At 69.2% G+C, this 54859-nt stretch carries 53 protein-coding genes; 26 read left to right on the plus strand and 27 right to left on the minus strand.

Annotated elements, in window-relative coordinates:
- Positions 1 to 22: 22 nt before the first annotated feature.
- The 4 genes from ACFY3D_RS36415 (at position 23) to ACFY3D_RS36430 (ending at position 2877) form a co-directional block, all read left to right on the plus strand.
- Positions 23 to 361: a hypothetical protein gene (locus tag ACFY3D_RS36415; RefSeq protein ID WP_389988543.1), complete on the plus strand. Its 339-nt coding sequence runs from the start codon at positions 23 to 25 to the stop codon at positions 359 to 361.
- Between the two features lie 251 nt (positions 362 to 612).
- Positions 613 to 1068: a MarR family transcriptional regulator gene (locus ACFY3D_RS36420; protein WP_350945778.1), complete on the plus strand. Its 456-nt coding sequence runs from the start codon at positions 613 to 615 to the stop codon at positions 1066 to 1068.
- 266 nt (positions 1069 to 1334) lie between these two features.
- Positions 1335 to 2669, plus strand: a complete 1335-nt coding sequence (locus ACFY3D_RS36425) for an MFS transporter (protein WP_350945777.1) — start codon at positions 1335 to 1337, stop codon at positions 2667 to 2669.
- Positions 2629 to 2877: a hypothetical protein gene (locus ACFY3D_RS36430; protein WP_389988546.1), complete on the plus strand. Its 249-nt coding sequence runs from the start codon at positions 2629 to 2631 to the stop codon at positions 2875 to 2877. The genes ACFY3D_RS36425 and ACFY3D_RS36430 overlap by 41 nt, the downstream gene beginning before the upstream one ends.
- A 10-nt stretch (positions 2878 to 2887) precedes the next feature.
- Here the strand turns inward: ACFY3D_RS36430 and ACFY3D_RS36435 are convergent, their stop codons facing one another.
- Positions 2888 to 3856: an aldo/keto reductase gene (locus ACFY3D_RS36435; protein WP_350945775.1), complete on the minus strand. Its 969-nt coding sequence runs from the start codon at positions 3854 to 3856 to the stop codon at positions 2888 to 2890.
- A 118-nt stretch (positions 3857 to 3974) separates the two neighbouring features.
- On the opposite strand from ACFY3D_RS36435, the gene ACFY3D_RS36440 reads away from it, so the two are divergent.
- Positions 3975 to 5165 carry a hypothetical protein gene (locus ACFY3D_RS36440; RefSeq protein WP_389988549.1) on the plus strand — a complete coding sequence of 397 codons (1191 nt, stop codon included), beginning with the start codon at positions 3975 to 3977 and terminating at the stop codon, positions 5163 to 5165.
- A gap of 18 nt (positions 5166 to 5183) precedes the next feature.
- Here ACFY3D_RS36440 and ACFY3D_RS36445 read toward each other — a convergent pair whose 3' ends face one another.
- Positions 5184 to 5561 carry an STAS domain-containing protein gene (locus ACFY3D_RS36445; RefSeq protein WP_389988552.1) on the minus strand — a complete coding sequence of 126 codons (378 nt, stop codon included), beginning with the start codon at positions 5559 to 5561 and terminating at the stop codon, positions 5184 to 5186.
- A gap of 426 nt (positions 5562 to 5987) precedes the next feature.
- Between ACFY3D_RS36445 and ACFY3D_RS36450 the strand changes: the two genes are divergently transcribed.
- The 4 genes from ACFY3D_RS36450 (at position 5988) to ACFY3D_RS36465 (ending at position 10502) form a co-directional block, all read left to right on the plus strand.
- Entirely contained in the window at positions 5988 to 7013 is a 1026-nt protein-coding gene (locus tag ACFY3D_RS36450; protein ID WP_350945772.1) for an NAD-dependent epimerase/dehydratase family protein, read from the plus strand.
- Between the two features lie 156 nt (positions 7014 to 7169).
- Positions 7170 to 8360, plus strand: a complete 1191-nt coding sequence (gene lhgO / locus ACFY3D_RS36455) for an L-2-hydroxyglutarate oxidase (RefSeq protein WP_362905411.1) — start codon at positions 7170 to 7172, stop codon at positions 8358 to 8360.
- 10 nt (positions 8361 to 8370) lie between these two features.
- Positions 8371 to 9102 (plus strand): response regulator transcription factor, encoded by a 732-nt coding sequence (locus ACFY3D_RS36460; protein ID WP_389988556.1) that lies wholly within the window; start codon positions 8371 to 8373, stop codon positions 9100 to 9102.
- A complete protein-coding gene (locus tag ACFY3D_RS36465) occupies positions 9102 to 10502 on the plus strand; it encodes an ATP-binding protein (RefSeq protein WP_389988559.1) in 1401 nt (466 codons plus the stop codon). The genes ACFY3D_RS36460 and ACFY3D_RS36465 overlap by 1 nt, the downstream gene beginning before the upstream one ends.
- Before the next feature lie 194 nt (positions 10503 to 10696).
- Here ACFY3D_RS36465 and ACFY3D_RS36470 read toward each other — a convergent pair whose 3' ends face one another.
- Positions 10697 to 12646: an efflux RND transporter periplasmic adaptor subunit gene (locus ACFY3D_RS36470; RefSeq protein ID WP_389988562.1), complete on the minus strand. Its 1950-nt coding sequence runs from the start codon at positions 12644 to 12646 to the stop codon at positions 10697 to 10699.
- Between the two features lie 147 nt (positions 12647 to 12793).
- Here ACFY3D_RS36470 and ACFY3D_RS36475 point away from each other — a divergent pair, with 147 nt between their 5' ends.
- From ACFY3D_RS36475 to ACFY3D_RS36510, 8 genes are all read left to right on the plus strand, one after another.
- Positions 12794 to 13939 (plus strand): efflux RND transporter periplasmic adaptor subunit, encoded by a 1146-nt coding sequence (locus tag ACFY3D_RS36475; protein ID WP_389988565.1) that lies wholly within the window; start codon positions 12794 to 12796, stop codon positions 13937 to 13939.
- Positions 13936 to 14667, plus strand: coding sequence for an ABC transporter ATP-binding protein (locus ACFY3D_RS36480; protein WP_350945763.1), 732 nt, complete (start codon positions 13936 to 13938; stop codon positions 14665 to 14667). Before ACFY3D_RS36475 ends, ACFY3D_RS36480 begins: the two co-directional genes overlap by 4 nt.
- Positions 14664 to 15938, plus strand: a complete 1275-nt coding sequence (locus tag ACFY3D_RS36485) for an ABC transporter permease (protein ID WP_389988568.1) — start codon at positions 14664 to 14666, stop codon at positions 15936 to 15938. Before ACFY3D_RS36480 ends, ACFY3D_RS36485 begins: the two co-directional genes overlap by 4 nt.
- 34 nt (positions 15939 to 15972) lie before the next feature.
- Complete coding sequence (locus ACFY3D_RS36490; RefSeq protein ID WP_389988571.1) at positions 15973 to 16566, plus strand: hypothetical protein; 594 nt, start codon at positions 15973 to 15975, stop codon at positions 16564 to 16566.
- Between the two features lie 108 nt (positions 16567 to 16674).
- Entirely contained in the window at positions 16675 to 17373 is a 699-nt protein-coding gene (locus ACFY3D_RS36495) for a response regulator transcription factor (protein WP_386207601.1), read from the plus strand.
- A gap of 262 nt (positions 17374 to 17635) precedes the next feature.
- A complete protein-coding gene (locus tag ACFY3D_RS36500; RefSeq protein ID WP_389988574.1) occupies positions 17636 to 19672 on the plus strand; it encodes an ABC transporter in 2037 nt (678 codons plus the stop codon).
- Positions 19669 to 21390, plus strand: coding sequence for a GTPase (locus tag ACFY3D_RS36505; RefSeq protein ID WP_389988577.1), 1722 nt, complete (start codon positions 19669 to 19671; stop codon positions 21388 to 21390). The genes ACFY3D_RS36500 and ACFY3D_RS36505 overlap by 4 nt, the downstream gene beginning before the upstream one ends.
- 539 nt (positions 21391 to 21929) lie before the next feature.
- Positions 21930 to 24350, plus strand: coding sequence for a penicillin acylase family protein (locus ACFY3D_RS36510; protein WP_389988580.1), 2421 nt, complete (start codon positions 21930 to 21932; stop codon positions 24348 to 24350).
- Positions 24351 to 24547: 197 nt separating this feature from the next.
- Here ACFY3D_RS36510 and ACFY3D_RS36515 read toward each other — a convergent pair whose 3' ends face one another.
- Together ACFY3D_RS36515 and ACFY3D_RS36520 are read right to left on the minus strand one after the other, a co-directional pair.
- Positions 24548 to 24892, minus strand: a complete 345-nt coding sequence (locus ACFY3D_RS36515; protein ID WP_389988583.1) for a DUF1036 domain-containing protein — start codon at positions 24890 to 24892, stop codon at positions 24548 to 24550.
- A 2-nt stretch (positions 24893 to 24894) separates the two neighbouring features.
- Positions 24895 to 25119 (minus strand): hypothetical protein, encoded by a 225-nt coding sequence (locus tag ACFY3D_RS36520; RefSeq protein WP_389988586.1) that lies wholly within the window; start codon positions 25117 to 25119, stop codon positions 24895 to 24897.
- Between the two features lie 153 nt (positions 25120 to 25272).
- Between ACFY3D_RS36520 and ACFY3D_RS36525 the strand changes: the two genes are divergently transcribed.
- From ACFY3D_RS36525 to ACFY3D_RS36540, 4 genes are all read left to right on the plus strand, one after another.
- Positions 25273 to 25416 carry a hypothetical protein gene (locus ACFY3D_RS36525; protein WP_389988589.1) on the plus strand — a complete coding sequence of 48 codons (144 nt, stop codon included), beginning with the start codon at positions 25273 to 25275 and terminating at the stop codon, positions 25414 to 25416.
- Between the two features lie 83 nt (positions 25417 to 25499).
- Positions 25500 to 26237, plus strand: a complete 738-nt coding sequence (locus tag ACFY3D_RS36530; protein WP_389988592.1) for an SRPBCC domain-containing protein — start codon at positions 25500 to 25502, stop codon at positions 26235 to 26237.
- Between the two features lie 517 nt (positions 26238 to 26754).
- On the plus strand, positions 26755 to 27510 hold the full coding sequence (locus tag ACFY3D_RS36535; protein WP_389988595.1) for an ABC transporter ATP-binding protein: 756 nt from the start codon (positions 26755 to 26757) through the stop codon (positions 27508 to 27510).
- Entirely contained in the window at positions 27495 to 29294 is a 1800-nt protein-coding gene (locus ACFY3D_RS36540) for a hypothetical protein (protein ID WP_389988598.1), read from the plus strand. Before ACFY3D_RS36535 ends, ACFY3D_RS36540 begins: the two co-directional genes overlap by 16 nt.
- On the opposite strand, the gene ACFY3D_RS36545 is transcribed toward ACFY3D_RS36540, so the two are convergent.
- On the minus strand, positions 29278 to 29895 hold the full coding sequence (locus tag ACFY3D_RS36545; RefSeq protein WP_389988677.1) for a helix-turn-helix domain-containing protein: 618 nt from the start codon (positions 29893 to 29895) through the stop codon (positions 29278 to 29280). The two genes, ACFY3D_RS36540 and ACFY3D_RS36545, sit on opposite strands and share 17 nt — an antisense overlap.
- A 224-nt stretch (positions 29896 to 30119) precedes the next feature.
- On the opposite strand from ACFY3D_RS36545, the gene ACFY3D_RS36550 reads away from it, so the two are divergent.
- Complete coding sequence (locus ACFY3D_RS36550; protein WP_389988601.1) at positions 30120 to 31700, plus strand: NCS1 family nucleobase:cation symporter-1; 1581 nt, start codon at positions 30120 to 30122, stop codon at positions 31698 to 31700.
- On the plus strand, positions 31700 to 32440 hold the full coding sequence (locus tag ACFY3D_RS36555) for an aspartate/glutamate racemase family protein (RefSeq protein WP_389988604.1): 741 nt from the start codon (positions 31700 to 31702) through the stop codon (positions 32438 to 32440). Before ACFY3D_RS36550 ends, ACFY3D_RS36555 begins: the two co-directional genes overlap by 1 nt.
- Before the next feature lie 54 nt (positions 32441 to 32494).
- Here ACFY3D_RS36555 and ACFY3D_RS36560 read toward each other — a convergent pair whose 3' ends face one another.
- Entirely contained in the window at positions 32495 to 33991 is a 1497-nt protein-coding gene (locus tag ACFY3D_RS36560; RefSeq protein WP_389988607.1) for an ATP-binding protein, read from the minus strand.
- A gap of 179 nt (positions 33992 to 34170) precedes the next feature.
- Between ACFY3D_RS36560 and ACFY3D_RS36565 the strand changes: the two genes are divergently transcribed.
- Positions 34171 to 34719, plus strand: coding sequence for a pyridoxamine 5'-phosphate oxidase family protein (locus tag ACFY3D_RS36565; RefSeq protein ID WP_389988610.1), 549 nt, complete (start codon positions 34171 to 34173; stop codon positions 34717 to 34719).
- On the opposite strand, the gene ACFY3D_RS36570 is transcribed toward ACFY3D_RS36565, so the two are convergent.
- From ACFY3D_RS36570 to ACFY3D_RS36580, 3 genes are all read right to left on the minus strand, one after another.
- On the minus strand, positions 34679 to 35812 hold the full coding sequence (locus tag ACFY3D_RS36570; RefSeq protein ID WP_389988613.1) for a glycosyltransferase family 2 protein: 1134 nt from the start codon (positions 35810 to 35812) through the stop codon (positions 34679 to 34681). The genes ACFY3D_RS36565 and ACFY3D_RS36570 overlap by 41 nt on opposite strands.
- 217 nt (positions 35813 to 36029) lie before the next feature.
- Positions 36030 to 36242: a DUF397 domain-containing protein gene (locus tag ACFY3D_RS36575; protein WP_389988616.1), complete on the minus strand. Its 213-nt coding sequence runs from the start codon at positions 36240 to 36242 to the stop codon at positions 36030 to 36032.
- Positions 36230 to 37120, minus strand: a complete 891-nt coding sequence (locus ACFY3D_RS36580; protein ID WP_389988619.1) for a helix-turn-helix domain-containing protein — start codon at positions 37118 to 37120, stop codon at positions 36230 to 36232. Before ACFY3D_RS36580 ends, ACFY3D_RS36575 begins: the two co-directional genes overlap by 13 nt.
- A 255-nt stretch (positions 37121 to 37375) precedes the next feature.
- On the opposite strand from ACFY3D_RS36580, the gene ACFY3D_RS36585 reads away from it, so the two are divergent.
- Positions 37376 to 37906: an ATP-binding protein gene (locus tag ACFY3D_RS36585; protein WP_389988622.1), complete on the plus strand. Its 531-nt coding sequence runs from the start codon at positions 37376 to 37378 to the stop codon at positions 37904 to 37906.
- Between the two features lie 292 nt (positions 37907 to 38198).
- On the opposite strand, the gene ACFY3D_RS36590 is transcribed toward ACFY3D_RS36585, so the two are convergent.
- A complete protein-coding gene (locus ACFY3D_RS36590) occupies positions 38199 to 38573 on the minus strand; it encodes a nuclear transport factor 2 family protein (RefSeq protein WP_389988625.1) in 375 nt (124 codons plus the stop codon).
- A 283-nt stretch (positions 38574 to 38856) separates the two neighbouring features.
- Here ACFY3D_RS36590 and ACFY3D_RS36595 point away from each other — a divergent pair, with 283 nt between their 5' ends.
- The gene (locus tag ACFY3D_RS36595) at positions 38857 to 39183 is read left to right on the plus strand and encodes a hypothetical protein (RefSeq protein ID WP_389988628.1); all 327 of its coding nucleotides are present in this window, start codon (positions 38857 to 38859) and stop codon (positions 39181 to 39183) included.
- Here the strand turns inward: ACFY3D_RS36595 and ACFY3D_RS36600 are convergent.
- The 16 genes from ACFY3D_RS36600 to ACFY3D_RS36675 all read right to left on the minus strand — a co-directional run bounded on the left by ACFY3D_RS36600 (position 39160) and on the right by ACFY3D_RS36675 (position 54345).
- Positions 39160 to 39762: a winged helix-turn-helix domain-containing protein gene (locus ACFY3D_RS36600; RefSeq protein ID WP_389988631.1), complete on the minus strand. Its 603-nt coding sequence runs from the start codon at positions 39760 to 39762 to the stop codon at positions 39160 to 39162. The genes ACFY3D_RS36595 and ACFY3D_RS36600 overlap by 24 nt on opposite strands.
- A 186-nt stretch (positions 39763 to 39948) precedes the next feature.
- Positions 39949 to 40767, minus strand: coding sequence for a carbon-nitrogen hydrolase family protein (locus tag ACFY3D_RS36605; RefSeq protein ID WP_389988634.1), 819 nt, complete (start codon positions 40765 to 40767; stop codon positions 39949 to 39951).
- Positions 40764 to 41468, minus strand: coding sequence for an NADPH-dependent F420 reductase (gene npdG, locus ACFY3D_RS36610; protein WP_389988637.1), 705 nt, complete (start codon positions 41466 to 41468; stop codon positions 40764 to 40766). The genes ACFY3D_RS36605 and npdG overlap by 4 nt, the downstream gene beginning before the upstream one ends.
- 3 nt (positions 41469 to 41471) lie before the next feature.
- Positions 41472 to 42479 carry an LLM class flavin-dependent oxidoreductase gene (locus tag ACFY3D_RS36615; protein ID WP_389988640.1) on the minus strand — a complete coding sequence of 336 codons (1008 nt, stop codon included), beginning with the start codon at positions 42477 to 42479 and terminating at the stop codon, positions 41472 to 41474.
- Positions 42480 to 42505: 26 nt separating this feature from the next.
- Positions 42506 to 43921, minus strand: a complete 1416-nt coding sequence (gene hydA / locus ACFY3D_RS36620; protein ID WP_389988643.1) for a dihydropyrimidinase — start codon at positions 43919 to 43921, stop codon at positions 42506 to 42508.
- Positions 43922 to 43970: 49 nt separating this feature from the next.
- Positions 43971 to 45326, minus strand: a complete 1356-nt coding sequence (locus ACFY3D_RS36625) for an aminotransferase class III-fold pyridoxal phosphate-dependent enzyme (protein WP_389988646.1) — start codon at positions 45324 to 45326, stop codon at positions 43971 to 43973.
- A gap of 28 nt (positions 45327 to 45354) precedes the next feature.
- The gene (locus tag ACFY3D_RS36630) at positions 45355 to 45918 is read right to left on the minus strand and encodes an amino acid synthesis family protein (RefSeq protein ID WP_350945736.1); all 564 of its coding nucleotides are present in this window, start codon (positions 45916 to 45918) and stop codon (positions 45355 to 45357) included.
- Between the two features lie 120 nt (positions 45919 to 46038).
- Positions 46039 to 46902 carry a nitrilase family protein gene (locus ACFY3D_RS36635; RefSeq protein WP_389988650.1) on the minus strand — a complete coding sequence of 288 codons (864 nt, stop codon included), beginning with the start codon at positions 46900 to 46902 and terminating at the stop codon, positions 46039 to 46041.
- Positions 46899 to 47069: a hypothetical protein gene (locus tag ACFY3D_RS36640; protein WP_389988653.1), complete on the minus strand. Its 171-nt coding sequence runs from the start codon at positions 47067 to 47069 to the stop codon at positions 46899 to 46901. Before ACFY3D_RS36640 ends, ACFY3D_RS36635 begins: the two co-directional genes overlap by 4 nt.
- 34 nt (positions 47070 to 47103) lie before the next feature.
- Positions 47104 to 47907 (minus strand): IclR family transcriptional regulator, encoded by an 804-nt coding sequence (locus ACFY3D_RS36645; protein WP_389988656.1) that lies wholly within the window; start codon positions 47905 to 47907, stop codon positions 47104 to 47106.
- A gap of 116 nt (positions 47908 to 48023) precedes the next feature.
- Entirely contained in the window at positions 48024 to 49193 is a 1170-nt protein-coding gene (locus ACFY3D_RS36650) for an ABC transporter substrate-binding protein (protein ID WP_389988659.1), read from the minus strand.
- Between the two features lie 45 nt (positions 49194 to 49238).
- A complete protein-coding gene (locus ACFY3D_RS36655) occupies positions 49239 to 50066 on the minus strand; it encodes an ABC transporter permease (RefSeq protein WP_389988662.1) in 828 nt (275 codons plus the stop codon).
- The gene (locus ACFY3D_RS36660) at positions 50063 to 50857 is read right to left on the minus strand and encodes an ABC transporter ATP-binding protein (protein WP_389988665.1); all 795 of its coding nucleotides are present in this window, start codon (positions 50855 to 50857) and stop codon (positions 50063 to 50065) included. Before ACFY3D_RS36660 ends, ACFY3D_RS36655 begins: the two co-directional genes overlap by 4 nt.
- 35 nt (positions 50858 to 50892) lie before the next feature.
- The gene (locus ACFY3D_RS36665) at positions 50893 to 51738 is read right to left on the minus strand and encodes an ABC transporter permease (RefSeq protein ID WP_389988668.1); all 846 of its coding nucleotides are present in this window, start codon (positions 51736 to 51738) and stop codon (positions 50893 to 50895) included.
- Positions 51739 to 52178: 440 nt separating this feature from the next.
- The gene (locus ACFY3D_RS36670) at positions 52179 to 53093 is read right to left on the minus strand and encodes a LysR family transcriptional regulator (protein ID WP_350945728.1); all 915 of its coding nucleotides are present in this window, start codon (positions 53091 to 53093) and stop codon (positions 52179 to 52181) included.
- Between the two features lie 256 nt (positions 53094 to 53349).
- On the minus strand, positions 53350 to 54345 hold the full coding sequence (locus tag ACFY3D_RS36675) for a beta-propeller fold lactonase family protein (RefSeq protein ID WP_389988671.1): 996 nt from the start codon (positions 54343 to 54345) through the stop codon (positions 53350 to 53352).
- Positions 54346 to 54859 lie beyond the last annotated feature (514 nt).

Raw genomic sequence — 54859 nt, forward strand, 5'->3', positions numbered from 1 at the left:
ATTCCATGAGATCCGGCGCCGCGTGAGGACGGGGCGGGACCTGCGGGCCGGGACGGCGTCAGGAGCCGGGTACGGCCGCGGAGAACTCGGACCGGTCGCGGGTCAGGAGCCGGATGAACTCGTCGTACGCCTCGCTCGCGCGTTCGCTCTCACCGGTCGCCCGTTCGTCCAGGAGCAGGCCGCGGGTGACGGCGAGGACGACGGTGGCGAGGGCCTCCGGATGGGGGTGGTGGTCGGCACCCGGAACTGGTCGCCGGAGCGCTGCTCCGGCACCTCGTCGGCGCGTAGAAGGCGAAGTGGGTGCCCCGGCCGGCTTTTCGGGATGCGCGACGGCGGCTTCGAGGGGCGAGGCGGGCGGTGAGATCCTGGTGTGAGAGGTCGCTCCTTCGAAGGACCTCGGCTTCCGCAGGGGGAGTACGGCCGGACCCGCCGGCGTTTCCACTGGGTGTCGAGCTCTCCCCGGGGTTCCCGGCGAGGAACCCCGGGTGCTCCGGGCGGGTTGGCGATCTCCCGTCCGTCTGGCACGCTGTACGGCCCCGCGCCACGAAGAAAACCCTCTGGAGGGAATCACGTGCATCCGTATATAGTTAGCAAAGGTAATGACTTACGCTAATGAACCACCCCAGGAAGGACCACGTCGCGAGCCTGCGCAGCGACGCCGGTCTCGCTTCGGCTCTGCGCGTGTCGCTGGCACGACTGAACAGACGCCTGCGCAGGCAGGCCGCGGTGCACTCGTTGACGCCCACCCAGCTCGCGACGCTCGCCGCCGTAGAACGGCATTCCGCGATAACCCCCGGCGAATTGGCCGAGTTGGAGAAGGTGCAGCCGCCCTCGATGACACGCGTGATCGCCGTGCTGGCCGAGCGGGAGCTGGTGTCACGCACACCGCACCCGACCGATCGGCGCCAGGTGACCGTGAGCGTGACAGAGCAGGGCTCAACGCTGCTGAGGGAGGAGCGGCGCCTCAAGGAGGCGTGGTTGACACAGCGGCTGAAGGAGCTGACACCCGAGGAGAGGGCGACGCTCCGGCAGGCGGCTCCGATACTGGAGAAGCTCAGCCGGATCTAGCCGAACCGGAAGAACCCGAGCAACCCGGGGTCCCACACGACGCCCGGGTTCCACATGACACCCGGATCCCACACGGCGCCGGGGTCTCCGCCGTGCCCGGGGGCGAGGCGGGAACGCGGTCGCAGGGGTCACAGGGGGAGCGGGACGACGCGCCGGGCCGGGAGTCCGGCGCGAGTTCGGCTGGAGAGTCGAGCGGGGAAACCGGCGCGAATCCGGCGGGTGAGCCGGGCGGGAGCCCACGCAAGAAGATCGGGCTGAGGGCGAGGATGAGGCGGCGGCGGGCCGCGCGGGCCGCCGCCGCGAGCGAGTTGCAGGCCACGGAGAGCGGGACGGCCCAGCCCGTGCCCGAGACGCGGGGCGGGATGTTCCGCTCCCTGCGCGTCTACAACTACCGGCTGTTCGCGGCCGGAGGCGTGGTCTCCAACGTCGGCTCGTGGATGCAGCGCACCGCGCAGGACCTGCTCGTGCTCGACCTGACCAACGGCAGCGCCTTCGCGCTGGGCGTGACCGTCATGCTGCAGTTCCTGCCGTTGCTGCTCTTCGGCCTGTGGGGCGGCATGCTCGCCGACCGCTACTCCAAGCGGCTGCTGCTGATCGTCGCCCAGTCGTTCATGGGCCTGCTGGCGCTCACCATGGGCGTGCTCGTCGTGACCGGCTCGGCCCAGGTCTGGCAGGTGTTCGCGATGGCGTTCCTGCTCGGCCTCATCGCCTGCGTCGAGGTGCCGACCCGGCAGTCGTTCGTCGTGGAGATGGTCGGCCGCAAGGACCTGTCCAACGCGATCGCGCTGAACGCGTCGAGCTTCAACCTGGCCCGCGTGGTCGGCCCGGCCGTCGCGGGTGTCCTGATCTACGCGTTCGGCGGCACCGGCCCGATCTTCCTGATCAACGCCCTGTCCTTCGCGGGCGTGCTCGCCGGTCTGCTGCTCATGCGCACCTCCGAGCTGACCACCCCCGAACCGGTGCCGAGGGCGAAGGGGCAGCTCCGCGAGGGCCTGCGGTACGTGATGGCGCGGCCCGAGCTGCTCATGCCGATACTGCTGGTCGCCTTCGTCTCGCTGTTCACGCAGTCGTTCTCGATGTCGATCGCGCTCATGGCGCGTGAGGTCTTCGGGGCGGGCGCGGCCTCGTTCGGGCTCGCCTCCAGCATGTTCGCGGTCGGTGCTCTCGCGGGTGCGCTCATGGCGGCACGGCGGGTACGGCCCAGCCGGAGGCTGCTGGTCGGTGGCGCGGTCGCGTTCGGCCTGTTCCAGATCGCGAGTGGCCTGGCCCCCTGGTACCCGCTGTACCTGGTCTCCCTCGTGCCCGCGGGCATCGCGTTGATCTCGGTGAACACCGCGGCCAACGCCAGCGTGCAGCTCGCCACCTCGCCGGAGATGCGCGGACGGGTGATGGGGATCTACGTGCTCGTGTTCACCGGCGGAGCCCCGATCGGCGCGCCGCTGCTCGGCTGGATCTCCGAGCTGGGCGGCCCGCGCGCGGGGGTCATGGTGGGCGGTGCGCTCACCCTGATCGGCTGCGGTGTGGCCATAATGCTGACGAGGGTGATCGGCAGGAGGTCGCGTGCGGCCGTTCGTGGAATCCCCGCCGCCACCGGTGCGTGACGAGTCCGTTCTCGCCGTCGAACGCGAGGGCCGGACCCGCTGCGGGGCCGGGGACCGCCACGAGACGGTCGAGGAACGGCGCCCGGGGCGCGCGCACCCCGTGGGCAGAGCTAGGCTCCAGGGCGTGGATCGTCCCCGTCGCTGGCTGCTGCCCACGGTGCTCGCACTGCTCGTGCTCCTCGTGGTGATCGGCGCCCTGGTGTCCTAGCCTCCCGGCGCTACCAGGCGTAGTGCTCGGGCGCCGTCTTGAAGCCGGGGAAGATCTCGTCCAGGCGGGCGAGGGCCTTCTCGTCCAGAACGATCTCCAGCGCCCTGGTGGTGCCGTCGAGCTGGTCGAGTGTGCGCGGCCCGATGATCGGCGCGGTGACGACCTTCTGGTGGAGCAGCCACGCCAGGCCGACGTTCGCCGGGTCCTCGCCCAGCTCGTCGCAGAACTCCTCGTAGCGCTCGATCTTGTCGCGGTGCTTGTCCAGCTGCTTGGTGATCTGCTCCGAGGCCGAACGTCCCTTGTCGATCTTCCGCAGGATGCCGCCGAGCAGGCCGCCCGCGAGCGGGCTCCACGGGATCAGGCCCACCCCGTAGTCCTCGGACGCCGGGATCACCTCAAGCTCGGGCTCACGGACGATCAGGTTGTAGTGGGACTGCTCGGAGACCAGGCCGAGGCTGTTGCGACGTCGCGCGCTCTCCTGGGCCTTGGTGATGTGCCAGCCCGCGAAGTTGGACGACCCCACGTACAGGATCTTGCCCTGCTGCTTGAGGATGTCCATCGCCTCCCAGAACTCGTCGAACGAGGTGTTCCGGTCGACGTGGTGCGCCTGGTAGAGGTCGATGTAGTCGGTCTGCATCCGCTTCAGCGACGCGTCGGCGGCACGGCGGATGTTGAGCGCGGACAGCTGGCCCTCGTTGGGCCAGTCGCCCATCGAGCCGTAGAGCTTCGTGGCGATCACCGTCTTCTCGCGGCGCCCGCCACCCTTCGCGAACCAGCGGCCGATGATCTGCTCGGTGACGCCCTCGCCCTTCTTCCAGCCGTAGACGTTGGCCGTGTCGAAAAAGTTGATCCCCAGCTCGTGGGCGTGGTCCATGATCGCGAAGGAGTCGTCCTCCGTGGTCAGGGGGCCGAAGTTCATCGTGCCCAGGCAGAGGCGGCTGACCTTCAGGCCGGTACGGCCAAGCTGCGTATAGTCCATGTGTCCACCCTAGGTACCTGGAGTGCACTCCAGGCGAGTGGATTCCGCGAGAAATCGGCGCCGATCGGACCCGCCACGTCTGTGCCGCCCGTACGCACGGCCGGGGCATGATGGCTGAATGCTGAGTAAGCGGGGGGAAGTCGCGGTTCGCGTGTTCGCGGTGGCCTGCTTGACCGTGGCCACGGTCCTCGCGGGCCAGGGCGCGCGGGCCGGCGACGGTGAGGGCGTACGGGCGGACGCGGGGGACGGCGTACGGGCGGATGCGCGGGAGGCCGAGGGCGGGGAGGGCGCGCGGGCCGGCGACGAACGGGAGGCGGGGGCGGACGACGGGGCGCGGATCCTCTTCCGTTTCAAGGACAGCCGGATCACCGAGTCGAGCGGGCTGGCGGTCTCGCCGACCGGTAAGGACATCTACTACACCCACAACGACAGCTCCGCGGGCCCGGTGTTCTACGCGGTCGGCCCCGACGGGCGGACCCGCGCGACCTTCACCCTGCGAGGGGCGGAGTCCCGCGACTGGGAGGGCATGGCGGCGTCCACCGACCCGCGGACCGGTCAGGGGGTGCTCTGGTTCGCCGATATCGGCGACAACCTGGAAGGGGCATGGCCTGATATTTCCGTATACAAGGTGGCGGAACCCGCCGTGATGAGGGACGCCGTCGTCCCCGCGGTGCGCTACCGGTTCCGGTACGAGGACGGCGGGCGCAACGCCGAGGGAATCATGGTGCACCCCCACACCGGCCGCCTCTACATCGTGACCAAGCAGTTCGCCGGTGCCGTCTACCAGGCACCGAAGCGGTTGCGCACCGACAGGGTCAACATCCTCCGCAAGGTCGGGCCCGCGCCCATCATGGCCACCGACGCCGCCTACGCACCCGACGGATCGAGCTTCGTGATCCGCACCTACTTCTCGGCCACGGTCTACCGCGCCCCGGGAGAGCAGATCGCCCGGGTGACGATGCCGGAATTGCAACAGGCCGAGTCGATCACCTACACCCGCGACGGCAGATACCTGCTGACCGGCAGCGAGGGAAGCCGCAGCCCGGTCTACCGGGTGCCGCTGCCCTCGGCGGCCCTCGGCGCCTCCGAACCCGCCTCCGCCCTACGCCAGGCGGCCCCCACACCGACCTCCGACACCCCCGACGAGCCGGTGCCCACCCCGGTCGCCGGGGCGAGGACCGGTGAGGACACGAAAACAGCGGGCGACGGCGCGGAGGCCGGGGTGCCGGTCCTGGCCGTGCTCCTCTGGCTGGTCATCGCGACGGGCGCGATCGGCACCATCACCCTGATCGCCCGCAAGACCCGCTGAGGGACCTCGGAGGCTCACTCAGCCGGGGGACTGGGTGTCGCTGCGGGCGGCGCGGTCGAGGGCGGTCGTCACATCGGGATCGACGGGAAACCAGGTGGAGAGGTCGGTCATCCGCAGGAGGCGGCTGAGGACGTCCGAGATTCCGGCGAGACGCAGCCACCCGCCCGCCTCCGAGGCCACCCGCGCACCGCTCAGGAGCACCCGCAGCCCGGTGGAGTCGCAGAAGGTGATGCCTTCCGCGTCGATGACGATCCGCGGTCGGTGGCCGACGACCAGTCGTTCGATCGTCTCCCTGAGCAACTCGCTGGAGTTGTGGTCGATGTCACCCACGACCGTGATCACGGCGCAGTCCGCGTGGTCTTGGCGATCGACGTCGATGGAGAGTTCTCTGCTCATCGCCTCGTATCTCCACCCGGTGACGCGGTCGGTTCGGGCCGCCATCCGGCCTGATCAAGGTATACCCCTCCGTGCCACCGGGGTGGGCGACGGTCGGGAGACATGTGCGTAACGGCTGTGGGAACCCGCCGGCCGCCCTTCCCCCCAGGAGCCGGTCCGGGGATCTCACGCCGACCTCGGAAATCGGTGGGCTCGTGGTCTCGTGCCGCCCCCGGGAGGCGGCACGAGATGTGATCTCACGGCTCGGGAGGTGGTGCGGGTCGTGATCTCGTGGCGAAAATGAATGACCGCATAACGATTTATTGCCCCGACATATTCGCGTATTCCTTGACCGGCCTGGACTTGTTTCCCGCATTGGCAATGACGGTTAAGAACCAGGCCGGTTATCCCTTCTCCTGCGGTGATGGTTGCCGATAACTTTCAGGCATGCGCGTTTTGGTGACCGGAGCGTCAGGTTTCGTCGGCTCGCATGCGGTCGCCGCGCTCCTCGCCGACGGGCATGAACCGCTTCTTCTCATACGCGATCCCCGGAAAACACGCGAGGTGCTCGCCGCCGTCGGGGTGACGGAGGAGGTCCCCCTGCACACGGCCGATATCCGCGACGCGGCGGCCGTGCGGGACGGGCTCGAACGGTGCGACGCGGTCATTCACGCCGCCGCGGAAATCGGGATCATCGGCCAGGCCGGAGATCTGGGCGGTACGAATGTGACCGGGGCGAAGAACGTCCTTGGACAGGCCGTGGAACTCGGTCTCGACCCGATCGTGCATATTTCCACCATTGGCGTCTTCGTGCCCCCGGCCGGACCGGTCATCACGACCGAGAGCCCGCTCTCCACGCCGAGGAACGAGTACGGCAGGAGCAAGATCTCCGCCGAACGCTACGCGAGGAGGCTCCAGGACCAGGGGATGCCGATCACGATCGTCTATCCGGCCGGGGTCGTGGGGCCGTACCAGCCCTCGCTGGACGCGATGGTGGAGGGCCTGCGCGCCGGGCTGGAACAGGGCTGGCCGATCACCGCGGGCGGCGCCAACATCGTCGACGTACGGGATCTGGCCGTCGTGCTCGCCCGCTGCCTCGAACCGGGGCGGGGGCCGCGCCGGTTCATGCTGGGCGGGCACTACCTCACCTGGGCGCAGCTCGCCGACGTCTGCGACGAGGTGACGGGGAACCGCTGCAGGAGGTTCCGTATCCACCGCTCGGTGCTGCGCGGCGCGGCGGCCGTGGGTGACGTGATGAAGCTGATCAAGGAGATCGACTACCCGCTGACCAGGGACGCCGTCGAGATGATGGTCACGATGGTCCGCACGTACGACACCCCGACCCTGGAGGCGCTCGGCGTGAGCCTGCGGCCGGTCCAGGAGACCGTCGCCGACTCGCTGCGCTGGCTGGCCCAGGAAGGACATCTCACCGTCGACAAGGTCGGGAGGCTGGCGGGTAGTGTCACGCGATGACGCGTCTTTCGTCCCAACGGACGCGATCACCCAGATCACCCAGATCGCTCGGGCTGCCCAGATCACTCAGACCACCTCGGATCACCGCATGATCGCTCCGCAGGGGACCCCGAGGGAAATCCGTGGGGACCCGTAAGGAGAAGGGAGGAACCGGCGATGAAGGTCGGGATCGTCGGCGCGGGAATCGTCGGGCTGGCCGTGGCCAGGGAGACGGCGCTGACCCACGGGGCCACCGTGACCGTCCTCGACAAGGAGGACCGCGTCGGGGCCCACCAGACCGGGCACAACAGCGGAGTCGTCCACGCCGGGATCTACTACCGTCCCGGCTCGCTCAAGGCCAGGCTCTGCAGGGAGGGCGTCGCGCTGCTTCGGCAGTACTGCGCCGAGCACCGCATCCCGTACGACGAGGTCGGCAAGCTCGTCGTCGCCTCCACCGGCTCCGAGCGCCCCGAACTGCGGAGCATCGCCGAGCGGGCCCGCGCGAACGGGGTTCCCGGCATCGCCGAACTCGACGCGCTCGCCCTGCGCGAGATCGAGCCGCACGCCGTCGGCGTGGGCGCCGTGCACTCCCCGCACACCGCGATCGCCGACTTCCCCGCCGTCGCCCGGCGCCTCGCCCTGGACGTGGAGGAGAGCGGCGGCTCGGTGCTGCTCTCCCATCCGGTGCGTGCCGTACGGGAGACCGCGAGCGGGGTGAGCGTCCTGGCGGGGGAGCGGACGCTGGACTTCGACCGGGTGATCGTCTGCGCCGGGCTCGGCACCGACACTGTCGCGCGGATGGCGGGGGTCCCCGGCGACGTGCGGATCGTCCCCTTCCGCGGCGAGTACTACGCGCTGGCCGGGGAGGCGAAAGACCTGGTCCGCGGGCTCATCTATCCGGTTCCCGACCCCCGGTACCCGTTCCTCGGCGTGCACCTGACCCGCAGGATCGACGGCGAGGTGCTGGTCGGCCCCAACGCGGTCATGGCGCTGGCGCTGGAAGGCTACTCCTGGCGAAACGTCGACCTCGCCGACCTGGGCCGGACCCTCGCCTGGCGGGGCACCCGGCGGCTGGCGGCGAGGCACTGGAGGACCGGGGTGCGGGAGGTGGCCGGTTCGATGGGTAAAGGATCGTTTCTGAGGGCCGCGCGCCGTTACGTCCCGGCCCTCACCGCCGCCGACCTGGTGAGGACCTCGGGAGGCGTCCGCGCACAGGCTGTGGACAGGCAGGGCGGCATGCTGGACGACTTCGCGATCGACGTACACGGCCGCGTCGCCCTCGTGCGCAACGCCCCCTCACCGGCGGCCACATCGAGTTTGGCGATAGCCAGGCATATTGTGGGGTTAGCCTCTGTCTTGACCAGTTAACTGCTTTCTCATGTGGGCCGGTGAAAATAGACCAGTGACCGACTCACCCGAGGCACGTCTGCTGATCGTCGAGGACGAGCCCAACATTCTCGAACTCCTGGCCGCGAGCCTGCGGTTCGCCGGGTTCGGCGTCAACACGGCGGGTAACGGCACGGAGGCCGTCGCCGCCGTCCAGCGGCACCGGCCCGACCTCATCGTCCTCGACGTGATGCTCCCCGACATGGACGGCTTCGACGTCGTACGGCGCCTGCGCGGCGGCGGCAGCGACACTCCCGTGGTCTTCCTCACCGCGCGTGACGCCACCGAGGACAAGATCCGAGGGCTGACCATGGGCGGGGACGACTACGTGACCAAGCCGTTCAGCCTGGAGGAGGTCGTGGCCCGCATCCGGGCCGTGCTGCGCCGTACCAACTCCGGCGAGCTCAGCCCCAGGCCGCCCCGGCTCACCTTCGCCGACATCGAGCTCGACGAGGAGAGCCACGAGGTGTGGCGCAAGGGCCGGGCGGTGGCGCTGTCGCCGACGGAGTTCAAGCTGCTGCGCTACTTCATGGCGAACGCGGGGCGGGTGCTGTCCAAGGTCCAGATCCTCGACCACGTATGGGACTACGACTTCAGGGGTGACGTCGGGATCGTGGAGTCCTACGTCTCCGTGCTCCGCCGCAAGATCGACAATGTCGACCCGAGGCTGATCCACACCCTGCGCGGTGTCGGATACGTGCTGCGCCTGCCACCGGCCCCGTGATGCTCAACGCGACCCCGCTGCGGGTGAAGCTGATCGGCGTCATCCTGCTCCTGCTCACGGTCGCGCTCGCCCTCATCGGCGTCGGCAGCGTCTCGATCATGCGCGGCTACCTGATCGACCGCGTCGACAGCCAGATCGACATCACCACCGACTCCGCGCTGCGCCGCATGAACAACCGGGGCATCATCGCGCTGGGGGGCAAGTTGATGCCCTCCGACGCCAGGCTGGAGCTCCGCGACAGGAACAACAGGACTCTCGTCCTGCTCAGCGGCATCGACGTGGAGGGCAAGCCGGGGCCGGACATCTCCCACGGCCGGGTCGGCGAGCTGTTCGAGAACGGTGACTGGCGGGTTCGGGTGACCTCGCTGGACACCGGTGAGAGCCTCATCGTGGCCGTGGACATGAGCGAGGTACGGCAGATCGTCGGCCAGCTCGCGCTGGTGGAACTGCTCGGCGGAGGCGGCCTGGTGCTGATGCTCGCCGGAGCCGGTGTAGTGATCATCCGCAGGAGCCTGCGCCCGCTGGAGGAGATCGAGCGCACCGCCGAGGCGATCGCCGCTGGAGACCTGGGCCGCCGCGTCCCCGACGCCGACCCGCGCACCGAGGTGGGCCGCCTCGGCCGGTCGCTGAACGGCATGCTCGCCCAGATCGAGGCGGCCTTCCGTGCCCGTTCCGAGTCGGAGTCCTCGGCCCGCAGCTCGGAGGAGCGCATGCGCCGGTTCGTCGCGGACGCCTCGCACGAACTCCGCACGCCGCTCACCTCCATCAGGGGCTTCGCCGAGTTCTACCGGCAGGCGCCCGGCATCGACGCCGCGCCGCTGATGCGCAGGGTCGAGTCCGAGGCGGTCAGGATGGGCCTGCTCGTCGACGACCTGCTCATGCTGGCCAGGCTCGACCAGCAGCGACCGATGGTCATGCGCCCGGTCGACCTGCTCGCCATCGCCGCCGACGCCGTCCACGACGCCCGCATCCTCGCCCCGGAGCGCGATGTCACGCTCTCGGTGGACGGCTCCGCGCTCATCGTCTCCGGCGACGAGGTACGGCTCCGCCAGGTCGTGGGCAACCTCATGACCAACGCGCTCACCCACACCCCCGAGGGCACCCCCGTACGGGTGCTCCTCTCCAGCGACGGCTCCGGCGACGGCGACATGGCCGTCATCGAGGTCGCGGACGAGGGGCCGGGCCTCACCACCGAGCAGCGCGAGCGCGTCTTCGAACGGTTCTACCGCGCCGACTCCGCCCGGGGGCGGCGCGCTCCCGAGGACGGCGGGAGCGGTCTCGGCCTCGCCATCGTGGCCGCGATGGTCGAGGCCCACGGCGGCCGCGTCGCCGTGGAGTCCGAGCCGGGCAAGGGGGCGACGTTCCGGGTGGTCCTCCCCCTCGCCTCGGAATCCGACTGATCTCCCTCCGGTACGACGCCGTCGGCTTCTGGCCCGGTCGTACGGGTGGGGTGGCCGGCGTCCTGCCGGGTACGACCTGCCCTGCCGAACGACCCCCTTGTCGATGTCTGACAGCTCCGAGCCGGTCCTGGGGTGGCCGGTGGCCGCGGGAAGTTTCCGGAGTCCTGTCGATGTCTGACAGCTCTGGTCGGCCTCTACCGGGAGGCGTCGGCCTCCGGCCAGCTGCTGTCGGGGAACTCCCCCTCGGCCGCGCCGGGCAGTATCACCTGGTCGTTCTCGGACAGCCCGGAGGTGATCTCGACGTAGCGGTCGCTGCGGACCCCTGTCTCCACGACCCGCTCTGCGCCGCCCCGCACGGTGACCCTGGAGACCCCGTCTCTGGTCCGTACGGCCTGTGCGGGGACGTAGAGCGTCTCCGCGGACTCGGCGACGGTCACGGTGACCGAGGCGGTCTGGCCCACGAGGAGGTTCGGCGGAGGGGCGTCGAACGCGATCGTGACGCCGTACCGCACCAGCCGGTCGCTCGTGGTCGGGGTGGGGGCGATGGCTGTCACGCTGCCCGGGTACTTCTCTCCCTGTCGCGTGGCGAGGGTGATCGCCGCCTGCTGTCCCGGCTTCAGGCTGCCGATGTCCGACTCGGTGAACAGCGCCTCCACCTGGAGTTCGTCCAGGTTCCCGAGGGTGAGGAAGGTGCCGGTGCCCACGCGGTCGCCGACCGCTCCGGCGACGGACATGACGGTGCCGTCGACGGGGGCGACGATCCGCACGCCCGCGAGTTCCTTCGTGGCGTCGGTCAGCTCCGCCCGCGCCTCCTTCACACGAGCCTCGGCCTGCTCCACGGTGAGCGCCCCCCGCCCGGTTCCGCCACTCTGCTGAGGACCCTGCCGGGTGCTCTGTCCGGTGTCCCTGTTCGGAGACGTGCCCCGGTCGGCCCCCGTTCCCGTTCCCGTGCTCGTGCTCGGCTTCGGGGTGGGGCACGCGGTGGCGGTGGGCCTGACGGTCGGTACGGCCGTGCCGGTGGGGCGGGTGGGGCTCGCCGTCGGTCCGGGGTGCTCGCCGGGACCGGCCGAGGGGCCGGTGGGAATCATGGACGGCCCGTTCCCTTCGGGCCTCGCGGTCACGGTGACCGTGGCGGTGGCCGTCACGGTCACCGTCGGGGCGGCCGTCACGGTGACGGTGACCGTCGGGGCGGGCCAGGGAGAGCCGTCATCCGGACGCGCCGTCGCCGTCGGTGTCGCGGTCGAGGTGGGCGCGGGCGTCGCGGCCGAGGATCGCGCCGGTATGGACATGGAGTCCCGTACGGGCACGGGGGTGGGGGTGAGGGCGGGTGCCGTCGTGAGGCGGTATCCGGCGGGGACGATCCCGCCCGCGGGAGCGATCTGTACGGTCCGCGCCGATTCGGTCGGCGCGGGTGCCGGGGGCGGCGAGATCGTGCGTACGGGCTCCGGGGCCTCGGCGGGGACGGAAGGGGTGGCGGTGGCGCCCGCTCCAGGGGATCGCGTCGCCGTGGGTTCGCAGCCGGTCCGTGTGGCGGGACCCGGCCGGTCGGAACCGGTTTGACCACCCGGCCGGTCGGCCTCCGCCCGAGCATCCGAGCGGTCGGTTCCCGTATGGCCCCCCGACCGTTCGGTCCCTGCCTGATCCGTCGTCTGGTCACCCGACCGCTCGGCCCCTGTCCGGCCTCGGGTCGGGTCCGTCGCCCGCTCCCCGTCCTGCTCTCCGCTCTGCTGCCCGGTCCCGGTCCCGGGCGTGCCCGTGCTCTCCGGCGTGCTTCCCGCCGTCTCCAGTGCCTCCTCGGCCGCCGCGAGCCGCGCCTTCGCGGCGGTATGGCGCTCGCGTGCGGGCTCGGAACCGATCCTGGCGAGTACGTCCCCCCTGCCGACCCTGTCCCCGGCCTTGACGTAGACCTTCGTGACCGTCCCCGATCCGCCGAAGGCCAGCTCGCGGGTGCCGTCGTCCACGGTGCTGCCCGCGGCCGACACCGCGGCGGTCACCGTCCCGCGCCTGGCGGACACCGGCTCTGTCCGGGGGGCCTCGTCGGAGCCGCCGTCCAGCGCGACGAGCGCTCCCGCACCCACCAGGACGAGGGCGGCCAGGGCGAGTCCTCCCGCGCGCAGGCGCTTCGGGAGATGGGTCGGTCTCATGGCGGACATCCTGGACCGTCTGATTCACAGCATGCTCACAGGTCCCTGAAGGTTTGCTGTGCATCACCGGAGGTACGACGAAGTCCGCAGGAAATCTTCAGCCTTCGCCGGGGTGGGTCCAAGCCTGGTGCGCCAGGGTCAGGCGCTGTGAAGCTGTCGACCAAGCGCGGAGCGCTGATCGTGAACGGGACCCTGGGGGTCCTGTTGCTGGGCGGAGTGGTGATCGCCTACTCCTCTCTCGGCGGTGAGACCTCGTCCGCGGACGTCGCGGTGCGGACCGTTCCGGTGACCAGGGCCACGGTCTCCGCCTCCGTATCCGCGTCGGGGACCGTGTCCAGTGCCCGTGCGCGATCGCTGTCCTTCGGGACGAACGGCACCGTCGAGAAGATCTACGTCAAGGCCGGGGACAAGGTCACCGCGGGACAGATCCTCGCCAGGCTGGACGACGAGTCGGCGCAGGAGAGCCTGGACGCGGCCGCCGCCGCTCTCGACACCGCGGACGACGACACCTCGACCGCCGAAACCTACGCCCAGTACGTCACGGCGAGGAACACCTACCGGGCCGCGAAGCGCGCGGTGGACGGCACCGTCATCAAGGCGCCGTTCGCCGGTACGGTCACCGCCGTCAACGGCACGGTCGGCGGATCCTCGGGCGGCGCCTCCAGGGCCGTGACCACCGGGACCACCGGGACCACCGCGGCCGGTTCCGGGGCCTCCGCGAACGCGGACGGGGCGGCGAACGCCTCGGGCGGGTTCATCGACCTCGCCGACACCCGCAGACTCGAACTCGTCGGCACCTTCACCGAGACCGACGTCACCAGGCTCAAGGTCGGCCAGGCGGCCTCCGTCGGGTTCGACGCGCTCAGCGGCGTCACCGCCTCGGGGAAGGTCACCCAGATCCAGCCGACCGCGACCATCGGCAACAACGTGGTCAGATACCCGGTGACGATCTCCTTCACCGAGGTGCCGAAGGAGGTGAGGCTCGGCCAGACGGCCACGGTCGGGATCGTCGTCGAGCGCGCGGAGGACGTGCTCGCCGTCTCCTCCACGGTGATCTCCACGACGGGCGGGCGAAGCACGGTGACCGTACTGCGGGACGGCCGACAGGTGCCCGTGCAGGTGGAGACCGGGATCAAGGGCGACACACTCACCGAGATCAGATCGGGGCTCGCGGAAGGCGACCAGGTGGTCCGCCCGACGGCCACGGAGACCACCCGGCAGGGCGGCGGCTTCCCCGGCCTCGGCGGTGGCGGGGGCCGCAACGGCGGTGGCGGGGGAGGTATCGGCCGATGACCGTTCCCGTCCTGTCCCTCACGGACATCACCAAGGTGTACGGCAGGGGAGACGCCGAGGTCCGGGCGTTGCGCGGGGTGTCGCTCGGCGTCGACCGAGGCGACTACGTGGCGATCATGGGCGCCTCGGGCTCCGGCAAGTCGACGCTCATGAACATCCTGGGCTGCCTGGACGTGCCGACCTCCGGCGACTACCGCATCGACGGCACCGACGTCGGCTCGCTGGACGAGCGCAGGCTCGCGGTACTCCGCAACCGGAAGATCGGATTCGTCTTCCAGTCGTTCAACCTCATTCCCCGGATGAGCGCGCTCGCCAACGTCGAGCTGCCCATGGCGTACGGCGGGGTCGGCGCCGCCGACCGGCGGGCCCGCGCCCTGGCGGCCCTGGAGCAGGTGGGCCTGTCCGACCGGGTCGGCCACGAGCCGAACGAGCTGTCCGGCGGCCAGCAGCAGCGGGTGGCCGTGGCGAGGGCGCTGGTCACCGCGCCCGCCCTCCTGCTCGCCGACGAACCGACGGGCAACCTCGACACCGCCTCCACCGGGGACGTACTGGGCATCTTCGACCGCCTGAGCGTGGCGGGCAGGACGATCGTGATCATCACCCACGAGGACGACGTGGCCGCCCACGCCAAGCGGGTCATCCGCCTGGTGGACGGCCGCGTCGTCGAGGACCGCCGTCAGGCCCCCGTCGACGGCCCCCCGCCCCGCGTGCCGGAGGTCACCGCGTGAGCCGGCTCGAAATCCTGAGGTTCGCACTCCGGGGACTGGCCGCCAACAAGCTGCGCAGCTTCCTCACCACCCTCGGCATCCTCATCGGGGTGGCGGCCGTGATCCTGCTGGTCGCCTTCGGCGAGGGGGCCTCGCAGAGCATCCAGCAGTCCATCCAGCGGCTCGGCGCCAACACCCTCACCGTCTCGGCGTCCTTCGCCGGTGGCGGTGGTGGCGGTGCCTTCGGGGGAGGGGGAGGCGGTGGGAGCCGGGTGGCCGGGGGCCAGAACGACGGACCGCGTACCCAGGCCAGGCCGCTCACCCTGGAGGACGCGAGGGCGCTCACCGACCGCGATCGGGTTCCCTCGGTGCGGAGCGTGTCGCCCGTGGTGACCGCGAACGCGGCCACCGCCGTCCACGAGGGCGCGAGTCACACGATCGCGCAGCTCGTGGGCACCTACCCCAGTTACTTCGAGGCCACGAACAGGCCCGTGGAAAGCGGCACCTACTTCGTCAACGACGACGTGCTCGCCGCGAGGAAGATCATGGTCATCGGGCGGACCGTGGCCGAGGAGCTGTTCGGCGCCGCCGACCCGGTCGGCAGGCAGGTCGGCGTCTCCGGGGTGCCGTTCACGGTGGTCGGGGTGCTCAAGGAGTCGGGCTCGTCGGGCATGCAGGACGCCGACGACGTGGCCGTCGTGCCGCTGCCCGCCATGCAGCAGAGCCTGACCGGCTTCGGCGCGCTCGGCTCGATCATCGTGCAGGCGACCGGCGCCGACACGACCGACTCCGCGCAGGCCGAGGTGACCGCCGTGCTCGACCAGCGGCACGGCATCACCCCGGCGGGCGTCGCGGACTACCGGATCCTCAACCAGGCCACCCTGCAGGAGACGATCGGTTCGACCATCGGGATCTTCACCGCCCTGCTCGGCGCGGTCGCCGCCATCTCCCTGCTGGTGGGCGGCATCGGCATCACCAACATCATGCTCGTCACCGTGACGGAACGGACGAGGGAGATCGGCATCAGGAAGGCCATCGGCGCGCCCAGGAGCGCCATTCTCGGCCAGTTCCTGCTGGAGGCGACGGTGTTGAGCCTGGTGGGCGGTCTGTCGGGCGTCGCTGTCGCGTTCGTCGGCACCCGTTTCACGATCGCGGGCATCTCACCGGTGCTCGTACCGTCCTCGATCGCGCTCGCCCTCGGCGTCTCCGTGGGCATCGGACTGTTCTTCGGCGGCTACCCGGCGAACCGGGCCGCCAGGCTACGGCCCATCGAGGCCCTGCGTCACGAATGACCCGCACGGCTCACGCGGCTTAGGAAGGAGACACATGGGCGGCAACGCCGACGAGACGGTCCCGGCGGGCAGGGATCTGGAGAGTTCCCCGTTCCGGGGAGACCTGGACGGTGAGCTGGCGGCCCGGCCGCGGCGCCGCCTGTCGACGCTCACCCTCGTGCTGGGCGCCGGGGTGGTGCTCGTGGCGGGGGTGATCGTGGGCATCCAGGCGCAGAAGGCGATGGGCGGCCCGTCCGGTATCGCCGAGGCGGTGATGCGGCAGGCGGGCCCCGGCGGCGCCGGTGGCCCCGGTGGTTTCGGTGGCGGCCAGGGTCGCCAAGAGGGCCAGGGTCGCCAAGAGGGCCAGGGTCGCCAAGGGGGTCAGGGCGGCCAAGGGGGTCAGGGCGGTGGCCGGGGCGGCATGACCGTCGGTACGGTGCAGCGGGTCGAGGGTGGCAAGGTCTATGTCCAGACGGTCGACGGCTCGGTCGTGACCGTGAACACCACCGACGAGACGTCCGTACGCGTCACGAAGGAAGGGAAGGTCACCGACCTCAAGCCCGGAGGCACGGTCGTCGTGCGGGGGACACCGGCCGATGACGGCTCGGTGACCGCGACCGACATCAACGAGGGCGCCGGGCGTCGGTGAACCCGGTCGTGACGGCCGCGTTTCTCCGGGAAAGGTGCTGAGAGGTCTCTCAGGAAACGTTCAGCCCCGGCTGAGCTGCGTTCCAGAGAGGTGGGCGAGTCTCGGAGTGTGCTGGACAGAGTGGAAGCCCGATTGCTGGTCGTGGACGACGAACCGAACATCAGGGAGTTGCTCTCGGCCAGCCTGCGCCTGTCGGGGTTCGAGGTGGTGACCGCGGTGGACGGCAGGGAGGCCGTGCACTTCGCCGAGCGCATCCGTCCCGACCTGGTCGTGCTGGACGTGATGCTGCCCGACATGGATGGTTTCGCCGTGGCGGGACGGCTGCGGGAGATGAGCGGGCAGATGCCGGTGCTCTTCCTGACCGCGCGGGACGGCACCGACGACAAGGTGGCGGGGCTGCGGCTGGCCGACGACTACGTGACCAAGCCTTTCAGCCTGGAGGAGGTCCTGGCCCGTATCCGGGCCGTGCTCCGCCGTACCAGGGGGGATCTCGACCTGCCGGTACGCCTCCAGGTCGGCGATCTGGAGCTGGACGAGGAGGCGCACCAGGTCTGGCGCTCCGGCATCCCGGTGCGGCTGTCGCCGACCGAGTTCAAGCTCCTGCACTACTTCATGGTCAACACCGGCAGGGTGCTGTCCAAGGCGCAGATCCTCGACCACGTCTGGAACTACGACTTCGGCGGTGACGCGGGGGTCGTCGAGTCCTACGTCTCCTACCTGCGCCGGAAGGTCGACACGGCCGAGCCCCGGCTCATCCACACCCTTCGCGGGGTCGGCTATGTGCTGCGACCGCCCCACAGTGATTGAATTTTCAGCTGATATTCAGCTCTACATGACCCGTTTCTGAGGTTTGTGTGTTCAAATAGGCATTGCACGACCCCCGATCACCTCGGAAGCATCCGAACGGGTTAGAGCTCGCCTCCAGCTGCGGGGGAGACGAGCTCGGCATGACCCCCGGGTGAGATCCGAGGGCTGGGCCCCACCGCTTTACCGAGTTCGCCCCCGTAACCCGGTCCAGCGGTGGGGCCAAACACGTCTAGAGGGGCCTCGGCAGGGCAGGATCGACCGTATGGGTGACAACGACGGTCTTCTGGAGACGCTGCGGGAGCTGCGGCGGCACCTCGACCGCGAGCTGTTCCCCCTCGCGATCGGCGACGTGGAGGCCGACCGCCGGGCGCTGCGCGAGCTGACCGGCCAGCTCGACGACTACCTGATCCCCCGGCTGAGCGCGATCGACGCTCCGCTGCTCGCCGTCGTCGGCGGATCCACCGGGGCGGGGAAGTCCACGCTGGTGAACTCCCTGGTCGCCGAGGACGTCTCCGAGCCGGGGGTGCTGCGGCCCACGACGATGGCACCCACCCTCGTCACCAGCCCCGTCGACCGCGAGTGGTTCACCGCCCAGAACGTCCTGCCCGGCCTGCCGCGCGTCACCGGGAGCGGCAGGGGCGAGCCCGGCACGCTCCGGATCGTCACCGCCGCCACCGTCCCGCCCGGCCTCGCCCTGCTCGACGCCCCCGACATCGACTCGATCGTCGCCGCGAACCGCGAACTGGCCGCCCAACTGCTCGCCGCCGCCGACCTGTGGCTGTTCACCACGACCGCCGCCCGGTACGCGGACGAGGTTCCCTGGGGCTTCCTGCGCTCGGCCAGGGAACGCAGCACGGCACTCGCCGTCGTCCTGTCCAGGGTTCCCCCCGAGGCGATGGGCGTGGTGCGCAAGGACCTGAACCGGCTGCTCGAGGCGAACGGCCTGGGCGGAACGCGCCTTTTCGAGGTGCCCGAGCTGACACTGCCCGACGAGAACGCCCGCCTGCCGCGCCAGGCGGTCCAGCCGATCGCCGACTGGCTCACCACCATCGCCGCCGACTCCCGTTCCCGCGCCGAGGTCGTACGCCAGACCCTGTCCGGCGCGCTGGAGAGCCTCTCCACCCGGGTGCCCGCGCTCGCGGCCGCGGTCGACCGTCAGCACACCGAGGCCGAGGAGCTCCGCTCGATGGCGGACGCCGCCTACGCGGTGGGCCTCGCCTCCTTCGACGAGGGCATGCGGGACGGGTCGCTGCTGCGCGGCGAGGTTCTGGCCCGCTGGCAGGACTTCGTCGGTACCGGCGACCTGATGCGCTCCCTGGAGAGCCGGGTCGGCAGGTTCAGAGACCGGGTGGTCGCCTTCGTCACCGGGCGGCCCGCGCCGGAGAGCGAGCTGCGGACGGCGCTGGAGAGCGGCGTGGAGGCACTGATCAGGGCCTCGGCCGACGGCGCCGCCGAGCGCCTTCTGGAATCCTGGTCGTCGCACCCCTCGGGGCGGGCACTCCTCGAACGCGAGGGGGTCGCCGTGGCCGGACGTCTCGGCCGGGCCTCCGCCGACCTGCCCGCGAAGACGGAGGAGGCCGTGCGGGGCTGGCAGTCGTACGTGCTCGACCTGGTCCGCGAGGAGGGGGCGGACAAGCGCACGACCGCCCGCATCACCTCCTTCGGGCTCAACGGGGCCGGGCTGCTGCTGATGATCGCGGTGTTCGCCTCGACCGGCGGCCTGACCGGTATCGAGGTCGGCATCGCCGGAGGCACCGGCGTGCTCAGCCAGAAGGTTCTGGAGGCCGTCTTCGGTGACCAGGCCGTCCGTGACCTCACCGTCAAAGCCCGCACCGACCTGCGCGCCCGCGTCGCGATCCTCCTCAGCGAGGACGCCGACCGCTTCACCGACCTGCTGGACGCCGCCCAGCCTCCCGAGGGCACCGCCCCCGCCCTGCGTGCCGCCTCCGACGCCGTACGCGAGCACCTGCGCGAGCTCCCCGTCGCGGACCGCCGCGCCGCCCTGCCCGCCGGCTCCGTCCCGAGGACCGTGGAGGAATCACGCAGACCGTCCGACGCACTCCCGCACGCGTCCGGCGGTCTCCCCCGCGCGCCCGGCGAGGTCCCCCGCGTCCACGGCGACGTCCCGCACGCGCCTGACGACGCCCCACACGCGTCCGGTAGGCGCGGCGAGGTTCCTTGCGCGCCCGGCGACGCCCCTCGCGCGCCCGGCGATGCTCCGAACGCGTCCGGCGACGTTCCGCGCGCGTCCGGCGGTGTCCCGCGAAGCACCGGTAGGGGAGAGGCGGGCCAGGCGTGAAGCTGCTGCGAAGGGAGAAGGCGGTCTCGCTGGACGACCGGTTGACGGCGCTGGCGCGCGCCGCCGATCTGGCCGACGGGAGGCTGGACGCGGAGGCGGTGAGCGCGGCCCGTTCGGTGATCTCCCGTGCCGGGGTACGGGCGAGCCTGTCGGTCGACCACACCGCGGTCGCGCTGGCCGGTGCCACCGGCAGCGGCAAGTCCTCCCTGTTCAACCTGCTGTCCGGCACCTCGCTCGCCACGGTCGGCGTCACCCGCCCGACCACCTCGACCGCCCAGGCCGCCCTCTGGGAGGGCGCCGGGGCGGGGCCGCTGCTCGACTGGCTGGAGATCCCCCGCCGCCACGAGCTCCTCGACGCATCCGGTGCTTCTTCGCCCTCCGCCGACCGGCCGTCGGACGGCTCGGGGCAGGTGGCGAGGATGGACGAGGCTGCCGCCGGGCTGATCCTGCTCGACCTGCCCGACCACGACTCGATCGAGCCGTCGCACCGGCTGGAGGTCGACAGGCTCGTCGAGCTGGTCGACCTGCTGGTGTGGGTACTCGACCCGCAGAAGTACGCCGACGCGGCCGTCCACGACCGCTACCTCCGGCCGCTGGCCAGGCACCGGGGGGTGATGGTCGTCGTCCTGAACCAGATCGACCGGCTCTCACCGGCCGCCGCCGAGCGCTGCCTGAAGGACCTCCGGAGGCTCCTCGACGAGGACGGCCTGACCGGTGTCCCGGTGGTCGGGGTGTCCACCCGTACCGGGGCGGGCATCCCCGAGCTGCGCTCGCTGCTCACCTCCCGGGTCGCCGACCGGCGGTCCTGGTCCGCCCGCCTCGCCGCCGACGCGGGCATGGCGGCCGACGCGCTCGTCCGGGCGTCCGGCGTCTCCCCCGGCGAGACCCCTCCGGGCGTCGCGGGCGGGCCTGACGGCCTGGCGAGGCCGTTGAGGGACGCGCTGTCGCAGGCCGCAGGGGTGCCGGCCGTCGTCGAGGCCGTGGCCAAGTCCCACCGGCACCGTTCGGTCGCCGCCACCGGATGGCCGCCCACCCGATGGGTCCGCCGCCTGCGGCCCGATCCGCTTCGCCGCCTCCGCCTGGACACCGCGAGCAGGTCCGCCGGGGGTGCGGGAGAGCCGCAGGGCGTCGTCGGGAGGACGTCCATCCCCGTCGCGACCGTCGTCCAGCGTTCCCGGATGGACACCGCGATTCGCGAGGCCGCGGGGGCCGCCTCCGCCGGGCTTCCCGCGCCGTGGGCCGCCGCCGTACGGCAGGCGGCGAGGTCACGCGGGGACGAGCTGGAGGACAGCCTGGACCGGGCGGTGGCCACCACCTCGCTCGGAGTCTCCAAGCGCCCCCTGTGGTGGCGGCTGGCCGGGCTGGCGCAGTGGCTGGCGCTCGCGACGGTGGTCGCCGGAGGGATCTGGCTGCTCGCCCTGGTCGCCATCGACTATCTCCGGCTCCCACAGCTCTACCTGCCGACCGCAGGGGAACTGCCCTGGCCCACCACGCTGCTGGTCGGGGGCGTGCTGCTCGGCCTGCTGATCGCGCTGCTCTCCCGGGTGGCCGCCTGGTTCGGCGGACGGCGCAGAGCACGCAAGGCGGCGAAGGCACTGCGGTCGAGCGTCGACCGGGTCGGCCGCGAGCTGGTGCTGGAGCCCGTGGAAGAGGAGCTGACCAGGTATCGGCACTTCACCGAGGCGGTCACAGTGGCCGGGGACGGAGCCCGCGGGTAGACGGGCTCCTCAGGAGCGCGTGAGCGAGCGGGCGGTCTTTAAGGAGTGCGTGAGCGGGCGGGCGGTCCCGACGGAGTTCACAGGTAGGGCGGGCGGTGCGGGTAGCAGGCGGTTACAACGGAGCCTGCGGTTAGGCGGTCCCGACTGAGCCCGCGGATAGCGGGCGGTCCCGGCAGAGTCCACAGATGGCGGACGGCCCCCGGCTGTCGGCGTACGGCGGCCCTGATGGCGCTTGCCTTGACAGGGCACGTTCTGGCGACGGGACTGTCCTCGTGGACGGCGCTTCCTCGTGGACGGCGCTTCCTCGCGAAAGAGCTCTCTTGAAGGGGCTCTAAGGGGGCGAACAAGGGCTGACGGGGCACTGAGGGCGCGCCACAGTTGCGGTGACGGGGGCTGGGGAGCCGCGGCTGTGATGACGGCGTCGTGATCCTTCGCGGGGGCGATGGGACGCGGGAACGCGCGTCCGCGCTCGATGTGCGGCCTGGGCGAGCCCCACATCGCCGGCATGTCTCGTGCTGCCGGCCGACGAGAGGAGCGACATGCGGCGATGGAGGAGGACGGCCTCGTTGCTGGCCGTCTGCGGTGCCCTCGGCGCCGGCCTGTTACCGCAGGCGGCGGGCGCGGAGGGGCCGACGGGGGCGGAGAGTCCGGCGGGCCGGGCGGGACCGGCGGGCGCGAAAGGGGTGACGGGCGCGGACTCGGTCTTCTCGGTCGCCGGGCTGGAGCGGCCGGTGCGGATGCTGGTGGACCGGTGGGGCGTGCCGCACATCTACGCGGAGAACACCGCCGACCTGTACCTCGCGCAGGGGTTCAACGCGGCCCGTGATCGCCTGTTCCAGATCGACCTGTGGCGCCGTCGCGGCCTCGGGCTTCTGTCCGAGGTGCTCGGCCCCGCCTACCTCAAGCAGGACCAGGCGGCCAGGCTGTTCCTCTACCGAGGGGACATGGAGAAGGAGTGGCAGAGCTACGGTCCCGACGCGAAGAAGGCGGCCACCCGGTTCGCCGAGGGGATCAACGCCTACGTCGACTGGCTGAAGCGCACCCCGGAGGCGATGCCGCAGGAGTTTCGCGAGCTGGGGTACGCGCCCGCGCGATGGTCTCCCGAGGACGTCGTGCGGATCCGTAGCCACAGCCTGGCGATCAATCTGACCTCCGAGGTCGACCGCGCCCGCGCGGTCTGCGCGGGCGGCATCGGTGTCGACCCGCTCATGCGCAAGCTTGAGCCCGAGTGGAAGACCGTGGTGCCCGACGGGCTCGACCCGTGCGCGATTCCTCCGGACGTGCTCGGCACCTACCAGCTCGCCACCCAGAGCGTCGTCTTCCAGAACGGCCAGGTCCGCGCGGTCCCCGAGCCGCCGGGGCCCGTCCTCTCCGAGGGCAGCAACGCCTGGGCCGTCGCGCCGGCGCGTAGCACGACGGGTCGTCCGATCCTGGCCAGCGACCCGCACCGGGTGATGAAGGCGCCCGCGCTGCGCTACATCACCCACCTGTCGGCACCCGGCCTCGACGTGATCGGGGCGGGGGAGCCCGCCCTGCCCGGCATCTCCATCGGGCACAACGGGACCGTGGCGTTCGGGCTCACCATCTTCGGCGTCGACCAGGAGGATCTCTACGTCTATCAGCTCGACCCCGGCGACCCGGGACGCTACCGGTACGGCAAGGGGTGGGAACGCTTCAGGACCGTCACGGAGAACGTGCCGGTCGCAGGTGAGCGGGCCCGGCGCACCGAGCTCTCGTTCACCCGCCACGGTCCGGTGATCAAGGTGGATCGGGAGCGGAATCTCGCCTACGCGCTGCGTACGACCTGGCTGCAACCGGGCACGACGCCCTACTTCGGCAGCATGAAGTACATGCGGGCGCGTAACTGGAACGAGTTCGCGACGGCGATGCGCACCTGGGGCGGGCCGCCGGAGAACCAGATCTACGCCGACGTCGCGGGCAACATCGGGTGGGTTCCGGGCGGTCTGGCACCGAACAGGGTCGGGTACGACGGCCTGCTGCCCGTGCCGGGGGACGGCCGTTACGACTGGGCCGGTTTCCACGACGGCGCCCGCCTGCCGCGTTCCTACAACCCGGTCAAGGGGATCGTCGCCTCCGCCAACGAGTTCAACATGCCCAAGGACCACCCGTTGAAGGTCGGGTTCGACTCGTGGGCCTCCCCGTACCGGCACGAGCGCATCGTCGAGGTGCTCTCCTCCCGGTCGCGCACCTCGCCCGCCGACTCGGCGGCGCTGCAGAGCGACAAGGTCTCCATCCCGGCCCGCAGGCTGGTGCGGCTGCTCGCGGGCATCACGAGCGACCAGCCGTCGACGGTGCGGGCGCTCGAACTGCTGCGCACCTACGACGCGGTCACGAGCGCGGACTCGGGGCGGGCCGCCCTGTTCGAGACGTGGTTCAGTGGCCACCTGGAACCGGCGTTCGCCCGCGAGGTCCTGCCGGAGAACGTGGCGAGGCAGATCTTCATCCACGACCCGCTGCTGCTCTTCGACGCGATGGACAACCCTGACCGGTGGTTCGGCGCCGGGGGAACGGCGGTGCGGGACCGCATTCTCAAGACCTCGCTCGCGGCGGCCTACGACGAACTGGTCGGTCGGCTCGGCCCCGATCCCGCCACCTGGAAGTGGGGCGACATCCAGCGGCTCACGTTCGGGCATCCGACGGGCAAGGACGTGGGCCCCTTCCCACGCGGTGGCTCCTGGAACACCGTGGAGGCGTCGAACTATCTGCCGGGCAGTTACGCTCCCCTGTCGGGCCCCACGTTCAAGATGGTGCTCGACGTCGGCGACTGGGACAGGTCGCAGGCGATCAACGCTCCCGGCCAGTCGGGTGACCCTCGCAGCCCGCACTATCGCGACCTGGCGGAACCCTGGCAGAAGGGGGAGTATTTCCCGTTGCTCTACAGCCGCGCCGCCGTGGAACTCAATGCGAAGGACCGTTTCCTGCTCACCCCGCGTCGCTGAGTCCTCGGAGCCGGGATGCTCGACACCTGAGCCCGGATCTTGACGCGGGTCGTCTGGCTGGGATCGAGCGCCTCCTGTGCGTAGGGGGGACGGACCCTGAGAAGGGAATTTCGGTATCCGTCTCTCAGGAGGCGCTCATCCGCGTCCGCTCTCACTGTGGCGCGGGGCCGGGCGGCGCGTCAGGTGAGGGGAGCGCGTCAGGCGGTGAGATTCACGTAGTAGCTCGAATAGCCGTTCATGTCGACGAGTCGGGTGCCGACGCGCCTCGCGGCGGTGCTGCCGATGTTGATGCAGGAGTCGAAGGCGTTCTGGTAGACGTACATCGGGCCGTAGGGACCGGTCCAGACGGCTCCGTTGGCGGCTTCGGCGTAGAAGGCGGCGTAGCGGTTGTCGGTGTTGAGGACGAACGCCTCACCGCCCGGGTCGATGGCCCACCAGCCCCGGGTGCCCCACTGGCCGTAGTCGCGGCAGCCGACGGGGCTGTAGAACATGATCGCGACCCACACCTTGGAGGTGTAGCGGTTGCGGAAGTGCAGCTGCATCTCTACTCCTCCTCTTCCGGTTCGGTGAATCGCGCGGCGAGAGGTTTGTCGTCGATCGGCTGATCGGCGAGGGGAGGCAGATGGTCATCGGTCTTCGCGGCGACGGCGGCGCGGTCGGCCGTCCCGGGCCGCTCGCTCGTCTCGCCCGTCTGGGCCGCCTCCGCGTCCACGAACGCCACCCGGGGGTCGGGGGGGCGCTCTGTGCCGTTTTCCGGCATGGTGCTCACCTACATTCGTTGAGTTCGTAGAGTGATTGATTGACAACATACAGTCACTTTCAAGGTCATGTAAAGAATCGTTTTCATTTTCGGACAATCGCCTGATACCGACAACTTTTTTTGTATTGACGGTGTGAGTCGTCGGTCGATATTGTAGAGAACATGTTCGAAGGCGGGGCGGCCGAAGAGGTCGGCGTCGCCGAGGCGGCGCTCGATCCGATCCGGGTGCGGCCGCCGGAGGCGCTGGTCGAGCGGCACCCGGCGACCGGTCGCGCGGCGGTCACCGGGGCGTCCCGGCAGAGCTGAAGACCCTCCAGTGCCACGGCCTCGTGAAATTCGTCGAGGAGCGAGGCGGGGCAACGACACCAACGACATCAAGGAGTCCTGATATGTCGCACGAATTCCGCCTCACCCACGATGTCGACCTCCAGGCGACCCCCGAGCAGGTCTGGGAGGCGATCGCGACAGGCCCCGGCGTCGACGCGTGGTTCATGGGCAAGAACGAGATCGAGCCCCGCGAGGGGGGCACGGTGTCGATGACGATGCCCGGGGTGAGCGGTGACTCCACGGTCACCGCCTGGGAGCCGCCGCACCGGTTCGCCTACCGCTCGGAGCCCGACGAGGACGGCGGGTTCATGGCGTTCGAATATCTCGTCGAGGGCCGTGACGGCGGTGGCGCCGTGCTGCGGTTCGTGCACAGCGGGGTCCTGACCGGCGACTGGGAGGCGGAGTACGACGCGCTCCGCAAGGGCAACCCGCTCTACCTGCGTACCCTCGCCCAGTATCTGGAGCACTTCCGCGGCCGCACCGCCGTGCCGGTCACCGCGTTCGGCCCGCAGCAGCCCGACCAGGACCTGGTCTGGGCCGGTCTCACCCACGCAGTCGGCCTGTCCGAGCAGGTCAGGGAGGGCGACAAGGTGCACCTCACGGTCGCGGGCCAGGGCGTCGACGGGGTGGTCGACACGGTGCTCGCCCCCAGCTTCCTGGGCGTACGCACCGACGACGCGCTGCTGCGGTTCGTCGGGGGCGACGGCGTCATCATGACCGGCCACCACCTCTTCACCGAAATCGACCAGGCCGACGCCGAGCGGACCTGGGGTGAGTGGCTCGGGTCCGTCTACGCCTGAGCCGTCCGGCCGTGATGATCGCGCAGACGTCCGCCCGAGTCGTCCGGCCGTTCGCCCGGCCATGACGATGACGGAGACACCGGCCCGGGTCGTTCGTCTCCGACGCCTACGAGGGCGCCGCCGGAGTCGTTCGACCGCGACGACCGCGAAGGCCTCCACCCGAGTCGTTCGCCCGATCCTGACGATGACGAAGACATCCGCCTGAGCCACCGCGGCCCGCCGTCCTTCCGCCGAAGGGCGGCGGGTTCACGCGTGGTCGGCGGACGCCGGACATCGGCGCCCCGGCCCTGGACCGGAACCGCCAAGGCCGTCACCGATGGCGGAAGCCGTCGACGAAGCGGCCGAAGACGCCGTCGACACGGGGGCAGGGGATCGGTCCGCGAGAGTGACCGCGCACTGTATGGCGGCGAACTGGATCTAGTGGGTAAGTTCTCAAACGCCCATATTTGTTGATCTCTGTCCCGGCCACTTCGCGTGCGAACGACCGACTTTTCCCCCCGCGATCCGGAGTACCCCCATGCCCGCAGCACTTGAGATCCACGGTCTGTGCAAGACCTTCGGCGAGAAGGTCGCCGTCGACCACGTGGATCTGAACATCCCCCAGGGCTCCTTCTACGGGCTCGTCGGCCAGAACGGCGCCGGCAAGACCACCACCCTGTCCATGGCCGTCGGCCTGCTCCGCCCCGACGAGGGCCACGCGCGGATCTTCGGCGCCGACGTCTGGTCCGACCCGGCCACGGCCAAGACGCTGGTCGGCGTACTGCCGGACGGAATGGCCATGCCCGAACGGCTCACCGGGCGGGAGGTGCTGACCTATCTCGGGCTGCTCCGCGGGCTGCCGCGCGAGGTCGTCGACCAGCGCGCCGAGGAACTGCTGTCGGTGCTGGAGCTCGACGAGGCGGAGAAGACGCTCGTCATCGAGTACTCCACCGGGATGCGCAAGAAGATCGGCCTGGCGACCGCCCTGCTGCACGCGCCGAGGCTGCTCGTGCTCGACGAGCCCTTCGAGGCCGTGGACCCGGTGTCCGCCGCGACGATCAAGACGATTCTGCGCGGCTTCGTGGCCGGTGGCGGGTCCATCGTGCTCTCCAGTCACGTCATGGCCCTGGTGGAGCAGCTCTGCGACCACGTCGCGGTGATCGACAAGGGCAGGGTGGCCGCCGCGGGTTCCCTGCACGAGGTCCGCGGAACGGGCTCCCTCGAAGACACCTTCGTCGGCCTGGTCGGCACCGCCGACGGCGGGGTGAAGGAGCTGACATGGCTGTCGAGCTGACCATGGTCGACATGAAGGTGGCCGTGCTCCGTCATTCGATGACCGGGCAGCGGGCCGGCTTCGTCGCGATGGGCGCGGTGGTCGGCCTGGTCCTCGCGGCCGGCACGATCTTCGTGGCCCTCTCCCTTCCTGAGCTGCTCCCGGCCGTCTACGCGGTCTGGATGCTGGGCTGGATCTTCGGCCCCGTCTTCGCCGGCGGTGGTGACGAGACGCTCCGCCCGGAGTACTTCACGCTGCTCGGCCTGCGACCGCGCCGTCTGGCCTCGGGGCTGCTCCTGGCGGCCTTCGTCGGGGTGGCGCCCGCGATCAGCCTGCTCGCCCTGACCGGGCTCACCGTCTTCGGCGTACGCCAGGGCGTCGCGGCCGCGCTCGTCTCGGTCCCCGCGCTGCTGCTCCAGCTCGCGATGTTCGTCCTGCTCTCCCGGGTCGCGGTCGCCCTGCTCGGCCTGGCCCTGCGCTCCCGGGTGGGGGCGATCGGCGCCGGCCTGACCAACGGCCTGATCCTGGCCTTCCTCGGCCAGATCTGGGTCGTCTTCGTGGCGCTCGGCGAGACGAACGGCATTCCGCCGGTGGTGACGACGGTGACCCGCTACCTGCCCTCCGGCTGGGGGACGGTCGCGGTGGAGGCCGCCGCGTCCGCCGAATGGGTGCGGGTCTTGGCAGCCCTGGGCGGGATGGCGTTGCTCGTCGTCCTGCTGCTGGCCGCGTGGGCGGCGCTGCTCACCCGCAGGGCCGGTGCGTCCAGGGCGGCGACGAGGGGGCGCCGGCCGATCCGGGCCACCACCGCTTCGGGCGCCGTACTCGCCAAGGAGTTGCGCACCTGGTCGCGTGACCTGGTGCGTACGCACCAGCTGACCTTCGCCTTCGCCTACGGTGTGTCCTTCGCCGCGGCCCCGCTGCTGATGGGCTGGACGGGGATGCTGCCCTGGGCGGGCCCGCTGTTCGTCGTGATGGCCGCGGCGATGTCGGCGAACCTCTACGGCACCGACGGCACCGCGCTGTGGCTCACGCTCATGACGCCCGGCGCGAGCGATGTGCGCGGGCGACAGCACGCGTGGCTGCTCACCGTCGCGCCCGTCGCCGTCGCGCTGACGGTCTCCCTCGCCGCGGTCACCGGCGGGCCGTGGCCCACGCTGCTCGCCGTCCTCCTCGCCCTGCTGGGCGGCGGCGCCGGACTGGTCCCCCTGGTCTCGGTGTACGGGCTCATCCCGGGCACCGACCCGCACCGGCGCGGCGGCAACCCGCTGCGCTCCACGGAGGAGGACGGCGCGGTCACCGGCATGGTGTACGCGGTGCTGGCGCTGACGGCCCTCACCGCCGTTCCCGCGGCGATCGCGGCCGGGTTCCTCGGCTGGGCGGGCGTGGCCGTCGGCGTCCTGACGGGGGCTCTGTGCTACTGGGGGTTCGGGCTGCTCGCCGAGCGGCGGCTGCTGGAGCGGGGCCCCGAACTGCTCGACACGATGCGCACCGGCCGCAGGCCCGCCCCGAAACCGGGTACGGGCGGGCGACGCCCCTTCGAGTCCCTGCCGCGCCACGAACAGATCATCATCGGGCTCTGCTTCACGTTCGGTGCGATCCCGCTGTTCCCGCAGGGACTGCTGGCCGGCTATCTCAAGGTGTCGGAGAGCCCGACGCGCTCGTGGTTTCTCGCCCTCCACCTGCCGCCGTGGCTGCAGTGGCCCACGATCGTGTTCATGGTCCTGCTGGGGGTGACCCTCTACACGACGGGCGTGGTCCTCTCCTATCGCCGTAAGGAGACTCCGACCGTCAGTGATGGACGATGAGCCAGGTCGCGACGGCGGTGACGGTCTCCGAGCGGTTGCCGATGATGTGGGGGCGGCTGCACGGGAAGGTGATGGAGTCGCCCTCGGCGAGGGTGACGACCTCGGACTCGAAGTCGATGGTGAGCTCGCCCCTGGTCACGGTCCCGACCTCGTAGCCCTCGTGCTTGAGGAAGTGGCCGTGCGCGTTGGAGATCGAGTTCGGCGGATAGGTCGACTCGAAGAACTCGACGTCGGGTGAGGGGGCGGGCGAGAGCCTGCGGAAGGTGATGCCGCCGCTGAGCCGGATGGGGGCGACCTCCCACGAGCGCCGGATGGCGAACCCGAGGGGCGCGCTCGGCCCCGCCGGGTCGGCGTCGGCCGCCTCCGCGGTGTCGAACACGGCCGCGAGGGGCACGCCGATCGCGGAGACGAAGGCGATGAGCCTGCTGACGGACGGCCGCATCGTACCGAGCTCGATCTGGGAGACGGCGCTGGGCGAGATGCCGAGCTCGCGCGCCAGGGCACGCAGCGACATCCCCGACCGGAGCCGCAGCTCGCGGAGCCTGCGGCCGAGGTGCTCGTTCGTGATCGCCTCGATCTCCGCGCCGGGTTCCGGGGTCATGGCTGTCACGGCCTCCACGCCAATTGTCACAAGGCCTTTACGCGGCCGAAATTAGGGGTCGGGTGTCAAGGCATACATTGACGGCAGCTGTTAAGTGACCACTTAACAGCCCACGCCACAGCCCCTGCGGGGGCAGCTGCGTCAATCCCGAGCACCTTCCGCCCTGGCACACCCGCGCGCGGGACACACCGGGCTCCCGCACCGTACCCCCCACGGAAGCCGACATGACCGAACACAGCGCACCGTCCCAGCCGAAACTACACGACGTCGTCGAGGCCGCGGGCATGCCCGTCGGCGACGGCCTCGTCAAACCCCACTACGACCCCCGGCTCGCGAACGAGGACCTCGCCCCGCTCCGCGAGCAGAGATGGTCCTCGTACAACATCTTCGCCTTCTGGATGTCCGACGTGCACAGCGTCGGCGGCTACGTCACCGCGGGCAGCCTGTTCGCCCTCGGGCTGGCGAGCTGGCAGGTCCTCCTCGCCCTGATCGTGGGCATCGTCATCGTGAACGTGTTCTGCAACCTGGTCGCCAAGCCGAGCCAGGTCACCGGTGTGCCGTACCCGGTCATCAACCGGGCGATCTTCGGGGTGCGCGGCGCGAACATCCCCGCCATCATCCGCGGGCTCATCGCGATCGCCTGGTACGGGGTGCAGACCTACCTCGCCTCCCAGTCGCTCATCATCATCTTCCTCAAGTTCTGGCCCGCGTCGGCGTCGCTGAACGAGGGCGGCTTCCTCGGCCTGTCCGCGCTCGGCTACATCTGCTACGCCATCCTCTGGGTGGCACAGGCGGCCGTGTTCTGGAAGGGCATGGAGGCGATCAGGCGGTTCATCGACTGGGCGGGACCCGCCGTCTACGTCGTCATGGTCGTGCTCGCCGTCTACCTGGTCAGCCAGGCGGGCTGGGAGAACATCAGCCTCGACCTCTCCGAGGGCGAGAACCTCGACTTCGGCGCGTCCATCCCGGTCATGCTCAGCGCGATCGCCCTCGTCGTCTCGTACTTCTCGGGGCCGATGCTGAACTTCGGTGACTTCTCCCGGTACGGGAAGTCGTTCGCGGCGGTGAAGAAGGGCAACTTCCTCGGGCTGCCGATCAACTTCCTGTTCTTCTCGCTGCTCACGGTGATCACCGCGTCGGCGACCGTGCCCGTGTTCGGCGAGCTCATCACCGACCCCATCCACACGGTCGAGCGCATCGACACACCGTTCGCGATCCTGCTGGGCGGGCTCACCTTCGTCATCGCGACGATCGGCATCAACATCGTCGCGAACTTCATCTCCCCGGCGTTCGACTTCTCCAACGTGAACCCGCAGAAGATCAGCTGGCGGACCGGCGGCATGATCGCGGCGGTCGGCTCCGTGCTGCTCACGCCGTGGAACTGGTACAGCAACCCCGACGCCATCCACTACACGCTCGGCATCCTCGGCGCCCTGATCGGGCCGCTGTTCGGGATCCTGATCTCCGGCTACTACATCGTGAGCCGCCAGCGGATCTGGGTGGACGACATGTTCACCCTCGAACCGACCGGCCGCTACTTCTTCCAGGGCGGCTACAACCCGAACGCGGTCTGGGCGACGGTGCTCAGCGGGGTCCCCGCGATCGTGTCGGTGCTCGTGCCGAAGATGCTGCTCGACCTGGAGCTCACCACGATCGACGTGACCTGGATCGCCGACTACAGCTGGTTCGTCGGCTGCGGGCTCGGGTTCGTGGCGTTCACCGTGCTGGAGCGGATGTCGCCGAGGATCGGCGGTCTCGACCGTGACACCGACCGGGTGTCGGACGGCACGACCCTGGTCGGTTGATGACCCGCGTCGACCTCCGGGTGATCAACCCCAACACCGCCCGGGCCATGACCGAGAACATCGGCCGATGCGCCCGGGCGGTCGCGGCGCCGTCCACCGTCGTCACGGCGGTGAACCCGGCGATGGGCCCGGAGTCGATCGAGAGCCACTACGACGAGGCCCTCGCCGTGCCCGGCCTGCTGGCGGAGATCGCGGCGGGCGAGGCGGCGGGGGCGGACGGATACGTCATCGCCTGCTTCGGAGACCCCGGCCTCGACGCCGCCCGCGAGCTCGCCTCGGGGCCGGTGGTCGGGATCGCCGAGGCGGCCATGCACGCCGCCACCCTGGTCGGCCGGAGCTTCAGCGTCGTGACGACCCTCGCCAGGACCACGGGCCGGGCATGGGACCTCGCCGCCCGGTACGGCTTCGCGGGCGCGTGCCGGGGGGTGCACGCCTGCGACATCCCCGTACTCGAGCTGGACGACCCCTCCTCGGACGCGCGCAAGGTGGTGACCGCCCTGTGCGCGGAGGTCGTGGAACGGGACGGATGTGACTCGATCGTGCTCGGCTGCGCGGGCATGGCCTCTTTCTGCGCGGACGTCTCCCGCGCGGTCGGCGTCCCGGTGATCGACGGCGTCACCGTGGCGACCAAGCTCGTCGAGTCGCTCGTCTCCCTCGGCCTGCGGACGAGCACCCGAGGCGAGTTCGCCCCTCCCCGCCCCAAGAGGTACACCGGCCTGCTCCGCGACTTCACCGTCTGACGTACGAGGTCCGGTGCCCTGCCCCTCAGCATCGCGGGACAGGGCACCGGTTGTTCAGGAACCCTCGTAGAGGCGGGTCAGGTCGACGAGTTGTACGTCCGCGCGTTCCCTCACGGTTTCCCGCAACTGGGGCATGAAGCCGGTCGCACCGAACAACAGAAGCCGGGTGCCGGGGGTGGCGCGGTCGTCGCGACGGATGAGCAGCTCACGGAGACGCTCAAGGCGCTCAAGGTGACCACGACCGACGACGTCGCCGTACTTCGCCTCACCGATCGCGAGGATGACCTCCTTCCCATCGCCGTCGCGGCCGAAGACGACGACGTCGATCTCATGGCTGCTCTTGGCCGCTGGGTCGGGCAGGATCCCGGAGGCGACACGGGTGCGCAGACCGCCGAGGGTTTCCGGATGGGCGTACCAGCGCGTCCAGGTGCGGGCGAGGTGTTCGAAGTGTGGGCCGAGGACCTTGCTGCGGAACGCCGTCTGCGAACGGTCCCAGACCTGTTCGGCGTAACCGGGACGCTCCAGGTCGGTCCATTCCGGCCGCATGATCGCGTGGTAGAAGCTGAGAATGGGCTCGGTGATGCGGTAGGTGGAACGTTTGCCGTGGAAGGCGTCCGGGTCCCGAGTGATCATCCCGACGTCTTCCAGGAGCGTCAGCGAATGACTCAGATCGGTGGACTTGCGGCCGAGATATCCGGCGATGCCGCCGCGGGTGTGGTTGCCGTTCGCGATCGCCGACAGGACGCCGTGGTACAGGGCGATGTCGTGTAGTTCGGGTTCCTCCGCGAGGAGGAACCGGGCTTCACGAAACAGCGGGCGCCCCGGGTTGAGCACGTTGCGCATCACCCACGGCCCGAAGTCCTCGATGCCGTCGGGGACGTCGCCGAGGGTGAACTCGCGCCGATATGCGGGGGTGCCGCCGACGACGGCGTTGACGAGCAGTGCCAGGGCGGGATCGGAGATGCCCCAGAAATCCCTGGCCAGCCGGTAGTCAAGGGTGGGGACCACCAACTCCAGGCTCGCCCGGCCACGGAGCGGCGCGGTCCCCGCGAGGAGCGAACCCATGAAGGACAGGGCCGATCCGCACAGCAGGAGCCGTACCGCACTGCCCTGACGCTGCCCCTGGGGGCCGAGCGCCCGTTGGATCAGGGAGGGAAGATGTGGGGAAGCCCTGACCAGATAGGGAAACTCGTCGATGACCACGGGGGTCGGCCCGGCGACGGCGATGGTCATGAGGAATTCGATGGCCTCGTCCCAGTTCGCGAACCTGCGAGGGACCGTCTCCCCGAGATGGCGGGCGAGCGCCGTGCCGAACTGCTGGAGAGATTCGGTCTCGGTGGCCTCGGTCGCGGCGAAGTAGAACCCCCCTGTCGCCCGACAGACCGCGTCCAGCAGGAAGGTCTTGCCCTGGCGACGGCGTCCGGACACCACGCCAAGCGTCGCCTCCGGCTCCGGGTAGCGGACGAAGCGCGACAGTTCCGACCACTCGTAGTCACGGTCGAACATCCCCGCAGGCTTGTCCACGGTCACCTCCATCAATGATGAACGCACTTATTATAAGTCGACTCCTCATAGAGACGTCAGGATGACCAGCATTGATGTGTCGATTCTGCTTGAAGACCAGGGAAGAAACATGACACAAGGTGTCGGGTTTTGCGGGTGAGTATGGGTTCCCCGGTCGGCGTCGATGGCGGGCGTGGACCGGCCCCTACGGATAGACAAGGACTTCGATGCGCGAAACGCCAGAAGAGCTCAAGGAGCTCCAGGCCCTTCTCGATGACTCTCTCTCCCGCTCCACCTCGCACCTCCGCTCGATCATCAGTGACGAGCGCACCCTGAGCGCGCAGCAGCTCACCCAGATCCTCACCGGCATGTGCCCCCTCGCGCTGTCCACCGTGACGGCGAAGGGCGAGCCGCGGATCAGCGGGGTGGACGGGCACTTCCTGCACGGAAAGTGGCACTTCGGTACGGCGCGCAACGCCGCCAAGGCCCGCCACCTCGCCGCCCGGCCCGCTGTCAGCGCCGCGTACATGCGCGGTGAGGAACTTGGCGTGTTCACCCACGGCACCGTGGAGATCCTCAACCCCCAGGACGGCGAGCCCGCCGCCGACTGGCCGGACCTGCTCGCGTACCTCACGGACTTCTACGGCGACGACGCCTTCGACTGGACCAACGAGGTGGTCTACTACCGGCTGCATCCGCACTGGATGACCGTCTACGCCTCCGACGTCGCCAAACTCACTGCGCCACCCCAGCACCGGCCACCGGGTAGCGGCTGAGGATCTCGGCTCGCTGCGTCGCCGACGGCCGGTGGAAGTAGAGCAGCTCGCCGGAGGTGTCCATGCACTGGACCGGGCCGGCCAGTTCGGCGCCGGGGGTCTCGTCGATGACGAGAAGATCGCTCGTCGCGCCGTGGGCCGTCAACTCCGTCGTCGCGGCGTCGACCGTGTCCTCCTCGACCACCACGAGCCGGTAGGTGGTGGACACCGGTAGCCGGCCGTCGAGGGCCCGCGCGGCGAACTCGAAGCAGCGCATCGCCTCAACCCAGCCGATCCGCCGGTCAGTGGGGTTCATCGCCGGGCCGACGATCGACTGGATCGCCACTTCCGGCGCCTGATGCTTGGCCATCATGTAGGCGAGATTGCGGACCCAGTCGTCGTACATCGCGGCGTCTATCTCCCGGCGCCGCTGGTGGTAGGCCACGGCCGAGACGTTGAAGGCGAAGGCCAGTCCCGCCTGTCGCAGCCGATATCCCAGGTCGGTGTCCTCAAGTCCCCAGCCGAGAAACGCCTCGTCGAAACCACCGAGCCGGCGTAGGTGCTCGACGCGTACCGAGGCGTTGCAGGTGAACAGGAGATGCCAGCAGATGGCGAGCCGGTTCATGTTGCCCGAGAATTCGGCCAGCACTCGCTCGCGCGGATCACCCCAGGCGACGGCGGGCATGGCGTCGAAGGTGAATTCGCGGCTGAGGCGCTCCTCGTCGAAGTCTCCGTCTCCGAGGTCCGGGCGGGGGCCGATCACCACGAGATCATTCCTGAGCCGGTGATAACGGACGTGTTCGGCGAGATAGGTCGGCCCGACCACCGTGTCGGCGTCGACCATGACGATGAGTTCCCCGCCGGCCTTGGCGATGCCCGCGTTACGGGCGGCCGCCCGGCTCGACCGGTCGGTGCGCGGAAGGTGGAGGTAGGTCAGGTTGTCACGGCCCGCCAGCTCGGCGACCATCTCGCCGGTACCGTCGGTGGAGCCGTCGTCGGCGACGACGATCTCGAAGGAGTCCTCCGGATCGAGCACGCTGTGCGCGAGAGTGTACAGCAACAGGCGTAACTTGCTCCGCACGTTGAAGGCGGGAATGACGACGCTGACCTTCACAAAACCTCCTGTGAGATGGGCGACGAAACGACCGTGGCACGGTAGGGCAGCACCCCAGAGCTCCCGGTCGTGACGGTGATGATCGTGGTGATCAACCCGTCTACCAGGAGCTCTCTTGCTTCATCAGGCGAACGCCGGGCTCTCGATCATGCTGTGAACGGACAGCGGTCCTCAGCGGGACGAAAAGGGTTCGTCGCTGCGGCGTTTCCTTGGGTGGTCAGTCGAAGTGGCCGTTCTTCACGCGGGTGATGAAGGTGTTCCATGCGGTGGGGGTGAGGATGAGGGCGGGGGCGGTGGGGTTTTTGCTGTCGCGGATGCCTCGGTGGCCGTGGGAGAGGTCGGCGATTTCCACGCAGTTGCTCGCATCGTCACCCGAGAGGGTGGATTTACGCCAGTGAGCGGTGTGAAGTTCTTGGGTCAGGTCGTCCATCGCTGGATCGCCTCCTTGATCATGACGCGGGAATCGCTCCGGGATAGGGCGTCCGCACGGATCAGGTCGTATCTGAATTCTAGCCTTTTTACCTCTTCGACCCGCTCGCTCGTCCGGTCCCCGGTGCTCTGGGAATCGATGTAGGCCACGGGCGGTGCGTTTTTCGGCATGTCGGCGATGGTGAAGCCGCCCAGCAGGCCGAGTACGTTGCGCGCGCTGTGGGGGAGGAGCTGCAGAGAGAGCCATCGGCTCTCCGACATCTCCAGAAGGTAGTGGAACTGTCCCCTCATCACCTCGGGATCGGCTATGGGACGGTGCAGGATGCCCTCGTCCAGGATGACCCAGAGCATCGGGGGATCGGGGCGGTGAAGAATGCTCTTTCTGCCCATCCGGTCCGCGACGTTCTGCTTCGCCTGCTCGGGAGTGACGCCGGGGCTGCGGCTGAGGATGGCTTCCGCGTACTGCTCCGTCTGGAGGAGGCCGGGCACCATCAAGGGTTCCCAGATGCGCTGGGAGGTCGAGAGGGGCTCGAACTCCAGCCAGGGGCGGAACCAGTGGGGGACCTGGGTGGCCGTACGGTCCAGGTGGTCCAGGAGATCGGCGAGCGTCGTGCCCAGGTTGAGGGCCTCGTCGAGCTGACGGGCCAGCTTCCAGGTGGGGGCACGGTGGCCGTTCTCCAGCATGCTCAGCTGGCTCACGGCGAGGGGGACCGCGAGGCAGAGCTGCCTCTGGGTAAATCTTGACAAAAGCCGGTATTTCCGTAGCTCTCTACCGAATTGAACGCGCGTGGATTCATGGTAATCCGTATCGAACTCCGACTCCGACTCTGTCTCGGGTGTGGGCTCCAGCTCTGGATCGGGCTCCGGGATGAGGCTCATTTCGCTCTCCTCTCGCTGTCTCTTGGGGATTCTCCTGCATTTCCATTGCCGAGGGAATGGAATACGCGATTTTCTTGGGTTCACAGTTCTGTGAACCTACTTCTCGAACTGTGAACCCCTGATAAGCGGGGATCTGCTTCCTTCGCGCCTCGGTGTTTGGGACCGTTTTCCCGTCGAGCCGACGCTGTCGCGGGATGTCAGCCGACGGCTCACGGGAGAACGGGTCGGTTCAATTCGGTCGGAAGGCGCAATCCCATGGAACCGGAGACGTTTAGCGAAATACTTCTGCTCGGTAATGTCGAAGCCGCTTCGAGGGCGCGGGAGGAGGTTCGTAAATGGCTGGGGGAGGGGCATCCGGCCTACGAGAACGCGCGGCTGGCCGTGTCCGAGCTGGTGACCAACGCCGTCCGGCACGCTCGGCACGGGGTGAGCGGGCAGGCCGGGGCCGGTGATGACGACCCGCTGATCCTGCGCCTTCTGTCGTACGGCGGCCTGCTGCGTGTCGAGGTCGTGGACGCGGGCCTCAGCGTCGAAGAACCCCGCCTGCGGGCGGACCCGGCGTGCCTGCTGATGGAGAACGGCCGAGGGCTGGCCATCGTCGGCATGCTCTCGGGCGGAAACTGGGGCTGCCGCTCCCACGGACGGCAGCCCGGCCGGACCGTCTGGTGCGAGCTTCCCTCGGATCCGCTCCCCGATGAGGACCTCTCCGAGCTGTCAGACCCGTCGGTCCCGGCAGCCTCGTCCGCTCCGGATGATCTCCTTCCCGGACCGCCCGCCTCCGCCTGAACGGAGGCCCGGCAACGGTCGGGACCCTGAACCGCCCCCGGCGGGTAGTGGCACGCGGGCCCGTCCCCAGGAACCCGCGACCTGTGCCGCCCCGGCTCCACCTCCCCCGTTGGAGCCTCCGCCGGGGGCCTCGCGACGATCAGCGGATATCACCGCGCGGGGACGAGGTACGCCGCGACGCTTCGGTACAGCCGAATGTGTCTTCGGTCATACCGAATATCGACCTCGCGAAGACGGCGGGCACCCGGCGCGGGTGTGTCAGAGCGCGTCCGGCACCCGGGTGAGCCGGAGGTCATTCCGGGGAGTCGGCGAAGATCACTATTTCGTCGATGTCGCCCTCGGGGGTGACGTGCACCACGTCCATCCCGGTCAGCAGGCTCCGGCCCGAGGCGTCCTCGTAGCGCCACCCGAAACGCGCCCACTCGTCCGGTGCGTCCACCCGGGTCGTACGGACCATCCGGCAGGGACCGGACGGGTGCCCCTGTACCACCTCGGTGATGAAGTCCTCGACCGCCTTGCGCCCGACGCCTCGGCCCAACGGCCCCCAGAAGACGACGTCGGCGGTGAGAGCGCGGCTCAGCAGCGTGGCCCGCTGGGCGTGGTCAGCGGTGTTGGCCGCCGCGATGAAGGCGTCAATGGCGTGATCATGAAGAGCGTCGTCCGTCACTTCGCGATGATAGCCAGCCGACCCGCGCCGCGAAGACGCGGACGCACCTCGATGTTCCGCAGCGACGAACGCGGCCGACCTCTTGAAAGCGCCGAACAGCCGAACCTTCCCGATGTGTCCGTCCGTGGCGTTTGGGATGTGCGAGGCACGTGGGTCGGAAGTGACCATTGAGCGACGGACATGAGTAAATCACTCTTCAAAAAGATTTAAGCCTTGACGCATCCATCTGTCCCCCCTCCCGCGAAAAGCCTCACAGAGAACTTCAAGGATGGGGGTCGGTGATATGTACTCGGTGCTTCAGGCAATGATCGCCGGATTGATCGCTACGGCTGCCCTGATACTGGGGGCGATGGGCCATCACTGGCGCCGTCGCCGACACCGGTTGCCCCTCCTGTCGAAATCGTGGCCGGACGACAACGAGGAACTCCCCCCACCTCGGAAACCCGAAGGCAAGGACAACGGCCACCTCGATGCCTCGTTCGTGCTGAAGATGCCCTTGATCGCGACGAGCGTCCACGTCACCGGGATGGGGGCCTGTGCGGTGTCGTCGCGGCGTCCCGGAAGGCGTCCGGCGAGGGATGCGGTTTCATGCCTCGGCGTGCGGCGCTGAAGACGTGGCGGTCAGGTCGATCACGGGGGCTGACTTGATCTGTCTGATGAGCGCGTCGGCCTCCGCGTTCCAGCGGTGGGTGGAGGCGAGGACGGGATTCACCGGCATGCCGATGCGTTCCTGAGCACGGTCGGCGGCGGCATAGACGGCGGCCCGGTCGACCTCGCCGACGACAAGTATGTCGATGTCGTGGGGGACAGGTCCTGGGTTTCCCGCATGTCGGGCGGCCCATGAGCCGAAGATGAGCAGGCGCTCGGTGCCGGGGATGCCGGCGAACTCCTCGCTGATGATCGTACGAGGTCCGTACATGTAGTTCAGGATCTCGGTCACGGGCCGGAACAGGGGATGGTCGGGATTGGGGCGGAGGACGTGGGAGCGCCCGATCTCGGTAGTGGTGATCAGCTGTGCGTCGATGAGGCGATGGACCTCGGCGTGCAGGGTGGAGGGTGCCGTGCCCAGATCTCGGGCCAGAGAGGCGAGAGTCCAGTTTTGCCGGGGCCGTAGATAGATGGCGGCGAGGATCTCCGCCTGGGTCCGAGACTTGAAGATGGGAACGACGGGCGCTGCGACGCTTCGCATAAACCGAATGTATCTTCGGTTATACCGAATATCAATCATCACGGCGGCCGATGGAGCCGTCGTCAGGGCGGCGGGGTCCGGTCAGAGCACCCCGCCGGGGGCTTTGTCCCGGTGCCGGGACCCGGTTCGGAGGGAAACGACGGAGATCTCATGCCGGCACGTGGCGTGCGGGCTTTCTGGATGGCGTCACATCGCCGTCAGCCGGTCGTACAACTCCGGGCGCCGGTCCCGGAGGAACGGGCGGCGACGGCGCGAACTCGCGATCAGCTCCAGGTCGACGTCGGCGATCGCGACGTCGTCGCCGTCGTCACTCGCCTGGGCGAGAATGTCGCCGTCGGGGCCGTAGACGGCGCTCATCCCGAAGTAGTCCTTGACGCCTTCGCTGCCCACCCGGTTGGCGCAGATCACGAAGAGCCCGTTGAACACGGCGTGTGCCCTCAGTTCGAGCTGGAAGACCTCACGCATGGGCGCGCTCGCGGACGCGACCGGCACGCACAGCACCGAACCGCCTCGAAGAGCGACGATCCTGCTCAACTCCGGGAAGTGCCTCTCGTAACAGATGATCGTGCCGACTCCGGTCTCACCTGTCTGCACGACCTCGGGCTCGGTGCCCCCCGGCCGGAAATAGAACTTCTCCGGGAATCCGTTGGAGAACGGCAGGTGGGACTTCCGATAGACCGACTTCAGCTCGCCCGCGACGTACGTGCAGGCGGCGTTGAAATACACGCCCGGAACATCACCGGCTTCGAATATCGAAGAGACCACCGTGATCCCGTGCCGACGGGATCGTTCGGCCGCCATCGTGTTCGACGGGCCGTCGAGACGCTCCGCCAGCTCGAAGTAATCCGGGTCCGGGTCAGGCTGCACGAACGGGACGGCGAACAGCTCGGGAAGAAGAACGATTCCGGCGCCCTGATCGGCGGCGGCGTCCAGGAGATCGCCGGCCCTGCCGATGGTCTCCGTCCGGTCGTCCGTGGCGCGGAGCTGAACCGCGGCGAGCTTCATGCGATCACCTTTTCTGGAGTGGGCTGCGGCATTCCGGTCACCGCTATGCCGGACCGCGTGCGATAACGCTTGTTCACGGAGATGAGCACGGCGGTGAGCGGCTCCAGCTGGCGTGCCGTTCGCAGACGGCCGGCGTCGACTCCTCGGCCGCCGGTCACCTCGACGGCCAGTGCCATCACGCGCGTTTTGGCCTCCGCGTCGTCACCGCACACCAGCACGTCCTCGTGGGACAGGTCCGCGCCGGGATCGAGGAGGAGCGGCGCCGAGAGATGGTGGAACGCGCCGACGACCGTGGTGCCGGGTACGATTCGCGCCGCCTCCTCCGCGGCGCTGCCGTCCGGTACGTCCAGTCCGTACGGGCCGTGCCGGTCGAAGCCGAGGGGATTGACACAGCTGATCAGCAGCTTGCCGTCGAGGTCGGCGGCCAGACCGCCGACCAGGTCCGCGTGCCCCTTGTACGGTACGGCGAGGATGACGACCTCCGCGTCGGCGACCGCCGACGCGTTGGTGTCTCCGCGGACGGTCGTTCCCACGGCGGGAAGCTCCGACAGGTCGGCGGCCGCCTGCGCGGCCCGGTCTCCGTCACGTGATCCCAGGATGACCTGGTGTCCGGCACGGGCCAGCCGGTATCCGAGGCCGCGGCCCTGAGGTCCCGTCCCGCCCACGATGGCGATGGTCGTCCGGGGAGAGTGGTGATCCATCGTTCAGTCCTTCGCGGCCATGGCAAGGCTGGTGAGCGTCCGCTCCTTGTCGCCGAGCGTGGAGATGATCGGGCATCTGACGCCGGCCTCGTGGTACGACATGAGCTTGTCGAATGCCTGCGACGTGGACCCGCACGCGGTGACGTTCTGCACCAGCGAGTTCGAGACGAGAGGCATCGCGCGCTTGATGTCCTCGGGGGTCGCGGGCCATCCCGCCACCTCCTGCAGCCGGTCGACCAGTTCGCGCTCCACGCCACAGTGCTCGGCGATGTGCGGCTGCTGCATGAGGTAGAGGGTGAGGAACGCCTTGCACGCGTCGATGGCCTCCTGCGGGTCGTCGTCGTTGACGCTGCATGCCACGATCTGGGTCAGGTCGATCCCGCCGCGACCGTCGGTGCGCTTGGCGACGCCCCGGCCGATCGCCTCTTTGGCGCCGGTCAGATAGGACGGCGGCAGGAGGAAGTCCATGTGGACGCCGTCGCTGATCTCTCCGGCGAGCTCCAGCATCTTCGGCCCGACCGCGCCGATGTAGATGGGGATGTCGACCGGCTTGTTCTCGCGGTACATGCTGTCGAATCGCACGTCGCGCATCTGCACGAACTCGCCTTCGAAGGAGACGAGTTCGTTGCGGAAGAACGCCTGGCAGACGGCGATGTACTCGCGCATCGAGGCGAGCGGCTTCACGAGCGGCTGGCCGACCTTCGTGGCGAGCGGCTCCCACCAGGCGCCGATGCCGAGGATCGCGCGACCCGGAGCCACCTCGTCCAGGGTCTTGAAGGTCACCGCCATCAGCGCCGCGTTGCGGCTCTTGTTGTTGACGACGCCTGTGCCGATCTTCAGGTTGGAGGTCCTGCTCGCGATGATGGCCGCGGGCACGATTCCGTCCCTGGCCAGGCGGCCTTCGGCCACCCAGACCGACTCGAATCCGTTCCGATCCGCGAATTCGGCCTGCCAGTAGGTCTGTTCGAGGCTCAGCCTCTCGCCGACGTGGATGCCGAGGGGAAGTTTCATATCCGGAGAACTCCGATCAGTCGGGGTCAGAAGAGGTGGGGCTTGCCCCGGGTCAGGAAGGATCCGCGACCGGGTTTCCCGTCGAAGGCTCCGTCGTTGACGAGGTGATGGCCGCGGGAGAACACGTGGACCGGTCGTCCGGTCACCCGCATGCCGTCGTAGAGGTTGTAGTCCGTGCGCATGTGCGAACCGGCCGTGGTGATGACGTGGTCCGCCGCGGTGTCCCACACGAGGAGGTCGGCGTCCGCGCCCACGGCCACCAGACCCTTGTGCGGGAAGAGCCCGAACAACTTGGCCGGACGCGTCGCCATGAGGTCGACGAACCTGCACATGTCGATCCGGCCCGTCTTGACTCCTGTCTCCCAGACGACCATGAGCCGGTCCTCGACTCCCGGAACCCCGTTGGGAACCTTCGGGAAATAGCCGGGGCTGCGCAGTTTCTGCGGAGGGAGGTCGTTGGGCTGCTCCAGGCAGAACCCCGCGTGGTCGGTGGCCACCGTCGACAGCGCCCCCGTGGTGAGCGCCTGCCACAGGCCCTCCTGGTTGCCGCGCTCCCGGATCGGCGGCGAGCAGATGTACGCGGCGGCCTTCTCACCGAGTTCGGCGTAGTCCTCGTACGCGACCGCGAGATACTGCGGGCACGTCTCTCCCCACACCAGCGAGCCCCGGCTCCGCGCCTGGCCGATCTCCGCCGCGGCCGCCGCGCTGGAGACGTGCACCACGTAGACGGGACTGCCGACGGAGTCCGCCAGGACGATCGCCCGATGCACCGCTTCGGCTTCGGACTCGTGGCCGTGCGCCGTGGCGTGGTAGTTCTCGGCGGTGCGTCCACTCTCGATCAGCAGTCGGGTCTCTCGGGCCACCATGTGGCCGTTCTCGGCATGCACCATCGGCAGCACGCCGTACTCGACCGCGAGTTCGAGGCCTTCGAGCAGCTGGCCGTCGTCGACCATCTGCGTGCCGGGGTAGGCCATGAAGAACTTCCAGCTCGACGCGCCTTCCCCGGCCAGGCGGCGCAGGTCGTCCAGCACGTTCTCCTGCTGGTCGCGCGGTGGCACGATGGCGTGCAGCCCGAAGTCGACGACGGCCTTGCCGGCGGCCACATCCCGGCGACGCATGTATGAGTCGAAGAGGGATTTGTCGGGCTCCTTCTTCACGAAGTCGATGACCGTCGTCGTCCCGCCGTGCGCGGCCGCGATCGTGCCGCTGTGGAAGTCGTCCGCCGTTCGGGTCGTGAAGCCGTCGATCGGATATTCCAGATGCGTGTGCACGTCGATACCGCCGGGGAGAACGAGCTTCCCGGTCGCGTCGACGACCTCGTCGGCCGACCAGTCGTCGCCGAGCCCGAGTGCGACGACGAGACCGTCACGCACCAGGACATCGGCTCGGATCGCGGCGTCGGCGTTGACGACGGTACCGCCTTTGATGAGTGTCGATCCCATCGTTTCCCCTCCTGAACGGCCGGTCACACCAGCTGGACGGTCGGTCTGATCAGCCGACGTAGTGCTCGTCGGCCAGCGTGAGCACCTCGTCCAGCACGTCGAGAGCCAGGTCGATCTCCGGCTCGCGGATGATGAGCGGCGGGGTCAGGCGCAGCACGTTGAAGTTCGCCGTGAGGTACACGCCACGCTCCATCGCCGCCTTGAGCACGCGGCTCACGGGTGCGGCCGCGGGACCCTTGGCGTTGAACGGGACGAGCGGTTCGCGCGTGGCCCGGTCCTTGACGAGTTCCACTCCGTAGAAGAGGCCACGGCCACGAATGTCACCGATGCTCGGGTGCCTGCCGGCCAGGGTCGCGAGCCCTTCGCCGAGCCGCCGGCCCATGAGCCGGGAGTTCTCGACGACACCCTCGTCCTGCATGATGCGCAGAGAGGCGACCCCTGAGGCGCAGGCGAGCGGGTGTCCCGCGTAGGTGAGACCGCCCCAGAACATGTTGTCCCGCAACCAGTCGGAGATCTTCTCCGACACGGTCATCGCGCCCAGCGGGACGTAACCGGAGTTGAGCCCCTTCGCGGTGGTGAGGATGTCCGGGGTGACATCCCAGTGGTCGCAGGCGAACCATTCGCCCGTCCGGCCGAACCCCGCCATGACCTCGTCGAAGATGAGCAGGATGCCGTACTTGTCGCAGACCTCCCTCAGGGAGCGGAGGTATCCGTCAGGCGGGTACAGAAGCCCGTTCGTGCCGGTCACCGGCTCGACGATCACGGCGGCCACGGTGTAGGGGTTCTCGTACTGGAGGATCTCCTCCAGGTGTGGCCCCCCCGAGCAGACGGGGCACGGGTCGGGGTGGCCCGCGGGGCAGCGGTAGGTGTACGGATCGAGCATCCGCACCACGCCGGTCATGCCCGGCTCCGCCGCCCAGCGACGTGGGTCCCCGGTCAGCGCCATCGCCCCCGCGGTCGCCCCGTGATAGGAGCGGTACCGAGCCACGATCTTCTGGCGGCCGGTCACGTGACGGGCGAGGCGCACGGCGTTCTCGTTGGCCGCCGCACCACCGGTGGTGAAGAAGCTCATCTTCAGGTCACCGGGCGTCAGCCCGGCCAGCATCTCGGCCAGCTCCGCCCGGGACCGCTCGGCGAAACCGGGGCCGATGTAGCACAGCTGTTCGGCCTGGCTGCGAATGGCCTCGACCAGCTTCGGGTGCTGGTGTCCGAGGTTGAGGTTGACCAGCTGCGATTGGAAGTCGAGGTACTTGCGGCCTTCGTAGTCCCAGAACCAGGAGCCCGAGCCTCCGGCGACCGGGATGGGGTCGAGCGCGCCCTGGACCGACCAGGAGTGGATGACGTACTCCTTGTCGGCCTCCTTCACCCGCCGGCCGGTCCATGTCTGTGCGTCGATGACGGTCATCGGATCGCCTTCCTTCGTCCCGCGGGTGTCACTGGGTCTTCGTCTCGGCGCCGAACGCGGCCAGGCGGGCCAGCGGGCGACCGGCGTTGGCGGCCGCGCAGATCACGAGGATCTCGCGGGGACGGGGGACGTCGGCCACCTGGAAGGTCACCGTCTGATGGTGCGACCGGGTCTTCGCGTCGAGCTTGTGCTTGAGCGGGATGTCGATCGGGCTGCCCGGAAGACCGACCTTCTCGGCGGCGGGCAGGAGTTCGGTGCCGCCGGCCGCCTTGCGGAAGACGTTGCCGAACCGGAGGTTGTGGATCAGCGCCGAGCCGTGCTCGACCTCGCCGTCGATGCCGACGAGCGCGGCCTTGCCGAACGCCTCCACCTCGTCACCGAGCAGTTCCACGCAGGCCGGGCCGACGAGCTGCCCGATCTCCTCGCCCAGCTCGTCGGCGAGCGTCACCAGGTCCTGGACGTACTCGCTCGGGTACGGGTTGGTGATCACCGCGCCGACGAACGCGACCCGGTGCGAGCGCTCGACCGGCCGCCCGTTCTCGAGCACGGTCTCCTCGAGATGCTTGATGATCTTGCGGACCTGGATGCTCACTTCGTCTCCTTCTATGGTTCATCTGATGAACCGTTGGTTCAATTTTTGAGGACGGCCGGGATTGTGTCAAGGGATTCGAGGATGGAAACCGGGCGCCCGTTCGTGGCCGCGGCGCCGGGATCAGTCCCGGCGACCGTCCTGGGCATCCCGGGCGTCGTGGGTGACGTAGAGATCAGGGCGGCGGTCCGCCAGCGGCTGGTTGAACGGGTTGCCGCGCCGGGCCTCTCGCGACCCGATGAGGTCGATCTCGGCGAGCAACAGCTCTTCGCCGTCGTCGCTCGCGGGACCCGCGACGATCCAGCCGTCGGGGCCGACGATCACCGATCTCCCGACGAACTCCTGACCACGCTCGACACCCACCCGGCTCACGCCCGCGACGTAGGACTGGTTGCTGTGCGCACCGGTCATGCACATGAGGGTGGCCATGGCCGGCACATCGGCCGGCTGGCCCGGCACGGGGACCCAGTTCGACGGAAGGACGATCAGGTCGGCGCCCTGGAGAGCCGCGCTGCGGAAGGTCTCCGGGAACCACGCGTCGTAGCAGATCCCCACCCCGATCCGCCCCAGAGGCGTGTCGAAGACCGGAAACCCCGCCTCGTTGCGGTGGTAGATGGCCTTCTCGTCGTTCCAGAGATGGGCCTTGCGGAACGTTCCGACGTGCCCGTCCGGGCCTATCAGCACGGCCGAGTTGTACACCCGGTCGCCCTCGCGTTCGGTGACACCGGCGACGATCCAGAGACCGTGTCTGCGGGCGAGTGCGGCCCAGGCCGAGCAGGCCGGTCCTTCGGGGACGTCCTCGGCGTACCGAAGGGCCTCGGCGCGGTCCGCGAAGACGTACCCCGCGGAGGACGCCTCGGGAAGGACGACGAGCCGCGCACCGGCCTCGGCCGCCTTCGTGATCCACTTCGACGACCGCTCGATGTTGCCGGCGACGTCACCGATGCGCGGGCGTAACTGCACGCCCGCCAGGATGAACCCGGTCACCACGGCGCCCTGACGGACATGTACTCGACCTCGGGATACTCGTCCATCCCGGCCCGGCGGTCCTCACGCCCCGGACCGGACCGGTTGACCCCGCCGACGAACCCGCCTTTCTGCACGCTGTCGGCGATGCTTTCGGCAGCGGCGATCGTGTCGGTAAGAGATGTCATGGGCGAACTCCTCGTCGCGCCTCCTTGGCGCCGATCAGTTGGTGGTCTGGCCCCCGGTCAGGGAACTCGGCAGGACGATGTCCGTGACGCTCAGCAGTTCACTCAGCTTTCGAGCGGCCTTGATCACCGATTCCGCCACCGAATCGATGCGGTCACGCGTGATGCGATAGGTGGGGCCGCCGATCCACACCGCGTAGGGCGTCGAGTCCCTGACCCGTACCGGTGCGGCCACGGACGCCGCGCCGACTTCGAGCTCGTCGTAGGCGAGGGCGAAGCCGTTGCGGCGGACCGAGTCCAGCGACTCGATGAACGCGTCCAGACCGCCCAGCTCCTCGGGGGCCTTCTCCGAGAACTCGGCCGCGAAATCCGTCCGCACCGCCTCCGGATCGAGGGCGGCGAGCAGAACCTTGCCGGTCGAGGTCGCCCACACGGGCTGGGTCCGCGGGACGGGTTTGAGCGTCTGCCCGATCAGCGAGGGCCCGGCGACCTGTGCGACGACCATGACGTTGGGTGGCAGGAGCACGTCGAACCCGGAGGTCTCCTTGGTCTCCTCGGCGAGTTGCCGCAGGACGCCGCGCATGTGGCCGTAAGCGCCGTCGCGGTCCAGCAGTCCTCCGACGATCGAGAGGAGGCCGAGTGAGACCCGATAACGGCGGGTGTCCGGATCGAGTGTCAGCCAGCTCTCCCGTTCGAGGACGGTGAGCACGCGGTAGCACGTCGCCTTGGGGATGCCGGCCTCCCTGGCGACCTCGCTGAGCCCGACACCCTCCGGGTGGGCGGCCACGGCACGAAGCAGCCAGATAGTCCGGCGGACGAGTCCCGCTTCGCTGGGTGCCATTGTCTCCTCCGTTGAGGTGATGTGATCGACGGTTGCGGCCATCATCGTGGCAGGCTCGCCGGGTGTTGTCCGTGCCTTACACCGACTTATGCCGCATAACGCACGAACATCATCTGCTACTTGCCCCCGGCGGTGAGTTCCACGGTCTCCGGCTTGTAGCCCTCGCCGGTGATGTCGAATCCCTCCGCCTTGAGTTCCTGGTCCGCCTTCTCGGTGAGGTCCCTGCGGAAGGCGCCCTCACCGGGGTCGGCCTTGAGCACCTTGGCGTCGATCGCGATCTTGATCGTCTGGTCCCACGCCTTCTGGTCGACGGTCCCGACACCGTCGGGTGAAGGCCACACGAGCTTGTTGACCTCGTTCAGCATCCACGTCTGGTGGCCCTGGCCGAGCGCGCTGCCGTTGTTGAGGACGATCTCGACACAGCCGGCCAGGTCGTCCCGGCAGAAGCCCCAGCCCTTGTACGTCGCCTTGAGGAACTTCACGGCGACGTCCTTGTTGGCGTCCTCGGCCAGCCAGTCGCCACGCGCGTAGATACCGTCCTCAAGGCTCGTGTATCCCGCGTCCTGAAGGCTGATGGCCGAGAAGTCCTCCGGCTTGTACAGCGCGCCGGTCTCGGGGTTGACGGTCTCCAGAAGCTGGGCGTACTCGTTGTAGATCTTGGCCTGGGCCGCGTCGACCTCACGCTTCAGCAGCAGTGACATGTCGAACGGCTGCTGTACGACGGTGACGTCCTTGGCCGGGTCGACGCCGGCGCCCTTCATCGCCGCGAACAGCACCAGCTCGTTGCCGAACCCCCAGCTGCCGACCTTCTTGCCCTTGAGGTCCGCGAGCTGCTTGATGCCCGAGTCCGCCCAGGCGACCTGCAGGTACGCGCCGCGCTGGAACACCTGGCCGATGTTGACGAGGTCGGCCCCCTGCTCCCGGGTGGCCATCGTCTTGGTGACGTGGCTGACCGCGAACTCCGCGTTGCCCGCCGACAGCACCTGCTGCGGCACGATGTTGACGCCACCCTCCTGGATGGTCACATCGAGGCACTCGGCGTCGTAGTAGCCCTTCTCCTTGGCGGCGTAGTAGCCGGCGAACTGCGACTGCGCCACCCACTGGAGGACGAGCCTGACCGGGGTTCGCGTCTGACACGAGGTGGTGTTCTCCGCGCCGGATCCGGAGGCCGTGGTGTCCTCCGACATGCCACAGGCGGACAGGGAGAGCGTGGCGGCGACCACCACGGCGCCGACGGCGCGGCGATTGACCCGTGGGCGCGAGAGGCGCCGAAGGGAGCGGAACATTGTGGCTCCTTCAAGGAAGTAATCGTGGGGAGAAATGACCGGAGATCACGTCTCGTCGCTGTGAATCGACTCGTGCCAGGGCATCAGAAGCCGCTCCAGCAGCGAGATCAGCCCGAACGTCGTGAGCCCGAGCAGGCTGGCTACGAAGATCCCTGCCCATGCTTCGGCGAAGCGCGGCAAGGCCGCCTGATAGGCGATGTACACCCCGAGCGCATTGCTCGGACCACCGAAGTACTCGGTCACGATGACGCCGATGACGGCCAGGGTGGACCCGAGCTTGAGCGCGTTGAAGAGATAGGGCAACGCGTTGGGGAGTCGCAACATCAGGGAGATCTGTCGCGGTTGTGCCGCCAGCGACTCCATGAGCTCCAGGTGCAGCGGTGAGATCTGGAGCAGGCCCCTGGCCGTGTTGACCAGGACAGGAAAGAACACCATGACCGCTGCGACGCCGGCCTTGGAGGCGAGGTTGGTCACGCCGAACCAGTTGTTGAAGATCGGCGCCAGCGCGACGATGGGAGCGCAGTTGACGATCACGGCCATCGCCAGGACCGGGCCCGCCACCTTGTGGAAGCGGCTGACCACCAGCGCCACGAGGATGCCGGCGACGGATCCGAGGACGAGGCCGAGCAGGACCGCCCTGACGGTGACGTTCGAGGCGGAGAGGATCGTCGGGAACTCCGATGCCAGTGCCGAGGCGATTTCACTCGGCGCGGGCAGGATGAACGAAGGGACCTGGAACAGCCGCACCGCGAGCTGCCAGGTGCCCAGGATGACGACCGCGGCGGCCAGGACCGGCAGTCCTCGCCTGGCAGCCGTCCCGGCCCGTCCGACGGTGATCGGTATCGAACGCCTGCTTTCCGTGTGAACGCTCATGGCGCGTCCTGGGCGGCCGACGTGCCGTGCAGAGCGGACCTGACCTCGGTGACCTTCTTGAAGTACTCGGGTGTCGTCCGCGTGGCGGCGGAACGCGGGTACGGCAGATCGACGTCGATGCTGGTGGCGATCCGCCCGGGGCGAGAGGACATCACCACGATCCGCGACGACAGGAACACGGCCTCCGAGATGCTGTGCGTCACGAAGACGACGGTCGTCCTCGTGTCGGACCAGATCCGCAGAAGCTCACCCTGAAGGCGCTCCCGGTTCATCTCGTCGAGTGCGCCGAGCGGTTCGTCCATGAAAAGGATCTTCGGGTCCGCGGACAGTGCCCTGGCGATCGCCACGCGCTGCTGCATGCCGCCGGAAAGCTGCCACGGGAAGTGGTGGGCGAACTCGGACAGGCGGACGAGTTCGAGCATGGACGTGGCCTTGGTCCGCCGGGTCTCCTTGGCCACACCGGCGACCTGGAGCGGCAACTCCACGTTGCGCTGGACGTTTCGCCAGTCGAACAGACCGGCCTGCTGGAAGACCATCCCGTAGTCACGGTCTCGCCGTGCGGCGCCGGGGGCTTTGCCGTTCAAACTCACCGAACCGCTGGTGGGTTGGGTGAGGTCCGCCATGATCCGCAGGAGCGTGCTCTTCCCGCAGCCACTCGGACCCAGCAGTGACACGAACTCGCCTTCGGCGATGGACAGGTCGATGTCCGTCAGCGCCGTCACGGAACGGTCCGTCCCGCTGTTGAACTCCTTCGTGACACCGCTGACACTGATGATTGCGGATTCAGGCATCGTGGGCTCTCCAGGGATCGGAAGAGAGATGGCGGTCATCGGCTGTGCCGGTTGCGGAGGGCGAATCGCTCGATCCAGCTGAGGAGCTGGACGAACACGATCCCCGCGACGGCCGCGACAAGGACGGCGGCGTACAGCTTCTCGGGGCCGTTCGAGTAGTAGTAGGCGAAGGTGAGGATGGCTCGGCCGATTCCTCGTCCCGTGCCCGCCGACAACTCACCCACGATGGCGCCGACGACACTGGCGGTGGCGGCGAGTCGTAGCCCCGCGAAGAGGTACGGCAGCGCCGCGGGCATGCGGAGCCAGAGCAGGAACTGGAGCCTCCCGGCACCCACGCTGCGCATGAACTCCGTCTGCACCTTCGGCGGTGACTTGAGCCCTCGCAACGCGTTGATCGTCACGGGAAAGAAAGCCAGGTACGCCGCGATGCCGGTGACCGCGACCCACGGAGGCAGCCCTGCCTTGCCGCCCCAGATGACGATCATCGGGGCGATGGCGACCAGCGGAATGGTCTGCGAGGCGACCAGCCACGGCATGAGGCCACGCGAGACCGGCGGGATGTGGAGGAAGACGATGGCGAGCGCCAGTCCGAGGAGCGATCCGGCCACCAGGCCGTAGGCGGCCTCGCGCAGCGTCACGGAGGTTTCCCCGAGCAGGTACACGCCCAGGCTGGTCGGGTTCCCACGGCGGGCGGGTTCCACCAGCGCGCCCAGGATCGTGCCGAGGTGTGGCATGGACAGATCGTCGGTCGCGACCGGGAACGGTATTCCGAGCAGTCGGTCGCCTGTCATCTGGCCCAGCGCCTTGTAGCCCTCCCAGAGGGCGGCGAGGAAGGCCAGGACGGCAAGGCCGACCACCCCGCCTGTGAGCCGGGATCTCAAGGCCGTTGTTCTCGCCAAGGCTGTGCTCGTGATCGCGACCTCCCGCTGTGGAGGGGGCTCCGGGGTGGTGGTTGCTGTGGAGGGAGTTTTCATGGCCGTCATGCCGGTCCACTCTCCGAGTCGTGGGGAGAGACATGTCACGGTGCGGTGTTCATCGCCTGCAATGAACCATCGGATCGCTCAGCGATCCGATGGTTCAATGTAGGTGTGGCGTTCATCCGCCGTCAATGGTTCGTATGAAAACTTCAGGTCTCACCGTTTGCGCCTTGGCAGCATGTCCGAAACCCGTGGCCGGTGGAAGGTAATCGCCTGTGAGCTGCACACACTCCTGATCCGGAGGATCCGTTCAACGGATGACGCGCCGTTTCGGGCACTCGCGGGGAGTCCTGAGCCCCAGAGTCAACGACACCGGTCGCCCGTCCCGGCCGATGGAGCGGTCGTCAGGACGGCGAGGGCCGGTCCAGGGTGGTCGCGGCGTCCTGGAGGGCGTTCAGCAGCGGGACGAGCAGGGGGTGCCGTTCCGCGCCTCGGCGTACGGCGGTGAAGACGCGGCGTTCCGGGCCGGGCACCGGGCGGATCACCACGCCGGACGGGTCGGTGCCGCGCAGGGCGAGCCGTGGCACCATCGCCACCCCGGCCCCGGCGGCGGCGAGCGCGACCACCGCGCTGAAGTCGTCGGAGGAGTGGGCGAACTCGGGGGTGAAACCCGCGTGCTCGCAGGCCAGCGCGATCACGTCGTGGCAGGGATTGCCGGGGTAGGGGCCGATCCACGTCTCACCCGACAGGTCCGCGACCGTCACCTCGCTCCCGGAGAGGCGGTGGCCCCGGGGGAGCACCAGGTCGAACGGCTCGGAGTAGAGCGGGATGCGCGACAGCCGCCGGTCGTCCTCGGCGGGGGCTCCGCGATACTCCACGGCCACGGCCGCGTCCACCGCGCCGTCCAGGACCATGGTGAGGCTCTGGTCGCCCTCGGCGTCCAGGACGCGCACCCGGATGCCCGGCTCCTTGCCCCGCAGGGTGCCGATCGCGGGAGCCACGACGAGCCCGATCGCGGTGGCGAAGGAGGCCACCTTCACCTCGCCCGCCGTACCGGCCGTGTAGGCGGCGATGTCGGCTTCCGTCCGTTCCAGCTGGGCGAGGATCTCGTTGGCGTGGTCGAGGAGGATGCGCCCGACGGCGGTGAGCCGCACGCCCCGGCCGTCGCGGTCGAACAGCCGGTGGCCGACCTCGTGCTCCAGGGCGGCGAGCTGCTGGGAGACCGCCGAGGGGGTGAGGTGCAGCGCGGCGGCGGCCGCGGTGACCGTGCGGTGGTCGGCCACCGCACGCAGGGTCCTGAGCCGCCGCGTGTCTATCACCTCCGTATTCTCACCGAGGTCGCCCGCGAACCGTGACGCGGGTTCGGCACAGGGCCGGGATACGGAGCTCTGAGCACCGTTGACGCCGTAGCCACCGACCGCGAAGTCCGTTACCCGGTGCTCGCTCCGACGACTCGTGTGCCGGGATCGACGGCGCCGGGTGATCGTGGGTCCGTCAGGGGTTCGCGGGCAGGCGATCGGCGAGCCGGTCCGGTTCCGAGACCGGTGCGAGTTCGAGCGGTGCGGATACTTCTTCTCACTCGCGAGTCATGATCGGGACACCACCCCGGTGGACGGCGTTTCCGGCTGCGACCCCGAAAGGCCCGTCGCCGACGGGGATGGTGGCGATGACCGTGTTGGTCGTGGTGTTGATCACCGACACGGAATCCGAGCTCAGGTTGCTCACATAGGCGTGGGTGCCGCCGGGGGCGATCGAGATCCCGAAGGGGCTCTGGCCGACGGGGATGGTGGCGGTGAGCTCGCCTGTCATGGTGTTGATCACCGACACGGTGTTCGAGGTCAGGTTGGTCACGTAGGCGCGGAGGCCGTTGGGGGTGATCGCGATCCTGAAGGGGCTCCGGTCGACGGGGATGGTGGTGACCTTGTTGGTCAATGTGTTGATCACCGAAACGATGTTCGAGTCCTGGTTGGTCACGTAGACGTGGGCGCCGTTGGGGGTGATCCCGATCCCGAAGGGGTGGTGGCCGACGGGGATGGTGGCGGTGACCTTGTTGGTCAATGTGTTGATCACCGACACGGTGTCCGAGTCCTGGTTGGTCACGTAGGCGCGGAGGCCGTTGGGGGTGATCCCGATCCTGAAGGGGTGGTGGCCGACGGGGATGGTGGCGGTGACCTTGTTGGTCAATGTGTTGATCACCGAAACGATGTCCGACTGCGTGTTGGTCACGTAGACACGGGTGCCGCGAGGGGAGACCGCGATCCCCAGCGGGTAGTCGTCGACGGGGATGGTGGCGGTGACCTTGTTGGTCGAAGTGTTGATCACCGACACGGTGACCGATCCCTGGTTCGTCACATAGGCGCGGGCGCCGTTGGGAGAGATCGCTATCTCGAGAGGGGCGCGGCCGACGGGGATGGTGGCGGTGACCTTGTTGGTCAATGTGTTGATCACCGACACGGTGTCCGACTGCGTGTTGGCCACATAGACGAACCTCGGAGGTTGCGTGGTCGCCGCAGCCGGGACGGTCATGGCTGCCGTTACCGCCAACCCCGCCGCGACGGCCACAGCGGTCATGAACGGACGGATCTGGGATCGCCTGTGCCTTGGGAATCGGCTGGACGGTTTCCGGCGGTGATTCTCAATCGGGTTTCTCATCCAAAGCCGAAGCACCAGAACCTCCATCGACATCACAGGGTCTCGTTCTACGCCCATATGGCATCGCGCCCGGGAAAACGACACGCCGATTTGAACCCCTGCGATCATTCACTTGATCGATTCATCGCTCGACGGCAGCGGGCCGGGCGGTCCAAACCCTGTTAAGACCACGTGTCAATCGCCTCCGCGATCGTGCTCCGCCCCCGCTCGCCCGAATGAACGGGCGGAGTTTCGGGGGGGGGGGGGGGCGGCCCCGCCCCCCCCCCCCCCCCCCCCCCCCCCCCCCCCCCCCCCCCCCCCCCAACCCCCCCCCCCCCCCCCCCCCCCCCCCCCCCCACCCCCCCACCCCCCCCCCCCCCCCCCCCCCCCCCCCCCCCCCCCCCCCCCCCCCGGAAAACCCCCCGTGGACGCAAAAAAAAACACAACACCCCCC

The organism is Streptosporangium sp. NPDC000509, assembly GCF_042898365.1.
GTDB lineage: Bacteria > Actinomycetota > Actinomycetes > Streptosporangiales > Streptosporangiaceae > Streptosporangium.

Excerpts from the sequence above, each read along its gene's own strand:
- ACFY3D_RS36420 (WP_350945778.1), top strand. The coding sequence starts at position 613 with ATGAACCACCCCAGGAAGGACCACGTCGCGAGCCTGCGCAGCGACGCC.
- ACFY3D_RS36425 (WP_350945777.1), top strand. The coding sequence starts at position 1,335 with ATGAGGCGGCGGCGGGCCGCGCGGGCCGCCGCCGCGAGCGAGTTGCAG.
- ACFY3D_RS36435 (WP_350945775.1), bottom strand. The coding sequence starts at position 3,856 with ATGGACTATACGCAGCTTGGCCGTACCGGCCTGAAGGTCAGCCGCCTC.
- ACFY3D_RS36440 (WP_389988549.1), top strand. The coding sequence starts at position 3,975 with ATGCTGAGTAAGCGGGGGGAAGTCGCGGTTCGCGTGTTCGCGGTGGCC.
- ACFY3D_RS36445 (WP_389988552.1), bottom strand. The coding sequence starts at position 5,561 with ATGAGCAGAGAACTCTCCATCGACGTCGATCGCCAAGACCACGCGGAC.
- ACFY3D_RS36450 (WP_350945772.1), top strand. The coding sequence starts at position 5,988 with ATGCGCGTTTTGGTGACCGGAGCGTCAGGTTTCGTCGGCTCGCATGCG.
- lhgO (WP_362905411.1), top strand. The coding sequence starts at position 7,170 with ATGAAGGTCGGGATCGTCGGCGCGGGAATCGTCGGGCTGGCCGTGGCC.
- ACFY3D_RS36460 (WP_389988556.1), top strand. The coding sequence starts at position 8,371 with ATGTGGGCCGGTGAAAATAGACCAGTGACCGACTCACCCGAGGCACGT.
- ACFY3D_RS36465 (WP_389988559.1), top strand. The coding sequence starts at position 9,102 with ATGCTCAACGCGACCCCGCTGCGGGTGAAGCTGATCGGCGTCATCCTG.
- ACFY3D_RS36470 (WP_389988562.1), bottom strand. The coding sequence starts at position 12,646 with ATGAGACCGACCCATCTCCCGAAGCGCCTGCGCGCGGGAGGACTCGCC.
- ACFY3D_RS36480 (WP_350945763.1), top strand. The coding sequence starts at position 13,936 with ATGACCGTTCCCGTCCTGTCCCTCACGGACATCACCAAGGTGTACGGC.
- ACFY3D_RS36490 (WP_389988571.1), top strand. The coding sequence starts at position 15,973 with ATGGGCGGCAACGCCGACGAGACGGTCCCGGCGGGCAGGGATCTGGAG.
- ACFY3D_RS36500 (WP_389988574.1), top strand. The coding sequence starts at position 17,636 with ATGGGTGACAACGACGGTCTTCTGGAGACGCTGCGGGAGCTGCGGCGG.
- ACFY3D_RS36510 (WP_389988580.1), top strand. The coding sequence starts at position 21,930 with ATGCGGCGATGGAGGAGGACGGCCTCGTTGCTGGCCGTCTGCGGTGCC.
- ACFY3D_RS36515 (WP_389988583.1), bottom strand. The coding sequence starts at position 24,892 with ATGCAGCTGCACTTCCGCAACCGCTACACCTCCAAGGTGTGGGTCGCG.
- ACFY3D_RS36525 (WP_389988589.1), top strand. The coding sequence starts at position 25,273 with ATGTTCGAAGGCGGGGCGGCCGAAGAGGTCGGCGTCGCCGAGGCGGCG.
- ACFY3D_RS36530 (WP_389988592.1), top strand. The coding sequence starts at position 25,500 with ATGTCGCACGAATTCCGCCTCACCCACGATGTCGACCTCCAGGCGACC.
- ACFY3D_RS36535 (WP_389988595.1), top strand. The coding sequence starts at position 26,755 with ATGCCCGCAGCACTTGAGATCCACGGTCTGTGCAAGACCTTCGGCGAG.
- ACFY3D_RS36540 (WP_389988598.1), top strand. The coding sequence starts at position 27,495 with ATGGCTGTCGAGCTGACCATGGTCGACATGAAGGTGGCCGTGCTCCGT.
- ACFY3D_RS36545 (WP_389988677.1), bottom strand. The coding sequence starts at position 29,895 with ATGACCCCGGAACCCGGCGCGGAGATCGAGGCGATCACGAACGAGCAC.
- ACFY3D_RS36550 (WP_389988601.1), top strand. The coding sequence starts at position 30,120 with ATGACCGAACACAGCGCACCGTCCCAGCCGAAACTACACGACGTCGTC.
- ACFY3D_RS36555 (WP_389988604.1), top strand. The coding sequence starts at position 31,700 with ATGACCCGCGTCGACCTCCGGGTGATCAACCCCAACACCGCCCGGGCC.
- ACFY3D_RS36565 (WP_389988610.1), top strand. The coding sequence starts at position 34,171 with ATGCGCGAAACGCCAGAAGAGCTCAAGGAGCTCCAGGCCCTTCTCGAT.
- ACFY3D_RS36575 (WP_389988616.1), bottom strand. The coding sequence starts at position 36,242 with ATGGACGACCTGACCCAAGAACTTCACACCGCTCACTGGCGTAAATCC.
- ACFY3D_RS36580 (WP_389988619.1), bottom strand. The coding sequence starts at position 37,120 with ATGAGCCTCATCCCGGAGCCCGATCCAGAGCTGGAGCCCACACCCGAG.
- ACFY3D_RS36585 (WP_389988622.1), top strand. The coding sequence starts at position 37,376 with ATGGAACCGGAGACGTTTAGCGAAATACTTCTGCTCGGTAATGTCGAA.
- ACFY3D_RS36595 (WP_389988628.1), top strand. The coding sequence starts at position 38,857 with ATGTACTCGGTGCTTCAGGCAATGATCGCCGGATTGATCGCTACGGCT.
- ACFY3D_RS36600 (WP_389988631.1), bottom strand. The coding sequence starts at position 39,762 with ATGCGAAGCGTCGCAGCGCCCGTCGTTCCCATCTTCAAGTCTCGGACC.
- ACFY3D_RS36605 (WP_389988634.1), bottom strand. The coding sequence starts at position 40,767 with ATGAAGCTCGCCGCGGTTCAGCTCCGCGCCACGGACGACCGGACGGAG.
- npdG (WP_389988637.1), bottom strand. The coding sequence starts at position 41,468 with ATGGATCACCACTCTCCCCGGACGACCATCGCCATCGTGGGCGGGACG.
- ACFY3D_RS36615 (WP_389988640.1), bottom strand. The coding sequence starts at position 42,479 with ATGAAACTTCCCCTCGGCATCCACGTCGGCGAGAGGCTGAGCCTCGAA.
- hydA (WP_389988643.1), bottom strand. The coding sequence starts at position 43,921 with ATGGGATCGACACTCATCAAAGGCGGTACCGTCGTCAACGCCGACGCC.
- ACFY3D_RS36625 (WP_389988646.1), bottom strand. The coding sequence starts at position 45,326 with ATGACCGTCATCGACGCACAGACATGGACCGGCCGGCGGGTGAAGGAG.
- ACFY3D_RS36640 (WP_389988653.1), bottom strand. The coding sequence starts at position 47,069 with ATGACATCTCTTACCGACACGATCGCCGCTGCCGAAAGCATCGCCGAC.
- ACFY3D_RS36645 (WP_389988656.1), bottom strand. The coding sequence starts at position 47,907 with ATGGCACCCAGCGAAGCGGGACTCGTCCGCCGGACTATCTGGCTGCTT.
- ACFY3D_RS36650 (WP_389988659.1), bottom strand. The coding sequence starts at position 49,193 with ATGTTCCGCTCCCTTCGGCGCCTCTCGCGCCCACGGGTCAATCGCCGC.
- ACFY3D_RS36655 (WP_389988662.1), bottom strand. The coding sequence starts at position 50,066 with ATGAGCGTTCACACGGAAAGCAGGCGTTCGATACCGATCACCGTCGGA.
- ACFY3D_RS36660 (WP_389988665.1), bottom strand. The coding sequence starts at position 50,857 with ATGCCTGAATCCGCAATCATCAGTGTCAGCGGTGTCACGAAGGAGTTC.
- ACFY3D_RS36675 (WP_389988671.1), bottom strand. The coding sequence starts at position 54,345 with ATGACCGCTGTGGCCGTCGCGGCGGGGTTGGCGGTAACGGCAGCCATG.